This window comes from Rhizocola hellebori, from assembly GCF_016862955.1.
Classification (GTDB): domain Bacteria; phylum Actinomycetota; class Actinomycetes; order Mycobacteriales; family Micromonosporaceae; genus Rhizocola; species Rhizocola hellebori.
Map to the genome: position 1 here is coordinate 1 of NZ_BONY01000024.1, position 55775 is coordinate 55775.

The 55775-nt window shown below is 68.4% G+C and carries 53 protein-coding genes and 2 pseudogenes (1 of these 55 running past the window's edge); 28 read left to right on the top strand and 27 right to left on the bottom strand.

What is annotated here, in order from left to right; translation table 11 throughout:
- Window positions 1-363 precede the first annotated feature (363 nt).
- From Rhe02_RS20470 to Rhe02_RS20490, 5 genes are all read right to left on the bottom strand, one after another.
- Window positions 364-681 carry a WXG100 family type VII secretion target gene (locus Rhe02_RS20470; protein ID WP_203909893.1) on the bottom strand — a complete coding sequence of 106 codons (318 nt, stop codon included), beginning with the start codon at window positions 679-681 and terminating at the stop codon, window positions 364-366.
- Window positions 678-1280 (bottom strand): hypothetical protein, encoded by a 603-nt coding sequence (locus tag Rhe02_RS20475; protein ID WP_203909894.1) that lies wholly within the window; start codon window positions 1278-1280, stop codon window positions 678-680. Before Rhe02_RS20475 ends, Rhe02_RS20470 begins: the two co-directional genes overlap by 4 nt.
- Window positions 1281-1285: 5 nt before the next feature.
- Window positions 1286-2188 (bottom strand): WXG100 family type VII secretion target, encoded by a 903-nt coding sequence (locus Rhe02_RS20480; RefSeq protein WP_203909895.1) that lies wholly within the window; start codon window positions 2186-2188, stop codon window positions 1286-1288.
- A gap of 103 nt (window positions 2189-2291) precedes the next feature.
- Window positions 2292-2741, bottom strand: coding sequence for a hypothetical protein (locus Rhe02_RS20485; protein WP_203909896.1), 450 nt, complete (start codon window positions 2739-2741; stop codon window positions 2292-2294).
- Between the two features lie 47 nt (window positions 2742-2788).
- A complete protein-coding gene (locus Rhe02_RS20490; protein WP_203909897.1) occupies window positions 2789-3793 on the bottom strand; it encodes an LLM class flavin-dependent oxidoreductase in 1005 nt (334 codons plus the stop codon).
- A gap of 247 nt (window positions 3794-4040) precedes the next feature.
- Between Rhe02_RS20490 and Rhe02_RS20495 the strand changes: the two genes are divergently transcribed.
- Entirely contained in the window at window positions 4041-5411 is a 1371-nt protein-coding gene (locus Rhe02_RS20495) for an alpha/beta hydrolase (RefSeq protein WP_203909898.1), read from the top strand.
- A 149-nt stretch (window positions 5412-5560) separates the two neighbouring features.
- Here the strand turns inward: Rhe02_RS20495 and Rhe02_RS20500 are convergent, their stop codons facing one another.
- Genes Rhe02_RS20500 through Rhe02_RS20515 form a run of 4 tightly spaced genes read right to left on the bottom strand, consistent with a single transcriptional unit; the run spans window position 5561 to window position 10893 of the window.
- Complete coding sequence (locus tag Rhe02_RS20500; RefSeq protein WP_203909899.1) at window positions 5561-7387, bottom strand: RiPP maturation radical SAM C-methyltransferase; 1827 nt, start codon at window positions 7385-7387, stop codon at window positions 5561-5563.
- On the bottom strand, window positions 7380-7676 hold the full coding sequence (locus tag Rhe02_RS20505) for a hypothetical protein (protein WP_203909900.1): 297 nt from the start codon (window positions 7674-7676) through the stop codon (window positions 7380-7382). The genes Rhe02_RS20500 and Rhe02_RS20505 overlap by 8 nt, the downstream gene beginning before the upstream one ends.
- 54 nt (window positions 7677-7730) lie before the next feature.
- Window positions 7731-10523 (bottom strand): AfsR/SARP family transcriptional regulator, encoded by a 2793-nt coding sequence (locus Rhe02_RS20510; RefSeq protein ID WP_203909901.1) that lies wholly within the window; start codon window positions 10521-10523, stop codon window positions 7731-7733.
- A gap of 58 nt (window positions 10524-10581) precedes the next feature.
- Window positions 10582-10893 carry a putative quinol monooxygenase gene (locus Rhe02_RS20515; protein ID WP_203909902.1) on the bottom strand — a complete coding sequence of 104 codons (312 nt, stop codon included), beginning with the start codon at window positions 10891-10893 and terminating at the stop codon, window positions 10582-10584.
- Window positions 10894-11012: 119 nt separating this feature from the next.
- Here Rhe02_RS20515 and sigJ point away from each other — a divergent pair, with 119 nt between their 5' ends.
- Window positions 11013-11891 (top strand): RNA polymerase sigma factor SigJ, encoded by an 879-nt coding sequence (gene sigJ, locus Rhe02_RS20520; protein ID WP_203909903.1) that lies wholly within the window; start codon window positions 11013-11015, stop codon window positions 11889-11891.
- Here sigJ and Rhe02_RS20525 read toward each other — a convergent pair whose 3' ends face one another.
- The 5 genes from Rhe02_RS20525 to Rhe02_RS20545 form a co-directional block, all read right to left on the bottom strand.
- Window positions 11892-13949, bottom strand: coding sequence for a (Fe-S)-binding protein (locus Rhe02_RS20525; protein WP_203909985.1), 2058 nt, complete (start codon window positions 13947-13949; stop codon window positions 11892-11894).
- Window positions 13950-14009: 60 nt separating this feature from the next.
- Window positions 14010-14987, bottom strand: coding sequence for an electron transfer flavoprotein subunit alpha/FixB family protein (locus Rhe02_RS20530; RefSeq protein ID WP_203909904.1), 978 nt, complete (start codon window positions 14985-14987; stop codon window positions 14010-14012).
- Window positions 14988-15023: 36 nt separating this feature from the next.
- Entirely contained in the window at window positions 15024-15803 is a 780-nt protein-coding gene (locus tag Rhe02_RS20535) for an electron transfer flavoprotein subunit beta/FixA family protein (RefSeq protein WP_203909905.1), read from the bottom strand.
- A gap of 82 nt (window positions 15804-15885) precedes the next feature.
- Window positions 15886-16509 (bottom strand): flavin reductase family protein, encoded by a 624-nt coding sequence (locus Rhe02_RS20540; RefSeq protein ID WP_203909906.1) that lies wholly within the window; start codon window positions 16507-16509, stop codon window positions 15886-15888.
- A 63-nt stretch (window positions 16510-16572) separates the two neighbouring features.
- A complete protein-coding gene (locus Rhe02_RS20545) occupies window positions 16573-16968 on the bottom strand; it encodes a nuclear transport factor 2 family protein (RefSeq protein ID WP_203909907.1) in 396 nt (131 codons plus the stop codon).
- An 87-nt stretch (window positions 16969-17055) separates the two neighbouring features.
- On the opposite strand from Rhe02_RS20545, the gene Rhe02_RS20550 reads away from it, so the two are divergent.
- Window positions 17056-17607, top strand: coding sequence for a TetR/AcrR family transcriptional regulator (locus tag Rhe02_RS20550; protein ID WP_203909908.1), 552 nt, complete (start codon window positions 17056-17058; stop codon window positions 17605-17607).
- A 32-nt stretch (window positions 17608-17639) separates the two neighbouring features.
- Here Rhe02_RS20550 and Rhe02_RS20555 read toward each other — a convergent pair whose 3' ends face one another.
- Complete coding sequence (locus Rhe02_RS20555; RefSeq protein ID WP_203909909.1) at window positions 17640-17984, bottom strand: hypothetical protein; 345 nt, start codon at window positions 17982-17984, stop codon at window positions 17640-17642.
- Window positions 17985-18086: 102 nt separating this feature from the next.
- On the opposite strand from Rhe02_RS20555, the gene Rhe02_RS20560 reads away from it, so the two are divergent.
- On the top strand, window positions 18087-18389 hold the full coding sequence (locus Rhe02_RS20560) for an antibiotic biosynthesis monooxygenase (protein ID WP_203909910.1): 303 nt from the start codon (window positions 18087-18089) through the stop codon (window positions 18387-18389).
- 51 nt (window positions 18390-18440) lie between these two features.
- On the opposite strand, the gene Rhe02_RS20565 is transcribed toward Rhe02_RS20560, so the two are convergent.
- Entirely contained in the window at window positions 18441-19976 is a 1536-nt protein-coding gene (locus Rhe02_RS20565; protein ID WP_203909911.1) for an alpha/beta hydrolase, read from the bottom strand.
- Window positions 19977-20076: 100 nt separating this feature from the next.
- Between Rhe02_RS20565 and Rhe02_RS20570 the strand changes: the two genes are divergently transcribed.
- Both Rhe02_RS20570 and Rhe02_RS20575 read left to right on the top strand, forming a co-directional pair.
- Entirely contained in the window at window positions 20077-20589 is a 513-nt protein-coding gene (locus Rhe02_RS20570) for a SigE family RNA polymerase sigma factor (protein ID WP_239123942.1), read from the top strand.
- Window positions 20586-21635: a hypothetical protein gene (locus Rhe02_RS20575; RefSeq protein ID WP_203909913.1), complete on the top strand. Its 1050-nt coding sequence runs from the start codon at window positions 20586-20588 to the stop codon at window positions 21633-21635. The genes Rhe02_RS20570 and Rhe02_RS20575 overlap by 4 nt, the downstream gene beginning before the upstream one ends.
- 7 nt (window positions 21636-21642) lie before the next feature.
- Here Rhe02_RS20575 and Rhe02_RS20580 read toward each other — a convergent pair.
- Together Rhe02_RS20580 and Rhe02_RS51140 are read right to left on the bottom strand one after the other, a co-directional pair.
- Window positions 21643-22339, bottom strand: a pseudogene (locus tag Rhe02_RS20580) (response regulator).
- A 382-nt stretch (window positions 22340-22721) separates the two neighbouring features.
- Window positions 22722-23135 (bottom strand): annotated as a pseudogene (locus tag Rhe02_RS51140) (sensor histidine kinase); the annotation flags it as partial.
- Window positions 23136-23573: 438 nt separating this feature from the next.
- Here Rhe02_RS51140 and Rhe02_RS20590 point away from each other — a divergent pair.
- Window positions 23574-23960, top strand: coding sequence for a DUF6069 family protein (locus tag Rhe02_RS20590; RefSeq protein ID WP_203909916.1), 387 nt, complete (start codon window positions 23574-23576; stop codon window positions 23958-23960).
- Window positions 23957-24400: a hypothetical protein gene (locus tag Rhe02_RS20595; protein ID WP_203909917.1), complete on the top strand. Its 444-nt coding sequence runs from the start codon at window positions 23957-23959 to the stop codon at window positions 24398-24400. Before Rhe02_RS20590 ends, Rhe02_RS20595 begins: the two co-directional genes overlap by 4 nt.
- Here the strand turns inward: Rhe02_RS20595 and Rhe02_RS20600 are convergent, their stop codons facing one another.
- Window positions 24401-25363, bottom strand: a complete 963-nt coding sequence (locus tag Rhe02_RS20600; protein ID WP_203909918.1) for a helix-turn-helix domain-containing protein — start codon at window positions 25361-25363, stop codon at window positions 24401-24403.
- 70 nt (window positions 25364-25433) lie between these two features.
- Here Rhe02_RS20600 and Rhe02_RS20605 point away from each other — a divergent pair, with 70 nt between their 5' ends.
- A complete protein-coding gene (locus Rhe02_RS20605) occupies window positions 25434-25889 on the top strand; it encodes a rhodanese-like domain-containing protein (RefSeq protein WP_203909919.1) in 456 nt (151 codons plus the stop codon).
- Window positions 25890-26029: 140 nt separating this feature from the next.
- Here Rhe02_RS20605 and Rhe02_RS20610 read toward each other — a convergent pair whose 3' ends face one another.
- Together Rhe02_RS20610 and Rhe02_RS20615 are read right to left on the bottom strand one after the other, a co-directional pair.
- A complete protein-coding gene (locus Rhe02_RS20610; RefSeq protein ID WP_203909920.1) occupies window positions 26030-27301 on the bottom strand; it encodes an MFS transporter in 1272 nt (423 codons plus the stop codon).
- A 5-nt stretch (window positions 27302-27306) separates the two neighbouring features.
- Window positions 27307-28554, bottom strand: a complete 1248-nt coding sequence (locus Rhe02_RS20615) for an aminotransferase class V-fold PLP-dependent enzyme (protein WP_203909921.1) — start codon at window positions 28552-28554, stop codon at window positions 27307-27309.
- Here Rhe02_RS20615 and Rhe02_RS20620 point away from each other — a divergent pair.
- The gene (locus Rhe02_RS20620; RefSeq protein ID WP_203909922.1) at window positions 28553-29962 is read left to right on the top strand and encodes an aminotransferase-like domain-containing protein; all 1410 of its coding nucleotides are present in this window, start codon (window positions 28553-28555) and stop codon (window positions 29960-29962) included. The two genes, Rhe02_RS20615 and Rhe02_RS20620, sit on opposite strands and share 2 nt — an antisense overlap.
- 54 nt (window positions 29963-30016) lie before the next feature.
- On the opposite strand, the gene Rhe02_RS20625 is transcribed toward Rhe02_RS20620, so the two are convergent.
- Window positions 30017-31510 (bottom strand): arabinofuranosidase catalytic domain-containing protein, encoded by a 1494-nt coding sequence (locus Rhe02_RS20625; protein WP_203909923.1) that lies wholly within the window; start codon window positions 31508-31510, stop codon window positions 30017-30019.
- A gap of 175 nt (window positions 31511-31685) precedes the next feature.
- Window positions 31686-32519 (bottom strand): LysR family transcriptional regulator, encoded by an 834-nt coding sequence (locus Rhe02_RS20630; RefSeq protein WP_203909924.1) that lies wholly within the window; start codon window positions 32517-32519, stop codon window positions 31686-31688.
- 72 nt (window positions 32520-32591) lie between these two features.
- Between Rhe02_RS20630 and Rhe02_RS20635 the strand changes: the two genes are divergently transcribed.
- From Rhe02_RS20635 to Rhe02_RS20650, 4 genes are read left to right on the top strand one after another with little or no spacing between them, the layout of a single operon-like run.
- The gene (locus Rhe02_RS20635; protein WP_203909925.1) at window positions 32592-33446 is read left to right on the top strand and encodes a PhzF family phenazine biosynthesis protein; all 855 of its coding nucleotides are present in this window, start codon (window positions 32592-32594) and stop codon (window positions 33444-33446) included.
- Window positions 33443-34423 carry an ornithine cyclodeaminase family protein gene (locus Rhe02_RS20640; protein WP_203909926.1) on the top strand — a complete coding sequence of 327 codons (981 nt, stop codon included), beginning with the start codon at window positions 33443-33445 and terminating at the stop codon, window positions 34421-34423. The genes Rhe02_RS20635 and Rhe02_RS20640 overlap by 4 nt, the downstream gene beginning before the upstream one ends.
- Window positions 34420-35055, top strand: coding sequence for a maleylpyruvate isomerase N-terminal domain-containing protein (locus tag Rhe02_RS20645; RefSeq protein ID WP_203909927.1), 636 nt, complete (start codon window positions 34420-34422; stop codon window positions 35053-35055). Before Rhe02_RS20640 ends, Rhe02_RS20645 begins: the two co-directional genes overlap by 4 nt.
- 30 nt (window positions 35056-35085) lie before the next feature.
- The gene (locus Rhe02_RS20650; RefSeq protein ID WP_203909928.1) at window positions 35086-35676 is read left to right on the top strand and encodes a DinB family protein; all 591 of its coding nucleotides are present in this window, start codon (window positions 35086-35088) and stop codon (window positions 35674-35676) included.
- A gap of 28 nt (window positions 35677-35704) precedes the next feature.
- On the opposite strand, the gene Rhe02_RS20655 is transcribed toward Rhe02_RS20650, so the two are convergent.
- Window positions 35705-37816, bottom strand: a complete 2112-nt coding sequence (locus Rhe02_RS20655; RefSeq protein WP_203909929.1) for a M6 family metalloprotease domain-containing protein — start codon at window positions 37814-37816, stop codon at window positions 35705-35707.
- Between the two features lie 174 nt (window positions 37817-37990).
- Here Rhe02_RS20655 and Rhe02_RS20660 point away from each other — a divergent pair, with 174 nt between their 5' ends.
- The 8 genes from Rhe02_RS20660 (at window position 37991) to Rhe02_RS20695 (ending at window position 46976) form a co-directional block, all read left to right on the top strand.
- A complete protein-coding gene (locus Rhe02_RS20660) occupies window positions 37991-40021 on the top strand; it encodes a HelD family protein (protein ID WP_203909930.1) in 2031 nt (676 codons plus the stop codon).
- Window positions 40022-40108: 87 nt separating this feature from the next.
- The gene (locus tag Rhe02_RS20665) at window positions 40109-41017 is read left to right on the top strand and encodes a dienelactone hydrolase family protein (protein WP_203909931.1); all 909 of its coding nucleotides are present in this window, start codon (window positions 40109-40111) and stop codon (window positions 41015-41017) included.
- 155 nt (window positions 41018-41172) lie between these two features.
- Window positions 41173-42390, top strand: a complete 1218-nt coding sequence (locus tag Rhe02_RS20670) for a S1 family peptidase (RefSeq protein ID WP_203909932.1) — start codon at window positions 41173-41175, stop codon at window positions 42388-42390.
- A gap of 134 nt (window positions 42391-42524) precedes the next feature.
- A complete protein-coding gene (locus Rhe02_RS20675; protein ID WP_203909933.1) occupies window positions 42525-44399 on the top strand; it encodes a vWA domain-containing protein in 1875 nt (624 codons plus the stop codon).
- Window position 44400: 1 nt separating this feature from the next.
- Window positions 44401-45348, top strand: a complete 948-nt coding sequence (locus tag Rhe02_RS20680) for an extracellular solute-binding protein (protein WP_203909934.1) — start codon at window positions 44401-44403, stop codon at window positions 45346-45348.
- 17 nt (window positions 45349-45365) lie between these two features.
- Window positions 45366-45698 carry a hypothetical protein gene (locus tag Rhe02_RS51165; RefSeq protein ID WP_505973677.1) on the top strand — a complete coding sequence of 111 codons (333 nt, stop codon included), beginning with the start codon at window positions 45366-45368 and terminating at the stop codon, window positions 45696-45698.
- 126 nt (window positions 45699-45824) lie between these two features.
- On the top strand, window positions 45825-46085 hold the full coding sequence (locus Rhe02_RS20690; protein ID WP_203909935.1) for a hypothetical protein: 261 nt from the start codon (window positions 45825-45827) through the stop codon (window positions 46083-46085).
- A 147-nt stretch (window positions 46086-46232) separates the two neighbouring features.
- Window positions 46233-46976 carry a dienelactone hydrolase family protein gene (locus Rhe02_RS20695; protein WP_203909936.1) on the top strand — a complete coding sequence of 248 codons (744 nt, stop codon included), beginning with the start codon at window positions 46233-46235 and terminating at the stop codon, window positions 46974-46976.
- A 16-nt stretch (window positions 46977-46992) separates the two neighbouring features.
- Here the strand turns inward: Rhe02_RS20695 and Rhe02_RS20700 are convergent, their stop codons facing one another.
- A complete protein-coding gene (locus Rhe02_RS20700) occupies window positions 46993-47379 on the bottom strand; it encodes a DoxX family protein (protein ID WP_203909937.1) in 387 nt (128 codons plus the stop codon).
- Window positions 47380-47526: 147 nt separating this feature from the next.
- Between Rhe02_RS20700 and Rhe02_RS20705 the strand changes: the two genes are divergently transcribed.
- Window positions 47527-48423, top strand: a complete 897-nt coding sequence (locus tag Rhe02_RS20705; protein WP_203909938.1) for an RNA polymerase sigma-70 factor — start codon at window positions 47527-47529, stop codon at window positions 48421-48423.
- A gap of 8 nt (window positions 48424-48431) precedes the next feature.
- Here the strand turns inward: Rhe02_RS20705 and Rhe02_RS20710 are convergent, their stop codons facing one another.
- Window positions 48432-49106 (bottom strand): hypothetical protein, encoded by a 675-nt coding sequence (locus Rhe02_RS20710; protein ID WP_203909939.1) that lies wholly within the window; start codon window positions 49104-49106, stop codon window positions 48432-48434.
- Window positions 49107-49299: 193 nt separating this feature from the next.
- Here Rhe02_RS20710 and Rhe02_RS20715 point away from each other — a divergent pair, with 193 nt between their 5' ends.
- Window positions 49300-50451 (top strand): endonuclease, encoded by a 1152-nt coding sequence (locus Rhe02_RS20715; RefSeq protein ID WP_203909940.1) that lies wholly within the window; start codon window positions 49300-49302, stop codon window positions 50449-50451.
- A 51-nt stretch (window positions 50452-50502) separates the two neighbouring features.
- The gene (locus tag Rhe02_RS20720) at window positions 50503-51693 is read left to right on the top strand and encodes a serine hydrolase domain-containing protein (RefSeq protein ID WP_203909941.1); all 1191 of its coding nucleotides are present in this window, start codon (window positions 50503-50505) and stop codon (window positions 51691-51693) included.
- Window positions 51694-51699: 6 nt separating this feature from the next.
- Here Rhe02_RS20720 and Rhe02_RS20725 read toward each other — a convergent pair whose 3' ends face one another.
- The gene (locus tag Rhe02_RS20725) at window positions 51700-52713 is read right to left on the bottom strand and encodes an AraC family transcriptional regulator (RefSeq protein ID WP_203909942.1); all 1014 of its coding nucleotides are present in this window, start codon (window positions 52711-52713) and stop codon (window positions 51700-51702) included.
- A 53-nt stretch (window positions 52714-52766) separates the two neighbouring features.
- Between Rhe02_RS20725 and Rhe02_RS20730 the strand changes: the two genes are divergently transcribed.
- The 3 genes in view from Rhe02_RS20730 to Rhe02_RS20740 are tightly spaced (at most 16 nt apart) and all read left to right on the top strand, a layout consistent with a single transcriptional unit that may run on beyond the window.
- Complete coding sequence (locus Rhe02_RS20730) at window positions 52767-53822, top strand: quinone oxidoreductase family protein (RefSeq protein WP_275412630.1); 1056 nt, start codon at window positions 52767-52769, stop codon at window positions 53820-53822.
- A 16-nt stretch (window positions 53823-53838) separates the two neighbouring features.
- Window positions 53839-54735 carry a TauD/TfdA dioxygenase family protein gene (locus Rhe02_RS20735; protein ID WP_203909944.1) on the top strand — a complete coding sequence of 299 codons (897 nt, stop codon included), beginning with the start codon at window positions 53839-53841 and terminating at the stop codon, window positions 54733-54735.
- 15 nt (window positions 54736-54750) lie between these two features.
- Window positions 54751-55775 carry the 5' portion of a beta-keto acid cleavage family enzyme gene (locus Rhe02_RS20740; protein WP_203909945.1) on the top strand. The gene runs 28 nt beyond the window's last position, so 1025 of the gene's 1053 nt are visible here — the first part of the coding sequence; it begins with the start codon at window positions 54751-54753; its stop codon lies beyond the right edge, outside the window.

A 55775-nucleotide genomic window follows, 5' to 3' on the forward strand; every position in this document is an offset into this window, starting at 1 on the left:
ATTGGCGCGGGGAGAGCCGGTAGGCCTCAGGGATACCGGGGGGCCGGGAGAAGGAGCGGGGGCGCAGCGGCATTGGCGCGGGGAGAGCCGGTAGGCCTCAGGGATACCGGGGGCCGGGAGAAGGGGCATTGGCGCGGGGAGAGCCGGCAGGCTTCATGGATGCGGAGGTGCGGGGAGGAGCGTTGGTGTGCAACGGCATGGGGGCAGGGAACGGCAGGCCTCGGGGATGCAGGGTTGTGGGGAGGAGCGGCGGGGCGAAAACGGCGTTGGCTGAGTGAGAATCGGCGGGGAAGGTAAGCGGCCGGAGGAATGTGTGCCGCGGGACAACGGCCAAAGTGGCCTGACGCAAGGAAAGCTTGTCGGCTATGACTTCTGGGCGCGACCAACCGCGGCCGCGGCGGCGGCGTCGATTTTGTCGTAGTGGTTGGCGGCGGCTTCGAGACCGGCTGCTACCGTGGTGAGTTCGCCCATTTTGCCGGCGTAGTTTTGTGCCCACCGCGCTGCGAAGCGGGCGAAGCCGTCGGCGGAGGCGCCATGGCCCATGGCGTCGGGTAGGTGGGACACCAGGCTACCCAGGCGTTCGGTGGCGTCGATTCCCCGCTGGGCGAGTGCTCGCGCTGTGCCGGCGGCCGAGCGTAACGCGGGTGTGCGGACGGTCACTTCGTCGCTGTGTCCACTCACGACAGTATCTCCTTGATGAGGATGGACCAGGCATCGCGGGGGCGTAGCGGGGTGAAGGTGAGGGTGGCCGGATCGGGGGTGCTTTTGGTGACCTGCCAGAGGCCGGCCGGGCCGGAGTCGGTGACGTGAAGGGACTTGACGGTCGTGTCCGGGGACGCTGCGGTGACTCGCCAGGACGAGCGGCGGGAACGGATGACGGCAGCCAGCTGCGGCACTTCGGCCGAGCCGGCCTCGGCGGCGCGATAGACAGCCAGCGGCACCTGGATCAGCGTGCGGCCCTGCGGTGGGCGGTTGCGGCGCAGGCCCACCAGATGCGCCACCAGGTAAGGGATCAGCACGGGTTCGGCGGCGGACAGCTCGGCTCGGCCGTCGCCGGTCGCGACCGCCAGCACCGCCGCGCGTGGCGTTGCCCAGATCCGGTGGTTCACCGGGGGGTCCGCGGAAGTGTAGAGCTGTACCAGTACCCGAAGAGAAGGGGCCGCAATGGTTTGAAGCATCTCGGTGGCGGGCTCGGGCAGGGACGGATCCGCCGGAGTCACCGTGCCAAGCTCGGCGTCGGTCACCACCAGACGCAGCCGGGCGGCATCCCATACCGGCATCTACCTCACCCGATCCCAAAGGCGCGGCCCAGGGAGCCGACCGGGTCGTCGGTGAAGTCGTTCCAGCCGTCGGAGATCTTGTCGTCGATGTCTGTCACGCCCTCGTAGAAGTCGTCCCACATGGCGTCGGGCAGGGAGGCGAGTCCTTCGTCATGAACCCGATCGACGACCTCCTCGCCGAAGATCTCGTCGGGGCTGCCGCCGATGACCTCGTCGACCATGGCGGCGTCGCCTTCGTTCATGTCGCCGAAGATGTCCAGCTGTCCATCCGGGTCGACGAAGACGCGTTCGTACCATTCCCGGTCGCCCTCGGTGAAGTCGTTCCAGGCTTCCCCGAGCGGGGTGCTGTCGAAGTCCACTTCGAACCAGCCGGCCACGGTGTCACCGGCCCGGTCCCAGAAGCCGTCACCGCCGGACGCGCCCTGCCAGAATTGCAGCAGCGGGCCGGGAGTCAAGCCCTGGGCACACGAAGCATCGGCCTGCGACGCCACATCGACGGCCTTCTGCAGCAGCTTGGCCACCTCACCGGCGGCCTTCGTCATCGGCTCGCGATCGGCGTCGCTGGAGAAGAACCAGCCGTCGGGGAACGCCACCGACCCGTCCGTTTCGAGGTGCAGCCCGGCTCGTCGGGCCAGGCTCTCGGCCTGCTTGACCAACGCCTGCGCCTCGGTCAGGCCGTCGGCGAACCGCAATAAGTGATCTTCGCCGGTGGCAAGCAGATCGAGTTGGGTGAAGGCTTCCTTGCCGGTGAGGCGCAGGCGCTCATCGGCCGCGTCGGCGGCCGGCCCCTGCCAGTCGGCCCGCAACGGCTGGCGGACCTTGGTTTGCAGCTCGTGGTCCAGGTCGCGCAGGTCGTCGCCGAGCCGGCGCAGCTGCCGCGCCGCCTCGACCACGGCATCGACATCCACCGCTCGAATCTGAGGCAGGTCCACCATTTGAAGCTAAGCCTCATCGGCACTTCCGGCCATCCTCGGCGGCGCAGACTTTACAAAGAACTATGAGAGCCGGCCGCTAGTTGATGCCGCCCACGACGGCGCGACCTTGATTGGCGGCAGCGATGAAGAACCCAGCAAGGTCGATATCGTCATCGAACTCGTCGTCGGGCTCGTCGGCCGTGCCGCTGACCGGCCATCCATCGGCGACGAGCCCGGCGGCGACCGCGCTCACGTCGCGCGGGCTCAGCGCGAACGCAGGGCCGTAGGTGAAGTCTTCGTAGTCAAGCGATTCGGTGCCGCCGGTGGCTTGGTCAAACCATTCCTTGGACTCCAGCGCTTCCGCTATCGCACTCAAGGTTCGGTAGTCGGCCTCGAAGAGATCGGACCCGGCATCGAAGGCCGCTGACAGGTCTTCTGGCATCGGGCTCTCGTCCTCTCCCAAGACCCCGGCGAGCAGGTCGGGATCGGCCCGCACCGCGTCCAGCAAACCGACTTCGATCTTCGCGAGCATCAGCCACATCGACATGGCTCAACACGTTCCCCGAATCGCGACGCGGTTGTCAACCGTAGGGGTCAGCCCAGCTTCGCGGCGACCTCATCGGCGATCAGCTGGAACGAACGCACCCGGGCGTCGATGTCGTAGACCATTGTGGTGAGCATGAGCTCGTTCGCCTGGGTGCGCTCAAGAAGCGCGTTGAGCTGGGCGGTAACCGTGGCCGGTGAGCCGAGTGCCTGCCCGGCACGGCGTTGTAGGACGAATTCACGTTCTGCCGGTGTGTACGGGAACTCCGCGGCCGCCTGCGGTTTCGGCATCCGTCCCGGCTTGCCCTGGCGCAGCTGGAGGAAGGCCAGCCCGACCGGTCCGGCCAGATATTCGGCCTCCTCGTCGGTGGGCGCGCAGATCGCGCTGACGGCGACCATCGCGTAGGGCTCGTCGAGCCATGGTGAGGGCTCGAATGATTGCCGGTAGAGGGCCAGGGCATAGTCGGTGTTGCCGGCGCTGAAGTGGTGCGCGAACGAAAACGGCAGCCCCAGCCTTCCGGCCAGCTGAGCGCTGAAGTCGCTGGAGCCGAGCAGCCACACCGCCGGCTGGTCACCGCGCCCGGGCACGGCCACCACCCGTGGCGTCCCGGTGCCCGTCGCGAAGTAGCTGAGCAGCCTGCCCAGCTCCTGCGGAAAGTCGTCCACGGAAAGGCCGTCGACGCTGCGGCGCAACGCCAGCGCGGTGACCTGATCCGTTCCCGGCGCTCGGCCGATGCCGAGGTCGATGCGGTCGGGGTGCAGCGCGACCAGCGTGCCGAACTGCTCGGCGACCACCAGCGGGGCGTGGTTGGGCAGCATCACCCCGCCCGAGCCGAGCCGGATGGTCGAGGTGGCCGCGGCGAGATGGGCCAGCAACACCGCCGGAGACGAGCTGGCGATGCCCGGCATGTTGTGATGTTCGGCGACCCAGAAGCGGCGATAACCCAGCTCTTCGACGCGCTGGGCCAGCTGCGTCGTGCGGGCCAGCGCCTCCACGTTCGTGGCGCCCTCTTCGACAGGGGCAAGGTCAAGAACGGAAAGCGGCACAGTCGTCACACTTGATTCCAGCACAGGATGCAGCCGAGCGTCGCGCGAGATCCGTCACGTTTACAGATCGACTCCGATCGAAGACTGGGGGTAGCGTGAGCCAATGGTGCGACGATCGAAGAGCATCTTCCTTGGATGGAGTTTCTGTCTATTCGCGGCACTTATCGGACCCGTCCCGGCGCAGGCCGCAGGCTCTCTGACGTGGCAGCCGTGCCCCAGTGAGCCGGGCAGCAGGCTGGAGTGCGCGAGGATCTCGGTGCCGCTGGACCATTCGCGAACCCGGGGCCGAAAGATCGAGCTGGCGCTGACCCGGCTGCCGGCGGCCGATGCGGCGCAACGCCGTGGGGTGCTGCTGACCAACCCCGGCGGGCCGGGCGGCAGCGGCACGTTCATGCCGGAGTACGTGGCGTTCCTGCTGGCCGCCTATCCGGCGGTCATGGCGCAATACGACATCGTGGGTTTCGACCCGCGTTTTGTCGGCGAGTCAACGCCGGTGACGTGCGGGCTGACCGGCAGCGATATCACCCTGTTTCGCTGGCCTGGGCCGGGTGGCTTCGCCGCCGACGTGGCCGCCACCCGATCGGTGGCGCAGGCATGTCAGCGCCACGCGGGCTGGGCCATTCCCTTTGCCACCACCGAGGATGCGGCCCGCGACATGGATCTGATCAGAGCCGCCATGGGCGAGCGCCGTGTTTCTTATCTTGGATATTCATATGGTACGACGCTGGGCCGCGCCTATATGGCGCTGTTCCCGCAGCGGGTCGACCGGTTCGTGCTCGACAGCAACACCCACCCGACCCGCACCGGGCGCGACGCCTACCGGCAGTTCGGGCAGCAGTTCGAGCGGATGCTTTGGCAGTTCAGCGGTTTCGCCGCCGACGGCGGTTACGGCCTGGGCGAGGACGCCAGATCGGTGCGGGCCACGTTCGAGGCGATCCTCGCCCGCGCGGCTCAGGCGCCCATCGAGTCGGGCGAGCTGACGTTCAGCCTCACCGACATCCGTGAGATCACCTTCCGCCTCCTTTACGCGGAGAACCGCTTCGATTGGCTGGCCCGTTTCCTTGTCGCCATGCGTGACGCGCAACCGCTGCCGGCCGACATCGAGTTCCTGGCCAATGTCCGGGGCTGGGAGACACCCCCGCCGATCGACAACGGGATAGCCACCTTCTTCCTGATCGCTTGCGCCGACGACGCCTGGCCGCGTGACCCGGGCCGCTATGAACGGGAGCTGCGCATCGACAGCAGGCTCTACCCGTTCGTCGGGCCGCCCTTCGCCAACATCTGGACGTGCGCCTTCTGGCCGCGGCTGGATCGCTCACCCTCCACTGTGGACGGAAGCCGGGTACCGGCGCTGCTCATCAACTCCACCGGCGATCCCGCGACCCCCTACGACGGGGCCGTGGCGACCCGGCGGATGATGCCCAACTCCAGGCTGGTCAGCGTGCCGGTCAGCCATCACGCGGTGCTCGGCGAGTATCCCAGCCCATGCGTGGAGCAAGCGGCGGTCGCCTACCTGACCGAAGGATTGCTCCGCGACCGGTCCTGCCCGGCCACCCCCGAGCCGGAACTGACCGCGCTACAGGCCCGCCGATCGCTACCACGGCTGGGGGTGATGGCCCTCGGGTAGCAGGTCCGGGCGGGCCAACAGGCCTGGCGGTCGGCGGCGCGGCTGGGCGTGATGGCCCTTGGCAGCAGGATCCGTGGGCCGGCCGCCCGCGCTGCGGGGCCCTGGCGGCGAGGCTGGGCGTGATGGCTCACGCTTAGCCGCGCGGCGGGCTAGGCCGGCTGTCCCGGGAGGGCCAGGGCGAGGGCGAGGGGGCCGTCCAGGAACATCAGGCCGCGCTGCGCGAACTGGGTGAACGCTTCCTCGATGGCGGGCAGTGGCAGGTCCAGGCGAAGCCTTTCGCGTACCGCGGCGGCGGTGGTGGGGCGGTCGCTGCAGGCGAGGTAGATGTCGGCCAAGGTGCCGTGGAACCTATATGTGCCTTCGGATCCTTGGTGCCGGCCGTCGTAGATCTGCAGTGAGCCGGGGGTGGCTTGGTAGAGCAGCACCGGCGGCCCCGCCTTCCACACGGCCGTCCACTGCTCGACCGCGGCTCGAAGGGCGTCGTAGGCGTGGTCGGGCAGGGCATCCTGGATTTCGTAATCGAAGAAGTAGGCGACCCGGTCAAGGTCGACGCTGCCCGGGTAGACGTGTTGGTAGCTGGGTTCGGGGGCGCGATCGCGCACCCCGAACCGTTCTGCGTCGCGATACAGCGGGCTGAAGCGCTCAAGCCAGACCCGGTCGGCGCTTGCGGGCGGTTGCAGGTGCACCAGGTGCGCGGCGACCGCCGCCTGCTGCGCATAGTCCTGTGGCGTCTCGCCGGGGAACCCCCACAGGATCGCCCATGCCACGTCGATGCCGTAGTAGCGCGCCCAGCGCAGCACGTTGACGTTCTGGGCGGCGCGAACGCCCTTGTCCATGAGGCGCAAAACGTTGGAGCTCAACGATTCCAGGCCGGGCTGCAGGTGGGTCACGCCGGCCTTGGCCATCAGCTTGAGCTGGGCGCGGGTGAGGTTGGCCTTGACCTCGTAGAAGATTTCGTATTTGGCGCGGCTTTCAGCCAGTACCGGAAAAAATTCTTTGAGGTATCTCATGTCCAGGATGTTGTCGACGGCTTCGAATCGGAAGCTGCCGTGGCGCTGGGCCTGAGTGGCGAGCTCGGCGAGCACCCGAGACGGTGACTTGGCGCGGAACCGCATCGTGGTCGCGTTGAGGCCGCAGAAGGTGCAGTGATGCTTGGCGCCCCACCAGCAGCCCCGGGAGGACTCGAACGGAATCCAGACGGCGCGGCGCTCAGCGCGGGGTACCAGGCCCAATTTCTCGGCGCGGTCGAAGTACTCGGCATAGTCGGGGACGGGCAAGCCGTCCAGGACTTCCTGGGGCGCGGCCGGTGCGGTGGCGACGACCCGGCCATCGACCCGGCAGGCGACTCCCGGAATCGCCGCGGGATCGGCGCCGGCGGCCAAAGCCTTGAGCAGACGGGGAAAGGCGGTGTCGCCTTCGCCCACGACGGCGATGTCGATGCAGTCGATCGCGCGCACCAGCTCCAGACCCATCTCGCCGTCGAAGTTGGCTCCGCCGAAAAGCGTCACGATCGCGGGGTAGCGCTCCTTGAGCCGGCGGGCGAGCGCGAACGATGCGATGTTCTGCTGGAAGGTGGAGCTGAAGCCGACGGCCCGCATCTCGTGCCAGGGCAACGCTTCCAGGAGGGAGTCGAGGAAGGGGCCGACGTCGCGTTCGCGGGTGCGCCGCAGCCGGTCGCGCAGCCGTTCGTCGGCCACGCGCGTCAGCAGCTTTCCCTCGTGATCGGGGGCGGCCTCGCCGAACGCCTCGACCGCGAAGAGCCAGTCGCCCACCATCGGTTCGCGCCACTGGGCCAGGGTGCGGTAGTAGTCCACCCCGATGCGGGACGCGAAGTCGAGGTTGGCGTGCAGGGTGCGGACGGGAAAGCCGTGCGCTTGCCCGATCGCTTTGAGCAGCCCGAGCTGGATCGAGGGCCGGTCGACGTCCATGAACGGCATCGACACCAGAACCGTGGGAAACGGTTCTGGTTCAGCCATTGCGGCCGATCTTGAAGATGGTGCCCATCATCACGCTGAGCCCGTTGGCCGGGGTGCCGGCGCCCTCGACGGTGCCCGGGGTGAACGCGGTGGCGAACTGGTCGTGAAAAGACATGGTGGGATCCGTGCCTTCGACCACGGCCCCGGGCTCCGCCTTGTTCGCCATCGCGTTCGCGGCCACGGTGACGATCGCGGACAGCAACGCCTTCTGCCCACCGTTGAGGCGGAGCCCGTCGAGGGCGTCGGCGAGGCCGGTGATGTCCGCTTGGCTGATCTCGATGCTGCTCATTCAGTCTCCTGACGGTTTTAGGAATTCATATCGAAGGTATATGAAACGGGCGCGTCAGCCGCCTGCTTTGAGCCTGTGTCGGACTTCCTCGGCGGCCGGGTGACCCAGCTGGTCGAGGATGCCCAGCGCGTGTTGCCATGCGGCACAGGCCGATTCGGTGTCCCCGGCGGCGAAGTGGGCATCACCCAGCGAGGCCGACGTGTCCGCCTCGTTGTAGCGGTCGTCGAACTCGTGGTAGAGGTCTCTGGCTGTCCGGTAACAGCCGACCGCCTCGGCGTGCCGGCCCAGGTGATGGTTGGCGTAACCGAGGCTGTCCCACGTTTCGGCCTGGCCGAACCGGTCACCGAACCTCTCCTGTAATTCCAGGGCCAGCCGGCAATGGTGCAGGGCCTCCTCGTAGTCGCCGAGAAGGGCATGGAACCAGCCGATCGCGTTGAGCGCCCTGGCTTGCCCGGCCCGATGGCCGGCCGCGCGGAACAGGTCCAGCGCTCGCCGGGCGTAGCCGATCGCCTCCCGGTGCAGTCCCTGCCTGTCCAGCATCCAGGAGAAGTAGCGGTGCACATGGGCCTCGCCCACGGTGTCGCCAGCGCTTGAGTAAAGGTCACGGGCCTGATCCAGGTGGGGGCGAGCCTTCTCGTAGCAGCCCAGCGCGATGTAGTCACCACCGAGGAAACGGTGGGCGTAGGCCTGCTGCAGCGGATCGCCCAGGCGGCGGGCGGCCTCCAGGGCGGCGCTGAGCGCGTCGATCGAGTCGTGCCAGCGTCCTTGGTAGGAAAGGAAACGCCGCAATGTCCGGGCCAGCTGCCAGACTTGGGCGTCGAGCCCGGTCGACTGGCGGATGGCCGCCAGCATCACCGGTTGTTCGGCGGTGAACCAGGCCAGCGCCTGGGCCCGACCGGCCAGGTGCTCCAGGGTGATCCCCGGCGGAGGCTGCGTCGGCGACGCCACATCATCGGGGTGCGGGTTGAGCAGCCTGTCCGCGTGGTAACCGCTGTGCACATAGTGGTCGAGACCGCGGCCGATGGCGGCCGACCGCTCAGGATCGGTGTCGATGGCGAGGGTCTGCTCGGCGGCGTAGGCGCGCAACAGGTCGTGGCAGGCGAACCGGCCCGGAACGTGCTCGGCCACCAGATGCGCGCGGGCCAGCTCGGCCAGCAGCGGCCGCACCTTGGCCACCGGGATCCCGGCCAGGCTAGCCGCCGCGGGCGTGGCGACATCGGGGCCGGAATGCAGGCCCAGCAACCGGAACACCCTTGCCGCCGCCGGGCTCAGCTGCCGGTAGGACCAGGAGAACACGGCCCGCGCGTCGATGGCCGGGTCGGCGCTGGCAAGCTCGTCCAGCCGCCCAGTCGCCTCGCGCAGCTCGTCGGCGAGCACGGCGAGGCCGAATCGGGGATGGATGGCGGCTCGGGCGGCCACGATGGACAACGCCAACGGGAGCCTGGTGCACGCGGTGATGATGGCGTCCACCGCCTGCGGCTCTGCGGTCACCCTGGACCCGCCGAGGCGGCGGGCCAGCAGCTCGCGTGCCTCCGTGGTGGTGAGCAGCTCCAGGGTCACCGGGTGAGCGCCGGCCGCCACCAGGCTGGCGAGCTGGTTGCGGCTGGTGACCGCCGCCAGGCAGCCCGGTGAGCCGGGCAGCAGCGGGCGAACCTGCTCGGCGTCGCGCGCATTGTCCAGCAGCACCAGCACTTTGCGGGTGGCGAGCAGGCTGCGGTACAGGCCTGCCTGTGCTTCCAGACCGGCCGGGATCCGATCGGCCGGCACCTCGAAGCCATCCAGCAGGGCCCGCAGCGCCTCCGCCGCGGTGACCGGTGACCCGGTCGGGTCGAACCCCCGCAGATTGAGGTAGAGCTGCCCGTCCGGGAACCGCCCGGCGACCCGATGGGCCCAGCGCACCGCGAGCGCCGTCTTGCCGATCCCGGCAGTGCCATCGATGACAATCATTGTTGTGGTACCGGGTTCAGCCAACAAAGCATCCAGCCGGTGCAGCTCCCGGTCGCGCCCGGCGAAGCATGACACGTCCTGCGGCAGCTGGGCGGGTGTGGCCAGGGCGGGCGCGACGGTCACCGGTTCCGGCCGGGCCACGGCCGGCAGCTCACCGCGCAGCAGCGCCTGGTGCAGGGTGCGCATCTCCTCGCTCGGATCGGTACCAAGCTGATCGGCCAGCCGCTGGCGCAGACCCGAGTATCGGTCAAGGGCCTCGGCACCCCGCCCGGCGGCGTGCAGTGCCCGCATCAGCAGGCCCTCCAACGGTTCCACGAGCGGGTGCTCGGCGACGAGATCGGGCAGCACGCCGAGCACCGTGGCCGGGTGGCCCAGGTTGAGCTCGGCGCGCGCCCAATGCATCGCCGCGTCCAGGCGCTGCTGGTCGCAGCTGGCCCGCACCTGCGCGGCCCACTGTCCGGTCAAGGCGGCCAGTGGCCTTCCCCGCCACAGCGCCAGCGCCTGGTGCAGCGCCGCGGAGCGGGCGGCGTCATCGCCGCGCGGGTCGCGGCCCTGCTCGACCAGGCGCCGGAACCGGTGCAGGTCAACCAGATCCGGGTCGACGTCGAGCACGTAACCGGCGTGCCGCCGCTCGATGTGCGCCACGGCACCCCCGGCCACCTGCCGCAACAGCCGCCGGATCCGGCTCAGATGCGAGTAAAGAACGTTGCGTGCCTCGGTCGGCGTGCCGTCGGCCCATACCCGATCGATGAGGGTCTCCACCGCCACCGGCCGGCGCGCGTCCACGAGCAACGCGGCCAGCACGGCCTGCTGTCGCGGGGTCCCCACATCGAGCGGCTGGCCTGCTGCCCACACCGCCACTTCGCCCAGTAGCCGGAACTCGACGTGGCCGATGTCCATATACCTAGATGCTTACCTGTCGATGAGATCCACCGCAAGGTCCGCCGCCACGGGTGGATTACTCGCCGCTCCCGAACAGGCTGTAGGAGCCGACGACATCGAGGCTGTCGATCTGCGGCGGGCCGTCCACCCAGTCCTTGAGCCGTTCCACGAACCGCTGGTACTCCGGCAGGTGCGGCCGTGGATCCGGCGCACCATCGGCCAGCTCGAACAGGATCACGAAGGTCGCCTCGCCGTTCACCCGGGTCGACGCGTAGCGCACGCCCTCGGGACGCACCCGATTCAGCGTCGCGAACAGGTCTCTTACCGCGGCTTCGGCCTCGTCGAGGCGGCCGTCCTTGACCTTCTGGCGCACCATAGTCACGCTCATTTTCGTCTTCCTCCTTCACTTTTGCGTGGTCGAAGGAAAGACGACACAGGCTTCCGAAACGTGAGGCGATGCGCCCGGCCTCACGTTTGGGTGCGCTGTCTCGTCATAGAGGGGTGAGCATGAGTGAACGGCGTCAGCTGATCAATCTCGCCTACCGGCTCCTCGGTTCGCTTGCCGATGCTGAGGACGTCGTGCAGGAGACCTACGCCCGCTGGTACGCCATGTCGCCGTCGCAGCGGGCGGCCATCGAGTCCCCGGCCGCCTGGCTGACCACGGTCGCCAGCCGGGTCTGCCTGGATCTGCTCGGCTCCGCCCGCGCGCGGCGGGAACGCTATGTGGGGGAATGGATTCCGGAGCCGGTGCCCGATCAGGCGGAGTGGATCAGTGGGCGTTCCGCGGGCGCGGCGGCCGATCCGGCCGACCGGGTCACCCTCGACGAATCGATAAACATGGCTTTCCTGGTGGTGCTCGAGGTGATGACCCCGGCCGAGCGGGTCGCGTTCATCCTGCACGACGTGTTCCGCTATTCCTTCGCCGAAGTGGCCGAGATCGTCGGCCGTACCCCGGTCGCGTGTCGCCAGCTGGCCTCGTCGGCCCGCCGCCGGCTGCGCGAGTCGCAGGTTCCGTTGACGCCCACCGCGCAGCGAGCCGACATCGTCAGGGACTTCAAGCAGGCGTGGGAGGCCAAGGACATCGACGCCCTCGTCGGCCTGCTCGATCCCGGCGTGACGATGGTCGCCGACGGCGGTGGCCTGGTCCCGGCCCAGCTGCGGCCGATCGAAGGCGGCGCGCAGGTGGCGAGCTTCCTGATCCAGATCGCCGACCGCGCGCTGGACCTGACGATCCTGCAGCGCACGGTCAACGGCCAGCCCGGTCTGGTCGGCTTGCAGGACGGCGTCACCGTGACGGTGATGGCCTTCGACGTGACCGGTGAAAAGATCAAGCACATCTGGGTGGTACGGAATCCCGACAAGCTCAAGCCCTGGACGGCGCGCTGACTATCCGGCCGGGTTGGCCTCCTCGCGCACGGATTGCAGCAGCAGCTGCGACACGTCGACCACCTGGACATGGTCGGCCGCCTTGCCCTGTGACTTGCGGGAGGCGACGCCGTCGGTGAGCATCACGATGCAGTAGGGACAGGCCGCCGCGACCACGTCCGCTCCGGTGCCCAGCGCCTCGTCGGTGCGCGTCTCGTTGATGCGGGTGCCGATCGACTCCTCCATCCACATGCGGGCACCCCCTGCGCCGCAACAGAATGAGGTCTCCTTGTTGCGTGGCATCTCGTTGAAGGTGAGACCGGGGACGCTGCCGAGGATTTCCCGGGGCGGGCTGAATATCCGGTTATGGCGGCCCAGATAGCACGGGTCGTGGTAGGTGACGGTCGCGTCCACCGGCCTGGCCGGCACCAGCCTTCCCTGGGCGACCAGCATCGACAGCAGCTGGGTGTGGTGCACCACCTCGTAAACGCCGCCGACTTGCGGGTACTCGTTGGCCAGCGAATTGAAGCAGTGGGCACACGTGACGACGATCTTCTTGGCGCCCACCGTGTTGAGCACTTCGACGTTGCGCTGCGCCAGCTCCTGGAAAAGCAGCTCCTGGCCGAGCCGGCGGGCCGGGTCTCCGGTGCAGCGCTCCTCGCCGCCGAGCACCATGAAGGACACCCCGGCCTCATCGAGCAGCTGGGCCAGCGCACGCGTGGTCTTCTTGGCGTTGTCGTCCAGCGATCCCGCGCAGCCGACCCAGAGCAGGTACTCCACATCGTCGGGGATCCGCTCCTCGCCGAGGACCCGCACCTCGAAGCCGAGCCCTGACATCCATTCCAGCCGGGCCTTCGCGCCGCGCCCCCAGGGGTCGCCCGCGCGCTCCAGGTTGCGCAGCATGGTTTGTGCCTCGGGCGGGAAGGACGACTCGATGAGGACCTGATAGCGGCGCATGTCGACGATGTGGTCGACGTGTTCGATGTCGACCGGGCACTGCTCGACACAGGCGCCGCAGGTGACGCAGGACCAGAGCACATCCGGGTCGATGACACCGCCGGCCTCGGGCAGGCCCACCAGCGGCCGGCCGGCTTCGGCGAGGACGTTGCGGGGCAGCTTCGCGCGCTCCTCCTCGGAATCGGCGAGCAGATAGGGCCCCTTCGCCAGGGCGTGGTCGCGCAGGCTCATGATGAGCAGCTTGGGGCTCAACGGTTTGCCGGTGTTCCAGGCCGGGCACTGCGATTGGCATCGGCCACATTCTGTGCAGGTGGCGAAGTCGAGCATGCCTTTCCACGTGAAGTCCTCGATGGCGCCGCGGCCGATCTTGTCGTCCTCGCCGGGGTCTTCGAAGTTCACCGGCTTGCCGCCGGAGTAGACCGGCAGCAGTTCGCCCAGACCGCGCGGGCGGCGGGAGAACGCCACGTTGAACGGCGCCAAGAAGATGTGCAGGTGTTTGGAGTTCACCACGATGACCAGGAACGCGAGCACCACGCCGAGCGAACCAACCACGCCAACGGTTTCCAGCACGTCATTTACGCCGCGTCCGAGCGGGGCAAGCCAGCCGGCCACGATCTCGGAGGCGAAAGCGCCACGCTCGAACGGAAAGTTGCCGGTATTGATCTGTGCGCCTCGGTACAGCAACAGGGTCCACATGACATTGAAGATCATAAGTAGCACGACCCAGGCCGCGGCCGTGTGCGACCCGAAGAACCGTGAGCTGCGGCCCTGCCGCTGCGGCGTGGAGCGCAATCTGATGATTGCGAAGGCGGCGAGGCCGGCCAGCACCGCGACGGTGAACAGGTCTTCGAGGAAGCCAAGCCAGGCTTGGGTACCAATCAAAGGTATATGGAAATCACGGTCGAAGAGCGCGCCGTAACCCTCCAGCAGGGTGGCCCCCAGAATGAGGAACCCCCAGAACACGGCGAAGTGCGCGACCCCGGGGACGCTCCATTGGAGCAGCTTGCGCTGCCCCAGCACTTCGGTGACCACGGCCCACAGGCGCTTTCCCGCCTGGCGCAAGCGGTCTGGTTCTACCGGCTGGCCAGCGCGCCCAAGCTTGTAAAGCGTCAGGACACGCATGCCGGCCAGGGTGAACGCCGCTGCGGTGATCGCCAGGCCGAGAATGAGCCGCACTTCCACTTATGCCTCCGATGAGTTCTTGCGTCGATGGATCTCGGCCAGCAGCTCGGGCACCACCTGGTGCAGATCGCCGACGATGCCGAAGTCGGCGAGCCCGAAGATGGGCGCATGCGGGTCCCGGTCGATGGCCACGACGGTCTTGGCGCTTTGCATGCCGGCCCGATGGCGCACCGAGCCGGAAACCCCCATGGCCAGATAGAGCAGCGGATGCACCACCTGGCCCACCTGATCGATCTGCCGGCTGCGCGGGCACCAGCCCAGCGCGGTGGCGGTATGCGACCCGCCGGCGCAGCCGCCGAGGGCTTGGGCGACCTTTTCCACCAGCTCAAAGGAATCCTGTGAGCCGATCCCGCTGCCGCCCGCGACCACCACGGCGGACGCGCTCAGATCGGCCTGCGGGCCGGACCGCGGAATCTGGGCCACCACACGGGCGGCAGGCGGCCGCGCGGGCAGCACAATCTCCACATTGGACACCACCGGCTCGGCCGGGGCGGGCTCGGCGCAGATGGCCTCGGTCTTCACCGTGTGCACCGGGATGCCCCGGATCACCCTGGACTCGACCAGATACGACCCGGCCAGGGCTTCATGCACGGCGACCGGGCCTTGCGGCCCCATCCAGAGGTCGACGGCATCGGTGATCAGGCCGCAGTCGAGCCGCACCGCGAGCCGCCCGGCCACCTCCTGACCGGTGTGCCCGGCGGCGATCAGGATGGCCACCGGGCGCAGCTGCGCCGCCAGCCTCACCAATGCCTCCACGCCCATGAAAACTGTATAGTCGCCGCACGCGGGCGACGGAATCGCGTAAATCGCCTGTGCGCCATAGCGGCCGAGCGCCGCGACGCTTTCCGCGTCGGCCGGGCCACATAGGACAGCCGCCGGTGCACCAAGCCTTCGCGCGACGGTGAGCAGCGCATCAGATGAGCGGCACACGCCGCCATCGGCACTGTGCCGATCCGCTAGCACCAACACCGTTTCCACGGGTTCCTCCCGACCGTGCGTCACCGTTGACGCGGGCTATAGGAAATCGCGCTCCGCCAAGAAATCAGCCAACTGCACGGCAGCAGCGGGCGCCTCGCACTCGATCACTACCCGTTTCTTGCCGGTGGCGGGCCGCACCGCCTGGACCGTGGCCGCGGCCGCGGCCAGCCCGGCATCGGAGCGGTCGATGCCCAGACGCGACAGCGACCAGGTGCGCACGAGCTTGTGTCGCGCCTGCATGATCGCGGCAAACCTCGGATAGCGGGGAACGGCGCAGCGTTGCGTCACTGAGACCACCGCGGGCAGCTCCGCGGCCAGGATCTGAGCGCCGTGGCCGTCGTGGCGGCGAATCTCCACCCGGCCATCGGCCGCCCGTACCGAGTCGGCGAAGCAGAGTGCCGCCACCCCAAGGCGTTCGGCAACCATCGCCGGCACCACGGCCATGCCGGAGTCGGAGGAGGCCGCGCCGCACAGCACGAGGTCGAAACCTATCCGCTGCACCGCGGCCGCGAGCACGCGCGAGGTGGCCAGGGCGTCACTGCCGGACAGCTTCTCATCCTGGATGTGGATGCCCTCATCGGCGCCGAGCACCAGCGCCCGTTGCAGAGCCACCTTAGCCTCCGCCGGACCCATGGTCACGGCCGTGATCTGCGCATTGTGGTGGCGCAGCGCTATTCGCCAGGCCAGCTCGACCGCACCGGCGTCGGCCTCGTTGAGCTGCCCACGCCGGCCCGCCCGCGACAGAGTGTGATCGGCTGCGAAGACGAGGCCGCCGGGCGCGCACGGAACGTGCTTCACCAGGACCGCAATCCTCATGCCAGCCGCCTCGGGTCGGTTAGGGACCTTGACACTTCGCCTGAGTGTAGAGCGACTCACCGGTAACTAATAGGGTCTATGTTCACCTCACCAGCCTGGGATGCGGCATCCGCCAGCCCTCGGCCAGCCGTGATGGGCCCACATTGGAACCGCCGCCGAAGAACTCACAGAACTTCATGATGAGCGGGTCCCAGCCCACCGGGTCGACGTAGTCCTTTCCCGGAATTTTCAAGCCTTCTTCCAGGTACGCCCGTACGACGCGGACCTCGATGGCCGTGCACCGATCGCCGAAGGGGTGGGCCTCGATCACCCGGCACTCCAGCTGAATCGGGCACTCGGTCACCCGCGGTGGTGCGACCACTTCGGACCGTTGGGCGGTGAGTCCGGCCACCGCGAACTTGTCGGGCTCGTAGACGTAGCCCATCGCCGCCTTCCGCTCGGGTACCGGGTGGGCCCCGGTGGTCAGCGCGAGCCGGTCGACCGCGTCTGCCAGCGTCGATGGGGCGAGGTTGAGCACGCATTCGCGCTCCCGCAACAGGTTCGCCGTCGTGTGACCGGCGTTGCCCAGCCCGAGCATGCAGGACTGCCCCAGCCACCACGCCGACGACATCGGAGCTAGATTGGCCGTGCCGTCCTCGTTGCGGGTGCTGATGAGCACGACCGGGGTGCCGTAGTAGTGAACCTTCAAGTCAATGGCGCGATGCATACGATCTAGCTTGCCCAGCCCCGGCTGATGTTGCTGGCGGCTTCCGGACACGGCATTGAGCCCCTAGGTGAGGGCCTGGCGAATTCGGTGATGGTCGTGATAGTCCCGTGTTTCCACTATTTGTCCATTGCGTACTCTGAACAGCTGGATGTTCGATACGCGTTGCGTTTTGCCGGTCGTGGTCACCGAGAGCAGGTAGTCGTACTCGGCGATGATGACTTCCGCGTCGGCGGTCTGGTGGATGACGACGTTCTCGACGGTGAAGGCCAGGGGCGCCAGCGCCGCCGTCGCCAGATGCGCTTCGATCGCCGGCCGGCCGTGCAGCCGGACCGGCTCCGGCAGCGCGAACGGCATGTCGACCACGGCGTCCTCGGCGTAGTGCGCGGCCAGCTCGTTCCAGCGACGCTGGTGAATGAGCTCGGTGCGGAGGGCGAAGATTTCCTGTGCGGTGAGGTTCATGGCAGACTCCTCCAGACAGAAGCGGAGCGATCACTCCGCTACGGCCGAACTATACGGAGTGTTCACTCCGCTTGTCGAGGGGGATCGGTGCGGGCCGACGCGCAGCGCAATCGCAGCCGGTTACTGGCGGCGGCCGAGGAAGTGTTCGCCGCCAAGGGAATCGGGGCACCCGTCGACGAGGTGGCCAGGGCGGCAGGAGTCGGCATCGGCACCCTGTTCCGGCACTTCGCCACCAAGGAGGCGCTGCTGGAAGCGGTCTACGTGGCCCGGCTGCAGCGGCTGACCGACCAGGTCAGCTCCCTGTCCGGGGCCCAGGATCCGGCCGCCGTCCTGACGGGCTTCTTTGCCGATGCGGTTCGCTCATCGGGTACCAAGATGGCGCTCGCCGCAGCGCTTGCGGAAGCGGGGATCGCGGTGGACGCGGCCAACGCGAGCTACGGCTCCGCCCTGCGCCAGGAGCTCGGCGCGCTGTTGACCCGGGCGCAGCAAGCCGGGGGCATCCGCGGTGACATCGCGGTTGGCGAGTTCATCAGCCTGCTGGCGGGTACCTCGCAGGCGGTCTCCGGCCACGACGACGCCACCCGCGACCGGATCCTCAACGTGGTGCTGGATGGCCTGCGTGCCGGCGACACCCGGTAGGTGAATGCCGCCGGCCGCAGAGGGTATGCGGATTATGGCCAGTCGCCGGGATTGCACAGGAAACCGGTGGTGCCACTGGTCTCGGTGACGCCACCCGAGACGAAGCTGTAGAACACGCGCACCGATCGGCGCGGGTTTGGGCATGAGGTGTACAGGGACGCGAAGGGCGTCGTGTAAGTCACCGTGACGCCTGGTGGGTAGACGTAGGTCACCGTCCAGGTGGTGGTCCCGGTGCTCGCGGCATCGCAGAAGTAGTGCGAGGCGCCGGACTCGCAGTGCGGTGCCGGTGCGGCGGCTGACGCGGGGGCACCGGGCAGCGCCACCGCGCCCAGCATCAATGTCGCGGCCACCGCCAGCGCACGAATCGAAATATTCATGTTGATAAGTATAGACGAAGGCGGATTCAGTAAAGTGACCGCGCACGGTGAAGGCCAGCCATACGCTGAGATCCGGTACTCATAGCGGTCAAGGAGGCTTTCGTGTCTGTCATCATGATGCTGAGGGTGAAAGGTGATCCCGCCGCGCTGGAAAGCTACGCGAGCAACCACGGCGAAACACTGAAGAAGATCGCCAGCGAAGGTAAAGCCAAAGGCTGTATCCACCACCACTTTGCGGCTGCCGATGGCGAAGTGCTGGTCATCGACGAGTGGCCGAGCGAGGAAGCCTTCAGGGACTTCTTCGACAACCAGGCCGAGATTCCGGAAGTCATGGCAAAGGTTGGCGCCAAAGGCAAACCCGAGGTGATGGTCTACCGCAAGCTGGAGACGCCCGACTCGTTCTGAGCAGTCAGGGCGGCCCGGGTGGGCCGCCCTTGTCTGGCGAACGCTTGACCGCTATGGCAATGCCACTCCCAGCGGACCGGGCAGCCGCGCTGGCGTCCCCGCGGTGAGGCTCACGTCCTCCGGCGAGGGGCCGTCGCAGAACCGGTCGTGCTCCGGCAGCGTGCCGTTGACCAGGAAGGCGGTGGCGATCGCGGCGGCGCATGGTCCGGAGCGAATGCCGTAGATGCCGTGTCCGCCGGCGTCCTGTGTCACCATCGCGGCGCGGGAACCGAGCGCGGTGCGCATGCCGAACCCGCCGATCCACGGCGTGGCCGGGTCACGAAGATTCTGCAGCACAAGGACATTGCGCGGTCCCTTGGCGTCCACGGTCACCGGCGGCTCGACCGGGCGGTGGGGCCAGAACACGCATGGCCACAGGTTCGCCGGCATGCCGCCGGTGAGCGGCCAGACTCGGCGATCCTGGGCGGTGTTGCGTGCGTAAAGCTGCACGTCGCGGTTCCAGGCGATGTCGTTGCACGCGATCGCGTAGAGCACCGCGATCTGGTTGTCCACCGGAACCTGCAGGGCCGGCGGGGTGACCGAGCCGGGTGTGCCGAACGCCTGCCAGACCTCGGCCAGCGTCGGGAAGAGCCGGTCGTCGTACAGGTAGGACCGGGTGACCTCACGGAAGACGTTTCCGTTGAGCAGAAGCCCGGGTGTCGGGATCGGGTTGGCGTCGAGTGCCGCGACGCTGCGGAAGTAGTACTCCCGCACGGCCTGCGGGGTGTCTCCGAGACCATAGATGTCGTTGCGTTTGGCCGCCCAGGCGGTGAAGTCGGGGAAGCGCAACGCGATGCCGAGACTGAAGCCGCGCCATACGTCGTACCAGATGTTGTTGGGGTTGACCGCGCTGTCCAGGATGATGCGGTCGCTGCGTTGCGGGAACAGACTGGTGTAGACGGCGCCCAGATAGCTGCCGTAGGAGTAGCCGAGGTAGTTGAGCTTGCGCTCACCCATCGCCGCCCGGAGGCGATCCATGTCCCGTGCGGTGTTGGCGGTGGTGATGTGGGGCAGCAGCGCGCCGGCCTGCGCCGCGCAGGAAGCCGCGGTGGTGCGCGCGAATTCGACGTTGCGCGCGATCGAGCCGTCGGGCGCCGGATACGGCAGGACCAGATCGGGCGGCGTTTCCCCGGGAATGCCGCAGGTGATGGCGCTGCTGAGGCCGACACCGCGGGGATCGAAGCCGATCAGGTCGTAGCGTGCGGTGACCTCCGCCGGCAGGGTCTGCGCCAGGAAGCTCGGCAGGTCAAGGCCGGAGCCGCCGGGCCCGCCCGGATTCAGCAACAGAATCCCCCGGCGCAGCGCCGGGTCGGTGGCCGATATCCGGGAGACGGCAATGGTGATCTTCGGACCGTTCGGGCTGCGATAGTCGCGCGGCACACTGAGCTGTGCGCACTGCTGTCGCGGGTCGGGTGCCTGGTAAGGGCAGTCCTGCCAGGCGATTGACGATTGCGTCGGAGTTGTTCCGGAAGCGGCGGTGGCCGGTGCCGAGGCTGTGATGAGAGCCAGGGCCGCTGCTACGGCGGAAAGGACGTGGATGCGGCGCATCTAAATGCCTCCCTTTTCTTGTCTCCGGGGGCAATGTTATGTCCATCAATCAAACCGGGCGGCGAGCAACCTTTTTGACCGCTGTGGTGTCCTGGCTCGCGTGAGTAGTTGGGTGGCACCGGACGATTTCGCGGAGTTTGTTCGCGGCAGGCACGTTGAGCTGCTGCGCTTCGCCTATCTACTCTGCGGCGACCGCTACCTGGCCGAGGACCTGGTCCAGGACGCCCTGGAGCGTACCGGCATGGCATGGCACCGTGTCCAGCGCCAGGACGACCCCGAGGGGTACGTGCGGCGTACCATCACCAATCGCTTTCTGAACAGGCTGCGCGCGCTTCGCAGCGAGCGCCTGGTCGGTGATCCACCCGAACGCGGCTATGTCGACCGGGAACCACCCGACCACGCCCTCTGGCATCTGCTCGCCCGGCTGCCACGCCAGCAGCGTGCCGTGCTCGTGCTGCGGTTCTACCTGGACTACTCCGAGGCGCAGATCGCCCAGACGCTGGGATGTTCCACCGGCACCGTCAAAAGCACCACCTCACGCGCGCTGGCCAAACTGCGTCAGCAACTGCCGGCCAACTCACAGCTCGCATCGGTGGAAAAGGGTGCGTCATGACCGTTGAACAGCAACTGCGTGAGACGTTGCAGGGCAAGACGCAGGCCGTCACCGGCTGGGCCGATCCCGTGACACAGATCGAGCGGGGCGTGCGCCGCCGCAAGCGCAGGCGGCTGGCCGTGCAAGCGGTCGCCGCCGTCACCGTGCTGGTCACCGTGCTGACCGTCGGCCTGATCCAGCGCCGGCCCGCCGAGACGCCGACAAACATCGATGCCACGGTGGACGAGGCGGTCGGCGTGCCGCACATCTTGCGCCGGTCGCCGCGCCCGGACCGTGCCGCCTGCCCGCCCGAGCGGATCATGGAGGTCGAATGGATTGTCCAGTCGGCGCCATGGGGAATGAGCACCGGCTTCGGGGCGCGCCTGTTCACCGATCAGCGATGCACCCTGTCCGGGCGGCCCCAGCTTTTCGGGGTGGATGTGGCCACCGGGCAGCGTGTCGAAATTCCCTTCGTGCCCAACGTTGCGCCGATGGACAGCGGCCGGGTACGGCAGTTTCCCGCCACCATCGACGGCGGCGAGCTGGCGCGGGTGGAGATCCACGGCAACAGCGCCTGCCCCACGGGTCAAAGCCCGCAAAGCTATCGCGACCTGTCGTTGCTCATCGGCGATCGCCAGCTGGACCTACCCGATCAGCGAAGCTTGACCGCCGTGTGCGGTGCCGATGTCAGCGAGTGGTTCGTCGAGCCGCCGATGGAATACGCCTCGCTTGACGCCTATCTCCTGGCGCCCAAGACGCTACGCCGTGGCGAAGACTTCTCCTACACGGTGCAGATCGCCAACAGGTTCCCGAGAAAATTCAATATTCAAGACTGTCCGGTGTACCTGTTAGGGCTGGGCGCGCAGGGCCAGACCTGGCGGCGGCTGAGCTGCGACATCAGCTCGATCGATGCCCATCGCACGGTGCGCTTTCGGATGACCGGTCACGTGCCCGCCGACGCCGCGGTCGGGCCGGCCAAACTCACCTGGATCGGCGTGCTGCCCAACGGCGAAGTGATAGTCGCGGACATGGCCACAAGTGGTTACCCGGTATCGATTACGCAGTGACGAGCGCTCAGATCAGGCCGGCTTCCTGGGCGAGCAGCGCTATCTGGGTACGGTTGGCCAGATCGAGCTTGGTGAGGATGTGCGAGACGTGGGCCTTGACCGTGGTCAGGCTCATCGTCAGCGCGGTCGCTATGTCTGCATTGGAGTGTCCCTGGGCGATGGCGATGACGACATCGCGCTCGCGCGGGGTGAGCCCGGCCAGCTTGGTGCGCGCGTTCTCGTAGGTGGTGGCGCTGGTGGCTATCCGCTGCATCAGCCGGCGGGTCACGGCCGGGGACAGGAACGGCTCACCGGCTGAAGCCGCATGGACCGCCTGGGCGATCCGCTCCGGCGGGGTGTCCTTGAGCAGGAAGCCGGTGGCGCCCGCGCGCAGCGCGCGCAGGATGTGGTCGTCGGTGTCGAAGGTGGTCAGCACGATGACCTCGGGCGGGTGGGGGCGGCGGCGGATTCGCTCGGTCGCCGCGATGCCGCCCATGCCGGGCATCCGGATGTCCATGAGGATGACGTCGGGCGTATGCCGATCGACCGCGGCAAGTGCTTGCGCGCCATCGGCTGCCTCGCCGACGACCGCTATACCGTCGGCGCCGTCGAGCATCATCGTCAGCGCGCCACGCACCAGCGGGTCGTCGTCGACGATCAGCACCCGGATCGGCGTCATGCCTGCCACGGCAGCCAGGCGGACAGCCGGAACCGGCCGGAGGCATCGATCTCATGCTCCAGGCCCCCGCCGCAAAGCGCCGCCCTCTCGGCCAGGCCGACCAGCCCGATGCCCGCTCCGGGCGCCGATGGGTGGCCGGCGACGGTCGGGTTGCTCACCTCGATGGTCAGCCGTGAGCCGGGACCGCCGCCCAGCGCGAGGCTCACCGCCTGCCCGGGGGCGTGCTTGCGGGCGTTGGTGAGCGCCTCCTGCACGATGCGGTAAGCGGTGCGGCCGATCTGCGGCAACGGTTCCGAGGCGTCGAGGGTGTCGTCGACGTCGACCGGCTGGCCGGCTACCCGGGTTTCCCCGATCAGCCGGGGCAGGTCGCCAAGCGACTGCGCCGCAGGGGAATCGGCGTCGGTGTCGTCGGTGTCATCCCGGCGCAAAAGCGTAATCACCTCGCGAAGCTCCTCGAGCGCCTGGTGTGCGCTGTCCCGCACCACGGCGGCGGCCGCGGTGAGCCGTTGCGGTGGGGCATCGGGCCTGTACTCTATCGCCCCCGCGTAGGCAGCCAGCAGCGACAGCCGGTGAGCGAGCACGTCGTGCATCTCCCGGGCGATCCGGGCCCGTTCGGACTGCCGGGCCTGGGCCACTTTCTGTTGCTGCTCCTGCTCGGCGCGGCGGGCGCGTTCGCGTAACGCCTCCAGCAGCTTGCTCCGGGCCTGCGCCCAGGTGCCCCAACCCAGCAGCGCCGCATAGGCCGCCGCCATCAGCAGCAGCCACCATTGATAGTCAAGGCCGGGCGCCGGCCGCCACAGACCCTGGACCGCCTGCCCCAGCACACCGGTCACCGCGACCATGGCCGCCTGGCGAAACGGGCGCACCCGCGCGGTGTGCAGCGCGGCGAAACTCGCCGCCGGAGTGGCCACCGGGGACACCGCCGCCAGCAGCCCGGCCACGACACCGCCCGCGATCGGCTGCCGCACGATCCACGCGGTCACCGCTATCGACGCCGCGGCGGTGGCCAGGTCCAGCCAGACCGGGGCGGGCGAATCCGAGCGGACGGTCACCCACCCAGTCACCACCACGAGCAGGCCGATCACCGTCACCGAAATCGCCGTCGCGGCAGCCGTTGACCGATTGTCCTCGCAGGTCGTGGCGTTCACGTTCAGCACAGTACCCAGCGGCGGCACGGCGCGACCACCTACTAAAGATGGTGCCCGAGGTGCTGCCGGGAGGAGACGGCCGTCCTCGGCGGCCGATGTGGACGGTCCCGGCTCGACGGCACGCTTGCGCCCATGACAAAACAAAGGATGACTCGCCTCGCCGCGGTAGCGGGCGCGATGCTGGTGGCCGCGGCCGGGTTCGCTGTGCTGCACTCGATGGCCGGGATCGACCTGGCCGCCACTACCGGGACCACCGTCCAGCACGTCACGCTGACGGCAACGATGGCCGCCGCCGCGATCGCTGCTGTCGCCGGATGGCTTTCGCTGGCGCTGCTGGAACGGCTCACCTCCCGCGGCCGGGCCATTTGGACGGCAATCGCGGTCACCGTGCTGCTGCTGTCGCTGCTGGCCGGGCCGGCCGCCGGGACCACCGGCGGGGCCAAGGCAGGGCTGGCGCTGCTTCACCTCGCCGTGGGCGCGGTGGTCATCGGGACTCTGCGGCGGAGCAGCAGCCGATGACCGCGCAGCTCGTGCAAAAGCGGCAGGGCTCGTTCGTCTTTGGTGCGGCTGCCTTGCGCACCGGATGGACCTGGCGTCGGGCCCAGATCCGGGTAGGCGAAAGGATTTGGGCCGTCGAGCCGACCGGCCGCCACCGCATCGGCGTCACCGCGCACGCTGGCAACAGCCCAGCGGTGAGGCTGCATCCGCAGCAGTCGCACGTGCCCGGTCCGGGCGGGCCGGTCAGCTGGCGGTGCTGGCACCGTGGCGCCGAGCTGACCCGTGATGACGGCCGCATCCGGCTGGAGATTTCCGCCTTCGCCCGGGGACCGGTGCGCGTCGACGTCACCGGCGACTGGCCCGACCTAGACCTGGTGGTGCTCACCGCCGTCTTCGCCCTGATGACCCGCCGCCGGCATCGCACCCTGATCATCGCAGCGATCGCCGCGGCGACCCGGTAGCTAGGGCGTGGCCGTGAAGGCGCGGCGGTAGCTGGAGGGCGAGGTGCGCATCGCCTTGGTGAAGTGGTGGCGAAAGGTGACCGGGGATTCGAAGCCGACCGCCTCGGCCACCTTTTCCACCGGCAGGTCCGGCGTTTCGAGCAGCGCCAGCGAGGCGGCGATGCGCTGGGAGATGACCCAGCGCATCGGCGGCACACCCATTCGGGAGGTGAACTTGCGCTGGTAGGTGCGCGGTGCCAGGTGCGCGGCGCGGGCGAGGTCGGTCAGGGTTAGCGGCGAAGCCAGCTGGGACAGGGCCCATTGCATGCTGTCGGCGATCGGATCGCTGGATTCCGTTGACACGATGGGGGTTTGGATGAACTGCGCCTGACCGCCCGCTCGGTGTGGGGCGATCACCAGCCGCCGCGCGACCGTGTTGGCGACCTTGGCACCGTGGTCACTGCGTACCAGATGAAGGCAAACATCAAGCCCAGCAGCACTTCCCGCGCCGGTGACGATGTTGCCGTCCTCGACGTAGAGCACGTTGGGATCGACTGACACCCGTGGATATCGCGCCGCGAGCCGATCGGCATAGCGCCAGTGGGTGGTGGCCTTGCGGCCGTCGAGCAGGCCCGCGCCGGCCAGGCTGAACGCTCCGGAACAGATCGACACCAACCGGCCGCGCACCGAGCGCAGCGCCTCGGCCAGCTCGAGCGACGGCTCGCCGGTCACCGGGGCACCCGGGATGATCACCGTGTCGGCGTGGGCGAACCTGTCCAGCCCGTGCTCGGTGGTCATGGTGAACCCGCCCATGGCGCGCATGGGTTTGCCGGGCGTGGCCGAGCACACCTCGAGCGTGTACCACCAGGGCACGTCGAGCTCGGGCCGGGGCAGCCCGAAGACCTCCACCACCACGCCGAACTCGAAGGGCCCCATGCCTTCGTAGGCGAGCACGGCCACCCGGTGCGGCCTGGAGATCCTCATGGCGCAATCTTAGCGATAGTGGGCGTTCGCGCCAGTGGTGCCCATCAAGATCGATCAGCAGACTTGGCGCATGACACTTTCCCCGGTCACCGAACACTCGGCGGCGACGGCCGAGCGTGCTTACGCCCACTTCGCCGCCAAACTGTCCTTTGAGACCGATCCGGCCGACGTCGCCGGTGCCATGAGCGACGGCGAGGTCGACTTCATCCTGATCGACACCCGTAAGCAAGGGCATTACACGAAGTCACATCTGCCCGGGGCGATAAACGTGCCGCAGACCGGAATCACGGCCCAATGGCTGGCACAGCTGCCGGCGGACAAGCTGCTGATCACCTACTGCTGGGGTCCGGCGTGCAACGGCTCGACCAAGGCGGCCATGAAGATAGCGGCACTGGGCAGGCCGGTCAAAGAGCTCATCGGCGGCTTCCAATATTGGGTGCGAGAGGGATGGCCCACCGAGGGCAAGCGCCCCCTGGACGCCCGCGTCGCCGCACCCGCCAGCACCGACCTGGGACTGTTCGCCTGAGTGTCGATCAGCTTCGCCCGCAATAGCAACCACAAGTCGCCAAGACTCACGTTGGAGCGGCGGCAGGGGTGGGGTGCGGCGGGGCGTGGGCGGCGAAGCCGGACGGGCGACTCGAAGCGGCGCAAGCACTTTCGGACACCTTAAGCCAGCCCGCGCAGTCGGCTGACCGGTGAGAACACCAGCGCGACCACCACCATCGCCGAAGCGCCGGCCGCGGCCGCCAGCGCGGGCCGGGCGCCGATGGCGCCGGTGAGCAGGCCCGCGGTGAGCCCGCCCAGCGCCCCGCCGCCGAAGAGCAGGGTCCGGAAGACCGCGGTCATCCGGCCCATCATCGGCTGCGGGGTGCGCGACTGGCGCAGGCTGACGATGATGACACCGGCCACGCCCAGACCCAGGTAGCTGGTGAAGAACGACAGGGTGAACATCGCCGTCATCACCAGCCGGGGACCGGACGCGGCAACGAGCAGAGCCGGGCCCAGCAGTAGAGCGGACTGGGCGACGAGGTAGACCCGGCCGAGTGGGAACCGGTTGATCACCTTGCGCGAGATGACCGCGCCGAGCAATCCTCCGATCGATGCGGTGGCGAAGATGGTGCCAAGCGTGGTGGAACTCAGTTGCAGATCCCTTGTGCCGTAAAGCAGGAACATGGTCCAGACGGTGATCATTGAGAAGTTGCAGCAGAACCCGATGGCCGCCAGCCATCGCAGGATCCGGTCGCGCAGCACCCAGCTCAGCCCATCGCGCAACTCGGTGCCGAGACGGCGATCCTGCGCCCGCGCCGGACGCGGCTCAGGGGTACGGATCAGCAGCAGCGACACCACCGATACCAGATAGGAACAGGCGTTGACGACCAGTGCCACGGGTGCGGTGAGCAGGCCGATCAGGACACCGGCCAGCCCCGGCCCGGCCACGTCCGCCACCGACGAGCTGATGCCCATCTTGGCGCTGGCCTCGACATAGTGCTTCGGGTCGCGGACAAGCGCTGGCACATAAGACATCCAGCTCACGTCGAAGAGCACCGAGGCGACCCCGATCGCGCAGGCGATGGCCAGCAGCGCGGTCATGTTCAAGGCGTGCCACGAGTAGAGGATCGGAACCGTCGCGAGCAGCACGAGCCGGGCCAGGTTGGCGCCGAGCATCACGGTACGACGGCGGGCCCGGTCCACCCAGACCCCGAAGACCAAGGCCAGTCCCAGATATGGGGCCAGCTGGAGGAAGCGCAGCAGGCCGACCTGCTCATCGGTCGCGCCGAAGGCCTGGATCGCGGTCAGCGGCAGGGCGAGGTTGGTCACCTGCGTGCCGAGCAGCGACAGGGTCTCGCCCACCCAGAAGGTGAGGAAGTCCCGGTTGTGCCACAGGCTCGCCTTCGCCGTGACGGCCGGGGCCGGGCTGGTGGTTTCTACGGTCGGCATGGTGGCTACCTGCCGCCGGCCGGAGAGCCCGCGGCGATTTCCGCGACCGCCCCGGCGACTTCGTCCACTTCGGACTCCGTGTTGTAGTAGTGCGGGGACAGGCGCAGGGCCCAGGTGACGTCCTTGTCGGCGAAGTCGAACTGGGCGAACTCTCGGTAGCCCAGCGCCGAGTTGATCCGGCGACGGTCCAGCGCCTGCTTGAACGGCTCCGGTGACCAGCCTGCGACATCGAAGGTGACCAGCGCTGCCGGTCGTGGGCCGCGGTCGAGCACCCGCACGCCGGGGATCTGGGCCAGCTGCTCACGCAACCGCGCGGCCAGCTGCGGGGTGCGGCGGGAGACCGGCTCGATGCCGACCGCGAGCGCATAACGGGTGGCGACGGCGCTGCCTATGACTGCGGCGTAAGGGAATTCCCAGTCCTCGAAGCGGGTGGCGCTTTCCACCGGGAGGTAGGTGTCCGGCCCGGTCCAGCGGGCGCCGTGCATGTCGATGAACAGCGGTTCGTACCCGGCGCGCAGGACCCGGTCGCTGACGTAGAGGAAGCCGGTGCCACGTGGCCCGCGCAGGAATTTGCGGCAGGTCGCGGTGAGGAAGTCGCAGCCGATTTCGCTGACGTCCATCGGGTACTGGCCAACCGACTGGCACGCATCGACCAGGTACACCAGATCGAGCTCGCGGCAGTGGCGGCCGATCTCGGCAATGGGCTGGACCAGGCCGGAGTTGGTGGGGATGTGGGTGGCGGCTACCAGCCGTGGCCGCCGCGCGCGCATCAGCGCGGCCATCGCGTCGACGTCCACGCCGCTGCCGTCGGGCCGGTCGGCGGCGTGCACGATCTCGACCCCGAAGCGCTTGCGCAGCGAAAGAAAGGCGATCTGGTTGGAGACGAAGTCGTTGCGGGTGGTGAGGATGATGTCGCCGGGCTGGAACGGGATCGACGACAGCGCCCGCGTGTAAGCGTCGGTGGCGCTGGCCGCGAATGCGATGTTGCCCGGTCCACAGCCGAGCAGGTCGGCGACCGCGGCGTAGAAGTCGCCGATCCGCGCAGCGCTGGCGGCGGAGGCCTCGTAGCCGCCGATGCGCGCCTCCAGGTCCAGGTGCTCGACCATCGCCCGGTGCACCGGCCGCGCCAGCAGGCCGCAGCCGGCATTGTTGAAGTGGATGACCGTCTCGCAGCCGGGGGTGTCTGCCCGCAGTGCGGCGAGGTCGAGAAGCGGTTCTCCTTTGGACGCGAAAGCGCTATTGTGCTGGTTCATGTTCGAGAGTAGCACTATCGAGAATCTCGTCACGAGCCTGCGGGCTGAGATCGCACGCCTCACCCCGGGCGATCGGTTGCCCAGCAGCCGTGACCTGGTACGCCGTCACACTGCAAGCCCGGTGACGGTGGCCCGCGCGGTCGCCGTGCTGGCAGCCGAGGGCGCCGTCGTGACCAGACCGGGTAGCGGAACGTTTGTCGCCGCCCGAAGCTCTCGGCCCTTCGGCTCACCGCCGGACACCTCGTGGCAGGCGGTGGCGCTCGCCGACCGCAGCATCGACGCCCACACCGTCACCGATCTGCTCCGCCCGCCGCCGGCCGACGCGATCACCATGGCCGGCGGTTACCTGCACCGCAGCCTGCAGCCGGCCAAGGCCCTGGGCGACGCCCTTGCCCGAGCGGCGCGGCGGCCCGACGCGTGGGACCGTGCGCCGACGGCGGGGCTGGAAACGTTGCGCGCCTTGTTCGCCCGGTTCACCGGTGGCGATATGGACAGTGACGACGTGCTCATCACCAGCGGCGGGCAGGACGGCCTGTCGGTGGCGTTCCGCGCGATAGCCGCGCCCGGCAGCCCGATCCTGGTCGAATCGCCCACCTACCAAGGCGCCCTCGCCGCCGCCCGCGCCGCGGGCCTGCGCCCGGTTCCTGTTCCGAGCGACGATGCCGGCATCCGCCCGGACCTGCTGGCCGACGCGTTCGCCAGCAGCGGCGCCCAGCTGCTCTACCTCCAGCCGACCTTCCACAATCCAAGCGGCGCCGTGCTTTCCGAGCCCCGCCGGCAGCAGGTCCTCGACATCGCGCGGGCCGCCGGCGCCTTCATCCTCGAGGACGACAACGCCCGCCTGCTCGGCCACGGCGGCACGGTGCCGCGTCCGCTGGCCGCCGACGACCGTGACGGCACCGTGGTCTACCTGACGTCGCTGACCAAACCGGCGTCGCCGAGCCTGCGGATCGGCGCGCTGGTCGCCCGTGGCCCGGTGATGTCCCGGCTGCGCGCGATCCGGCTCGTCGACGACTTCTTCATCTCACGCCCGCTGCAGGAAGCCGCCATCGAGCTGCTCAGCACGCCCGCCTGGGACCGTCACCTGCGCGCGCTGTCCGCCGCGCTGCGCGAGCGCTGCGCCACCCTCGCCGCCGGGCTGGCCCGGCACACACCCGATTGGACAGTCAGCCGGATCCCCGCGGGCGGTTTCCACCTGTGGGTAAGGCTGCCCGCCAATTCTGTCCAGCAGGTCACCGATGCCGCGCGCAGCCAGGGCGTGGCCGTCAGCCCCGGCAACGGTTACTTCGCGGCCGAACCACCCGCCGCGTATGTGCGGGTGGGCTTCGCCGCCGCGGCGGATCTGGCCCAGCTGACCGAAGGCGCCCGACTGCTTGGCGAGGCAGCCCGAAACATCTTGGCGCACTAGCCTTTTGGAAGGTGTGGGACCGCCGTTGGGCGGTCCCACACTCATGCTGTGGTGCTATGGGGCGATCGACCAGAGCTGGCAGGTGTTGTTGAGCCACATCCAGAGCCGGGCCGGCGTGCCGTTTGCCGTGCCACAGTTCTGGTTGTCGAGCACCATGCCGCTGTTTTCGACCACGAGCTCGTAGCGGCCGTTGCCGGCCGGGATGACCGCCCACTGCTGGCACAGGTTCCCGAGCGACTGCCACAGGTTCACGGCCGTGCCGAGGGCCAGCCCGCAGTTGACCGCGTCGAGCACCCGGCCCGCGTTGACGTTCGTGATAGTCCACTTGTTGGCGCCCACATTGTTGAAGCGCCATTGCTGGCAAGTGTTGCCAAGTGATTGCCATTGATCTATCTGGGTACCGTTGCCAGTCCCGCAGTTCACGGCGTCAAGAACCTTGCCGCTCTGCAGGTTCGTCAGCCTGTACACGGCGCCGTTCACCGGGAAGGTGACGCTCTTGCTGTAGCCGACCGAGACGATGTTCGCCTGCACCGCGTTTTCCGTGGCGTCGGTGGGATATCCGCTGGTCATAACGCCCTCGAAGAACGAGCCGACCGAGCCGTTGCTGTTGTCGCCGCCGATGCCGAGGATGATCGCACCCTGTTTGGTCATCGGCCGGTATCCCGCCTGGGTCGGCAACCCGCCGTTGTAGCGCGTCGCCAGGCCGCCGGACTGCGAGTTGCCGTCCTTGATGGCGTAGGTGGTGGTGCCGTTGTTCTTCAGCATCGCCGTGACGAAGGCGCTGCTGCGACCGGTGTTCGAGGTCCACGAGCCGTTGCCGCCCGCGAACAACCCGTTCTCCAGGTCTGCCGCGACCCGTGGCCCACCCGCGCAGGGGGAGAACCAGCACAGCGTGCCGAAGTAGATGGCGTCCATGTCACCGTTGCCGGTGTCCAGGTTGTTGGTTTCGGCGTTGCCATAGTCGAAACAGCACCGGTTGTTGGTGTGGGTGCCCTCGGTCACCATGTACATGCCCTCGGGCTGGCTCCCGGTGGCGATGCCGTTGGTGGCGTTGTTGCGGTAGCCGTTGCCGGCGGAGATGTAGACGCCGTAGACCCGGTGGCCACCCGCGGTGACGGGCAGCGCGGCCGCGTTCGAGCCCTGATCCGCGGTGGGATTCGCGCCGCCGCCGGGAGCGATCGTCAGGTCGTTGTGCCGCGACGTCTGATCGTAGATGCGCACGATGGTGCAGTACGTGCCCGAACAGAAGGAGTCCTGCGCGGCGGCGTTCGCATAGTCGCCGGCCGCGAGCAGGCCGATGTTGGACGTCGCGCCGTCGGACCAGCGCCTCACCTGATAGAGCGGTCCGTTGTAGCTGCCAAAGAGCGCGCGGGTGGTGCTGTGAGCGGCTACGCAGGGCGTGCCGCCGCTCGCGTAGATGTCGCAGGACTGAGGGCCAGCCGCCTGTGCCGTTCCGGTCACGGCTACCAATGTCGTGACAGTGAGGGCCACAGCGGCACCGACAGCTAGGGCTATTCGCTGCCGGTGATGAAGAGACCAGAAACCCATGGTGTGCCTTTCGTGTGCATGCGGGGCCGCAATGCGCAGCGGTAACTATGGGCATAGGAGACGATGTTAACGTTAACAATCGGCTCGCCATGTGCGGTGAGATCGGGGTTGTTAGCGCTAACATAGATTTCCATAGGTGTTTCGGTCTTGTCAACGGGGCCTCACTTGATCCCCGTCAGACGAGCTGGCGCAGGACCGCTTCGACGGCGTCGACCAGAGGATCGCCTTGCGTGTCCGGGCGGCGGACGAGGCCGAGCTCGACGTCGGGCAGGCCGGGAAGGCCGGCTGCCGCCATGCCGGGGTCGAGATTGGCCGGAAGCAGCGCGGCCACCCCGAGTCCGGCTCGGACAGCGGCGGTAACCCCCGCCAGGCTGGTGCTTTCGAAGGCGACACGCCAGGTGCGGCCTGCGGCGTCCAGGGCGTCGAGCAGGGGAGCACGCCATCGGCAGGGCTGGGAGAACAGCACCAGCGGCAGCGGGTCGAGGCTGAGGTCGATGCCGGGCCCGCTGGCCCAGGCCAACGGGAGCCTTACCGTCCAAAGTGGAGTTTCGGGTAGGTAGGACGGATCGCAGAGGGCAAGGTGCACGCGGCCGGCGGTGAAGGCGTCGCGCATGGCCGGGCCGGGCGCGGTGAAGAGCTCGAGCGAGGCGCCCGGGTGCAGCCGGGCGAAGTCGGCGAGGGCTTGTGGCAGCGGCGCGGCGGCGAGGTCCTCGAGGAGACCGACGCCGCAATGCCCGGTCAGGGCCTGCCGCGGGGCTTGCAGCGCCTGCGCGGAAAGGGCGAGGATCCTTGCCGCGTAAGGCATGAGCGCCTCGCCCGCCTTGGTCAGTGACACGCCGGTGGCGGTGCGGTGCAACAGCGGCTGGCCGACCGCACGTTCCAGCTTGCGCAACTGCTGGCTCAGCGCGGGCTGGCTATGGCCCAGCGCGATGGCGGCCCGGCTGATGCTGCCCGTTTGGGCGGCGGTCAGGAAGGCCCGCAGCAGAGCAGTCTCAAGATCGGTGGCCATAACGAGACGTTATACCGGGTCGCTGGTTTTTCGCAGTTCCGGTGAGCTTGCCGACCGCATAGCGTCGAGGTCGTGCAATATCACCATGTCGACGTGTTCAGCAGCCGGCCCTACAGCGGCAACAGCTTGGCGGTTTTCGCGCAAGCCGACGGCCTGACCGGGGCCCAGATGGCGCAGATCACCAAGGAGCTGCGGCACTTCGAGTCCATCTTTCTCGTGCCGCAAGGCCCAATGTGGACGGCCCGGGTCTTCGACCTGCTGGACGAGCTCGACTTCGCGGGGCATCCGGTGATCGGCGCGGCCTGCGTGCTGCACGCGTTGCACGGCTTGGCCGATGAGCAGACCTGGACGATACAGCTCAAAGCCCGCACGGTGGGCGTCACGACGCGGCGAGGATCGCGCGGGCGCTACACCGGCGTGCTCGACCAGGGTCCGGCAGCGTTCCTTGGCCGGCCCGATTCGGCTTCGATCGCGTCGTGGTTCTCGTTGCGCCCGTCTGATCTCGACCCCGATCTGCCGCCGGAGATAGTCAGCACCGGGCTGCGCTACCTGGTGCTGCCCGTGCGGGGCACCGCGCTGGAAAGCGCGCGGATCACCATCGATCTTGGCATTCCGCTTGACGGCATTGGCGCCCAGTTCGCGTACCTGTTGGATGCCAGGCAGATGGAAGGGCGGCATTGGAACAACGACGGCGTCGTCGAAGACGTGGCGACCGGAAGCGGCGCGGGCTGCGCGGCCGCATACCTGCGCCGCCATGGCCGGATCGGGGATGGCGAGGCGGCCACTTTGCATCAGGGCCGCTTCACCGGCCGTCCCAGCCAGATGACGATCGCCGCTTTCGGTGAGGGCGAGGACATCCGGTCGGTGCACGTCGGCGGCGATGTGGTCTTCGTCGGCACCGGACGGTTACGGGAACTGCCTCAATGATCAGCTATGGGCCGCAAGTCATCCGGGCCGCCGTGGGCTATGAGGAGCTGCTCGAGCCGGTGTCGGCCGCGCTCGCCGACTTCAGCCGGGGGCTCGGCGACTCGCCGATGGCGGTCTTCGCCCCGGCCGGGCCGGAAGGCGATGTGCACGTCAAGTCCGCGTGGCTGCCGGGACGAGCGGTCTTCACGGTCAAGGTGGCCACCTGGTTCAAGGAGCGGGCGAGGCGCGGTGGCACACCGGGTTCGGGGCTCGTCGCGGTCTTCGACGCGCAGACCGGAGACCTGGTGGCGCTACTGCGCGATGAGCATCACCTGTCCGATGTGCGCACGGCCGCGGCCGGTGCGCTGGCCGCCCGTGCTCTGGCCCGCCCCGACTCCGATGTGCTCGGCGTGCTCGGCACCGGGGTCCAGGCCTACTTGCAGGTGCTGGCGGCCGCGGACGAGTTGCCGATCACCGAGGTGCGGGTGTGGGGACGCCGGGCCGGCCGGGTGGCGCGTTTCGCCGAGGCGGTCCGCGCGCGGCGTCCCGACCTGCGGGTGACCCCGGTATCCAGCCCGCGGTCGGCCTGTGCGGAGGTAGACCTGTTGGTTACCGCGACCGCCAGCACCGAGCCGCTGGTGGACGAGGCTTGGCTCGCAGCGGGCGTGCACGTCACCGCGGTGGGTGCGGACGATCCGAGCAAGGCCGAGCTGTCCGCCGGGTGTTTGCGGGCCGCCGATCGGCTCGTGGTGGACAGCCGCGACCTCGCCCATACCCGGGCCGCCCGCGATGACGTGGCCGAATTGGGGGAAGTCCTTTGCGGATCGGCGCCTGGCCGCCGGTACCCAGAAGAAATCACCATCTGTCAGCTGATCGGACTGGGCGTCCAGGATCTCGCCGCCGCGGAGGTCGCGCTGAACCTGTTGCGCGACAACGCTCCGGTCAGAAACCGGCCACCGGCCAGCGCTGAAGACCTACGGAGAGGCGAGTTGTCATGACGATCCGACCGGCCTATCTCGCCGCGGCGCAGGCGGCGGCGACGCTGCTGGCGCAACCTGCCGTCGCCGCGTCGTGGGATCAGCCCAGCGCGCTGGAGCTCTACGCGGTCAGCGGGCTGGCCGGTCATCTCGCCGGCCAGATCTTCTTTGCTGGCAAGGCATTAGGCCTGCCCGAGCCCGACCCTGAGCCGATCGCTCTGCTCGAATATTACGATCGGGTGGACTGGATCCGATCCGGCCATGACAGCGAAACACATCTGCGTATCCGCAACGGCTCCATGCTCAACGCTGTCGACGGTCCTGCCGCACTGGCCTCCCGCGTGCAGGCCGCTGTGGTTGGGCTGCCACAGATCCTTGAGGCGACACCGACGTTGCGCCGCGTTCAGTTGCCCACCTGGCAGTGGGCGCTCACCTTCGACGACTTTCTGCTCAGCCGCCTGGTCGAGCTCGCGGTGCACCTCGACGATCTCGCGGTGAGCGTGGGTGTGCCGACCCCGCCACTGCCGGGAGAGGTCACCGGCCCGGTCCTGGAGCTGCTGGTCAGCCTGGCCACCCGTAAGCACGGCGAGGTCGCGCTGCTGCGCGCGCTCAGCCGCACCGAACGCGCGCCGGCGACTATCGCCGCCTTCTGACCGAAGCGCTTGCTGAACGAAGGGACACGTATGACCGACGAGACCGGTCGCGGGGCGATTGCTGCCACCCCGCACACGCCGGCCGGGGCCCTCTCCGCCTGGCTGCGCGATCTTGAGGCGGGATTCCTTGCCAGGGCACAAAATCTGGATGCGGAGCGGCTCGCCTTCCGGCCGGATCCCGGGGGCAACAGCGTCGGCGTGACCCTGTGGCATTTCACCCGCTGGCTCGACGTCGTCGCGCATCGCGTGTGGGTCGACGGCGAAGCCGGCGACGAGCTGTGGCACGCGCGCGGCTGGGCGCGGCAAACCGGTTACGACCCAAGCGGTCTGGGCCACGCCGGGCTGGGCGTGGTCACCGGCTACACCCTCGCGGAAGTCAACGCGATCCCCAATTTCGACGCGGTGCTGCTAACCGACTACTTCGGCTCGGTGGCCGACGATCTGCAGGACCTGTTGCACAGCAACAATTCAGAAACCCTGCACGGGATCGCACCCGGCCTGGGCGGGCAGTGGAGTCGCTACACCTGGATTTCCGTGGTGCTGCAAGGAAGTTTTGGCCATCTCGGCGAAATCGACGCCCTGCTCGCCATGCGGCAACGCAACCTGGAAGCCGGCCGGTGAGCCCGAAACGGGCTCACCGGGGCTTTTGTCACTCTGCGAAGGCCCTGCCCAGGACGCGGCAGGTGGCGGTGGCTGTCTTGGTGGGGTCGCTCTCCGAGGTGGCGGTTACCCGAACCTGGGTACCGGCCAAGGCGCCCGGCGAGCGCTTGACGTAGACCAGCACCGGCACGGTCTGGCCGAACCCGGCCGAGACAACGGTCGCCGGCAGGAAGGTCGTCCAGCCTGTTCCGTTGGCGGCCGCGGTGATCCGGTAAACGTCGGAGTTGGCGTATGCGGCGACGTCCTCCGGGTGACCGGGTGGCACAGCCCCGGCCCGGCCGGTGTTGTGCACGGGAACAGTGCAGGTGGTCCAGCCCTCGAGCGGTGGGGATACCCCGGCGGCGGCGCTCACCGCCACGCCACGCTCATGCGGGCCGGAGCCGTCGAGCGAGCGTACGGCCACGGTGTAGGTCAGCACGCCGGAGCTGTCGCGGTGGAGGCCGAGCACATAGACGTGCAGCCGGTTGGCCTGGTCGACGTATTCGTATTCGCTGCCGGACTCGGTGCCGGCGTGGAACAGCGCGTCGGAGAGCTGCCGGTAGTCACCGATCGTCATCTTCTGCTGCGTGCCATCGGGACGCACAAAATCTGTCTGGTCGATGTCCTGCGGGTTGGCGTCGACGGTCCAGATGAACGGCGCCGCGTCGCGGTCCTTCGTCTTGGCCAGCAGCACACCCGAGTCGGGGGTGAACGAGTCGAAGCCCATCCGGTCGATGACCTCGACGGTGTAGTTGTTATAACCGCCGCCGTCGCACAGCGGATCGGCGTTGACATCGCAGGCGAGGCTGCGGTCCCCGCCGTCCAGGGCGACATTGAGCCCGCTGAGCCCGGCCGCGCCGGGTCGGACAGAACGCGCGGTGACCTGAGCGACCACGACACCGGAACCAGCCAGGGCGTCGCGGGAGAGCCGCAGCACGTTCTGCTCATCGACGATACCGAGCTTCATCTTGTTGCGCAGCATGTGCTGTGCGCCCATCGAAGCACCCGCGGTGGCCGGGATGAGCCACCGGCTGTGCGGCCCGCCGGGGCCGTTGAAGGTGCCCCGGTCGAGCATCTCCCATGGCCCGCTGTAGGCGCGGCGAGCCGGTACCGAATACGGGTTGTTGTAGTTGTCGCCGATGCCGAGGATGTGGCTGAACTCGTGGGCGAACACGGACATCCCGGAGCTTTCCGCTTGCGTCGAGCTGCCGCCGCCCGCGTTGGGCCACAGGTTCGCCGACGCCTGCCAGGAGGTCCACTCGATGTATCGGGTGAAGTTCCACTTGGGCAGCGCGGGGTCCGGCGGGCCCCACTGCGGTGTGACCTCTTCCTTGCTGCGGAACTTCATCTCGCCGAACTCCTGCCAGGTCGACGACTCGTCCTGACCCGCGCTGAGGTAGAAGATGAACTCGTACTGTGCGGCCACGTCCGGGCCTATGTCGGCGATCCAGGCGGCACGGGCGTCGGTACGCGGGTTGCGCTGACACGTGTCGCCGGCCGGGCAGCCCGCACCGCGCTGGAAGTCGGCTATCCCGTACTCGTGGCTCTTGGCCGGCATCTGGTACACGCCGAACGCGGACAGCTCGATCCCTAGCCGGCCACCGGAATCCTCCATCCAGTACTCGTGAATGGTGTGACCGCGGTTGAGTTCGCTCGGCACGTTGAGGAAGCTGCGATAGAACTCGGGGACCTGTGCCCGGGGGACGTCGTGCACGGTCGTCGGGTTGCCGTAGATGGTGGAGTTGGCCGGCTGGGTGACTGCGAACGGCTGGTTCGGATAGTCGATCAGCACGAGCGCCCCCTTGAACGTGCGCACCGAGCCGCGTACGGCCGGGTCCGCCCAGTTCGTGCCGGGGACCGCCCGATAGTCGTCCCAGGTCATGGTGTCGGGCTGTTCGAAGTTCTGCGGATCGATGGGCTGGGGTTCACCCACCGCGAAGATCCGGGGTCCGGCCTGCGCCCGTTGCCAGGGTTGCGTCTGCGGCCAGTGCCGCATCTGCCACGGGTTGGGGGTCGGCGCGGGCGGCGGGTCGGCGGCGGCGGTCGCGGGTGTCGCCACCATCCCGCCCAACACCAGCGTCACCGCCGCAGCCGATGCCGCGCCTCTTCTCCAGGTGATCATCGTGCTCCTCCTCGACGAGTAAGCATTCGACATAGGGAAATAGATAACTCCCTGAGGGCGGATCCTACCCGGGCCAAGGATCCGCGCTGGGCTGGAAAATCGGGTGCGGGCGGGGGTCGGGGCTGGCTAGGCTGGTCGCCCCAATCCCCGTCGAAAGTTGAGGCTTGCTGTCTCATGTCCGGAGATGCCCAGATTCAGGCTGAACGAGACTATCTAGCCGCGGCGCGGGCCGCGCTGCTGGCGATGCACGAGGACGTTGTCGCCACCGAGACTCCACTGACCAGCTCCGAGGACAACAACTACGCCTGGCAGAACAACCTCTACCTCCAGGTGAGGGCCGAGCGCGCGGTGGCGCTGATCGATCTGCCGGGCGTGCCGCTGTTCTTCGGGCGGCTCGATTTCGAGCCGGGCGTGGTTTACACGACCGACCGGGTGTACATCGGACGACGCCACGTCCACGACAGCGTCGGTAAACCGATGGTCGTGGATTGGCGTGCGCCGATCAGCACCGCCTTCTACCGGGCCACCCGCAGCGACGCGCAGGGGGTCAGGTTGCGCCGCCGCTACGGCTTCTCCGACACCGCGGAGCTCACGGCCTATGAGGACGAGCCGTTGGTGGGCCAGCCCGGCGGGTTCCAAAGCGCACTGGTCATGGAGCAGATAGAAAGGCCCCGCAGCGGGCCGATGCGCGACATCGTCGCCACGATCCAGCCCGAGCAGGACGATCTGGTGCGCGCGCCCACCCAGCCGGCGCTTTGTATTCAGGGCGCGCCGGGGACAGGCAAGACCGCGGTCGGCTTGCATCGCTTGGCCTATCTGCTTTACACCGAGCGGGAAAGGCTGGGCCGGCACGGTGGGGTCGCCGTGGTCGGGCCCAACCGTTCCTTCCTGACCTACATCCGCCATGTGTTGCCCGCGCTGGGCGAGGTCGACATCATTCAGACCACCGTCGAGGACCTGATCGGCCGCGACTCGGCGCTGCGGGGCGAGCAGGCGCCGACCGCCCGCCTCAAGGGCGAGGCCCGCATGGCCGCGCTGCTGCGAAGGGCATTGTGGGCGCACATCAGCCCGCCCAGTGAAGACTTCACGTTTCTCAAAGGCTCTATCCGGTACCGCGTAGGAAATGGCCGAATCCAAGAGATGATCGAATCCTTGCGGGGCAACACGCGCTATGGCGCCGGGCGCGATGCCGTGGCACAGCGCCTGGCCCACCTCGTGCTGTTGCAGATGGAGCGGCGTGGCGCGGTTCCCGACGACCGCGATCAGGAGGCCGTGGCCAGATCCAAGCCGGTCAAACAGTTCCTGGAATCGGTGTGGCCCAAGCTGATCCCGCAGCAGGTGCTGTTCCGGCTCTACTCGCAACCGTCGTTTCTGGCCTCGTGCGCCGAAGGCGAGCTGACCGAAGCGGAGCAACAGCTGCTCACCTGGGCCAAGCCCTACCGCTCGTGGAAGTCGGCGCAATGGTCGGCGGCGGACAGCGTGCTGCTCGACGAGCTGGCCGACCAGATCGAGCGCGGGCCATCGCTGGGTCATCTGGTCGTCGACGAGGCACAGGACCTCAGCCCGATGCAATGCCGTGCGCTGGGGCGGCGGTGTGTGAGCGGATCGGTCACCGTGCTCGGTGACATCGCGCAGGGGACCTCGGTGTGGGCGATCGATGATTGGCCGCAGCTGCTGGAGCACCTGGGCAAGCCGGATGCGCGGCTGGCCGTGCTGGAGCAGGGATTCCGGGTGCCCGCGCAGATCCTGGACTACGCGGCGAGGCTGCTTCCCCAGATCGCTCCCGGCCTTGGCGTCCCCACCTCGGTGCGCCACGCCAACGGGTCGCTGCAGGTCACGCAGACCCGCGAGCTCGGGGCGGCCGTGGTGGCGGCGTGCCGGCTCAGGCTGAACGAGGAGGGTTCCATCGGGGTCATCGCCCCCGACGCCGACATCGCGTCTGTCCACAAACGACTATGTGCCGAGGGCTTGCAGGCGGCCCTGCTCGGCGAGACGGAAGACGCCCTGGAGGTCTCGCGGCTGGTGTGCGTGCCCGCGACGCTGGCCAAGGGCCTGGAGTTCGACGCGGTCGTGGTCGCCGAGCCGGCCCGGATAGTGGCCGCCGAGCCGCGCGGGATCCAGCGTCTTTACGTGGCCTTGACCAGGGCCGTAAGCAGCTTGCACGTCATCCACACCGAGCCCCTGCCCGATGCGCTCGCGTCCTGAGGGTTCGACGTTGGTCTATGCTCTTGTGCAGACCGCGGACAGCCGGTCGCCGACCGGCGCCGCGAGCGAACCTGTCTGGGAGGGGCTATGACGGAGATTCGGCAGTACCTCGCCGAGGAGGTTGCGGAGGATCTCGCCGACGGCATCATCACGCGCCGGGAAGCGGTACGCCGCCTGGGCCTGATGGGGGTGACCGGCGCGGCCGCGACCGGGCTGCTGGCCACGGTGGCCACCGGGGCGCCGGCCGCCGCGGCCTCCGGCGACCGCGATGGCGAGCACGGCGGGACGGAAACGAGCTGGGCCCCGGTGGCCCGGGAATCGATCACTTTCACCGGACCGCGGGTGCCGCTGATGGCCGCCTGGGCACCCGCTGTCAAACCGCGCGGCGGCGTGCTCGTCATCCACGAGAACCGCGGGCTCAACGAGCACATCCGCACGGTCGCCGGCCGGCTGGCCGCCAGCGGTTACTCCGCCCTCGCGTTGGATCTGCTCTCCGAAGAGGGCGGCACCGGCGCGTTCCCCGGCGAGGCTGAGGTCGCGGCGGCGCTGGCCCAGATTCCGCCGGAACGCTTCGACGAGGACATGCAGGCCAGCGTGACCGAGCTCAAGCGCCGCGTCCGCGGCAAGAAGCTGGCCGCGATCGGGTTCTGTTTCGGCGGCGCGATGGTGTGGCGTCTGCTGGCCGCGGGCGAGTCGCGCCTGGCTGCGGCGGCGCCCTTCTACGGTCCGTTCCCGACGGGAGGCAATCTCGCGGGTGCCCGCGCGGCCGTGCTGGGGGTCTACGGCGGGCTTGACGCCCGCGTCAACGCGTCGCGGCCCGTCGCCAAGGCCGCGCTCGAGGCGGCCCGGCTCAAGCACGAGCTGCTCACCTTCACCGAGGCCGATCACGCCTTCTTCAACGACACCGGAACCCGCTTCAACCCGCATGCCGCGATCGAAGCCTGGCGCCGGGCGCTGAACTGGTTCGACGCCGCCGATCATCATCACGGCGACTAGCCGGCCCACCACACCACCGGAACCGCCCGTCGACGACGGGCGGTTCCGGTTTTCCGTAGCCCGTTTGCGTAGTTCTGCGGAAGGCGCAAACCGTTGGCTCGCTTAGCTTTGGCCTACCCCGCTACCTCGGGTGTTCCCTATGAACGGAGCTATTCATGCACCCACCCCTGACAAGGCTGGCCGTCGCGCTCGCCCTCGTCGCCAGCGCTGTGGCCGTGCCGGCCACCGCCTTGGCGAGCGAGGGCGGCGCCCCGGTCTCGGCGCTCTATGCGCAGGCCATGACGCGTGATCTGGGCGTCGACGCGACACAGGTCGAGGCACGGCTCGCCGTCGAACTGAAGGCGGCCAAGACCGAGGAGAAGCTGTCGCAGTCGCTGGGCAGCAGCTACGGCGGCGCGTGGTTCGACGAAAGCGCGTCGACATTGGTCGTCGGCATCACCGACGCCAAGCAGGCCGCCCGGGTCGCAGCGGCCGGCGCTACCCCGAAGCTGGTCAAGCACAGCGTGGCTCGGCTTTCCGCGTCCAAGAACGCGCTCGACCGGGCACCGCGCCCGGCCGCGTCCGACATCACCAGCTGGTACGTGGACCCGGCGACGAACAGCGTCGTGGTCACCGCCCGGCCCGGCGCCGACAACGCGGTGAAGGACTTCATCGCCGCGAGCGGCGCCGACCGCACCACGGTCAAGGTGGAGCAGGCCACGGCCAGCTACCACACCACCATCGACTCCTTCCCGGCCACGGAATGGGCCATCTACGGCGGTAGCGCCCTGCTGCTGCCCAACGGTTCGTGCAGCAGCGGTTTCGCGGTGTGGCGCGCGTCGGACGGGGTCTTCGGCATGACCACCGCCGGGCACTGCGGCACGGTCAACACCCCGGCGACATTCCGGATTGTCAACGGGCCGCTGACCGAGCAGGGCACCTTCCGCAATTCGATGTTCCCGGGCTCGGGCGACATGGCCTTTGTTTCGCACGACAGCTACCAGTTCGAGGGAACCGGCTTCGTGCTGCAGCAAGTGCTCGACTACACGGGCCGGGCGATCCCGGTCGACGGCCTGCAAGAGGCCGCGGTCGGCGCTTCGATCTGCCACTCCGGCATCTCGACCGGGTTCCGCTGCGGGCGCATCACCGCCCGCAACGTCACCGTGAACTACGTCGAAGGCCCGGTCACCGGGCTGACCCAGACCTCGGCCTGCGGTGACTTCGGCGACTCCGGCGGCCCCTACCTGGCCGGCACCCAGGCGCAGGGAACTGTCTCCGGTGGTGACCGCGGCTGCTCGTCTGGCGGGCGGATCACCTTCTTCCAGCCCATCCGGCCTGTGCTGCAGGCCTACGGGCTCAACCTGATGACCCGCTTCGGCCCGATGCCGGGCTGAGGCATCCAGAACCCGGAGGTGGCCGTGGCCCGCGCCACGGCCACCTCCGCGCGTTCCAGCCAACGCCTTCGGCGTGTGCGGTAGCGGTGGCTGGGTAATATGTGGGCGTCGATTTCCGGGCCGGGGAGGTGAGGGTGACCGAACCCCCGGACCGCCGCCAGAGGATGGCCACCGGCGCTCTGTTCAGTGTGCTGGTCCTCTTCTCGGGTGCTCTGCAGGCGCTCTTCGAATCGAGTGAGGGCCCGCTGCGCTGGGTGTTCCTGTTCCTGGCCTCGCTGCTGGTCGGCCTGATCCCGTTCACGCCCTCCTGGCAAGGGATCTACACGTGGATGTCGCGGTGGCGCACCGTGCGCTGGCGGCATCTGCTGCGCCGCGGTCTGGTCTGGACGCTGGCCATGGCCGGCACGGTGGCGCTGGGGGCGATCGCTGTGCCGCTGGCCGCGGACTTCACCGAGCGCGCCCGGGTGCGGCTGCAGGGGTGCCCAAACGCCACCCAGCTGATCATGGTGGCCGCGCCCGAGGACGTCACCACGGCTCGTGAGCTCGCCAGCGCCTTCGAAGCCGATACCGCCGGCCGCCGGTACGGCTGCCCGAGCGCGGACATCCAGGTCTACCCGGAGACCCCGGCCCTGGTTCGCCAAGCGCTGCAAGGCGGCTGGTCTCCCGACGATCTGCGCTCCATCGGCGCCCGGCCCGACCTGTGGCTGCCCGGGTCCACCCGCCAGGCGCTGATGCCACCCGATCCACTCGTCCCGGCCGACGAGTCGACCATCGCGTCGACCCCGATCGTGCTGGCCGTTCCACCTTCGCTGCTGGTCGATCCCAGGCTGCTGGACCTGCGCCGGAGCCTGCTCTGGAGCACGCTGATCGAGCGGGCCGAGGCCCTGCACTGGACGGTGCAGCGGCCCGATCCGCAGCTGTCCGCGGCGGCCGAGCTGGCGACCGTCAAGCTCTACACCGATGGGAGCGTGCTGATCGACCGGGCCAAGGCGCGGCAGCTGGAGAAAGTCCTGTTGCCTCCCAAATCCCCAGCCAGCGGTGTCGACCTGCTGTGCGGGCAACCCACCAGCGCAGTGATCGTGACCGAGCAGCAGATGGTCCGCTACAACGCCGGGCGTCTGGACTGTCCTCGCCCCCTTGCGCCGAACCCGTCGTGGCGCGCTTTCTACCCGGCCGAACTGACGCCGGTGCAGATGCCTCTGCTCCGGTTCAGGTGGCCGGATGCCGGGGACGATCAGGCCCGCGAGGCAGCCGAATTCGTGCGATGGCTGGGCACCACGGCGGGGCGGGAGGCGCTCAACAACTCCGGGCTGCGGCCCATCGGTGGCGGTCACCTACGGGATCCCCTCTCCGATCGCTACGGCGTCCTGTCGGTGTCCTACGGGCGTGAGCCACCGGCACCCGAGGTTTTCGAGGCGGTGGCAGCTTTGCGGGCGCAGGCCCAGCGGCCGGCCCGGATCCTGCTCGCGCTCGACGCTTCCGGTTCGATGAACCAGCCCGTCTCCGGTGCCGGGCTGACCCGGATCGACCTGGCCAAGCAGGGGATAGTGGGCGCGCTCAAGCACATCGGGCCGGGCGACGAGCTCGCGTTGTGGAGCTTCCAGGGTACGGGTGGGCCGACCCGGCTGACCGAGTTCGCCGGCGACGGCGCAGCCGTCCAGGCCGCGTTGGCCGGGGTAATGCCTTCGGGCAGAGCGCCTCTGTATCAATCCATTGTGGACGGAGTGAGCGCGCTGGCCCCGCCGGATCCGGATCGGCACACCGCGCTGGTCGTGTTGACCGATGGCGAGGACGACTCGGGCAGCAGGATAAGCCGCCAGCAGCTGCTCGATGCCGTGAAGGGCCGCGGGGTGAAGGTGTTCGCGGTGGCCACAGGGGAAGCCAGCTGCGCCACGCAAATCATCATCGAGGTGACCGAGCAGACCGACGGCCGCTGTTTCGAGGTCGGTGTGGCCAGTCTCGATGCCCGGCTGAGCGCCATGTTCGAGGTCCTCTGGGGAGGGAGCTGAGATGCTGAAAGCCGCCTGGCAAGCCGCGCGTCGTGGATGGGGCTGGACCGGTTTCCTGGCCGGGGTGGCCGCCGGGACAGCGCTGACCGTGCTGGCCATACAGATCGTGGTGCCCCAGCTGGCCGGCACCGGCTGGGAGCCGGGCGAGCTGGTCATTCTGAGCGGGAAGGACGAGAGCACCGGCGGCCAGCGCGACCAGCTGATCGGGCGGTGGAACGCGATGGGAGGCGGGCGGCCCCGGGCCCGGCTGGAGATCGTCGACGGCGACACCAACCGGCAGCGGGCCGAGATGGTCAAGCGGGCGCAGGGCGACGGCGTCCGGGTCGACATCTACAACCTGGACGTGATCCTGATGGAGGAGTTCCGCAGGTTCAAATACATCCGCCGGCTCGACGATCACCTGGTCACCGATCGCGGCAGCTTCCTGCGCAACCCGCTGCGCACCTGTGAGGACAGCTCGGGAAAGCTGTGGGCGCTGCCGTTCAACACCGACGCCGGGCTTCTTTACTATCGCGACGATCTGACCGGTCCGGCAGCTACCCTCAACAGCCTGCCCGCCTTGGGCGCCGCGATCGGCAAGGTTTTGGACTCGGGTGCCTCTTTGTCTGCCGGGTACGCCGGTCAGCTCAAGGAATATGAAGGCCTGACGGTCAATGCGCTGGAGGCGATCTGGGCCGCGGGCGGTCAGGTGGTGGACGGCAACGGCAACGTGGTCATCGACTCCCCGCAGGCACGAGACGGGTTGAAGTGGCTCGCCGCCGGGCTTCGCCTCGGCAAACCGCAAATCATCCTGCCCGAGTCGCGTGGGTTCGATGAGAGAAACACCGCGGAGGCGTTCGCCGCCGGGCAGATCGCGTTCATGCGCAACTGGCCGGTGTGGCACAACTGGCTCAAGGAGCGGGTCACCTTTAGCTTCAGCGTGGCCCCATCCCGGGGCCGAGTGTCCTAGGTGGACAGAACCTGGCGATCGCGGCCAACAGCGACCAGCCGCGGGCGGCGCAGGCGCTGATCGACTTCCTCACCGGTGAGCTGAGCCAGCAGATCCTGTTTGAGCGCGGTGGCCTGCCCGCGACCCGGGCGGGCGTGTACAGGGATGCCGATGTGCTCAAGAGCCACCCCTATGCCGGTCAGCTGCTGATCGCGATCAACGCCGCGAGCCGGCGGCCGGATACCGCCCACTACGCCACCTTCAGCGAGGTTTTCGCGCGCGGGGTGCGGCAGGCCCTCGACAACGGAGGTGAGCCGCCACCGGGCTTCACCGAAGAACTGGCCGACGCCTTGCGGGGCATCAGGCACTAGGGCGCCGCGCTGTCCATGATTCGACAGGTCCATTGCTGACGTGCTCGACCGGAAGTCGTATCTCCATTCATCGATCCATTGCTATAGTTCGCTGCTTGGAAGGATCAAACAGGTGAAGGAGTTGTGATGCGTCGAGTACGTGCGGCCGCGGTCATCGCAAGCATTGCCCTGGGGTTGGTGATGGGGGCCGGATCCCCGGCACAGGCGGCGGTGGCGCCCAGCGGCGGGGTGTCGGTCAACTACCAGTTCGGGATGTACTACTCGCAATGGGCCTGCCAGTACTTCGGCAACAGCCTTGTCCAAGGTGGAGCGTTCCACTCATACAGCTGCGTCTACCAGTACTACCAGCCCGACAACGCCTACTACTGGTTCCTGTACGTGTACTAGGCCCGGGTTGTGGTACGTTCGGGTGTCGCCAAGAGCAATTGCGAGCTGAGGAGGTGAGACCGATCAACGCTTTGACAGATCGGGGCCGCCTCCCTCGCACCGCCTAGGGAGTGCCCCGCAGCAGGCATCCCGAAAGGCTTGACACCCATGCGTTTCACCTCTCAGACGTCGTCCGGCGACGTCACTGAACAGCTGTTCACCCTCGACGGCGCCTTCGGCGAGGTCCCCGGCGTGCTGTGGACGCCGGCCGGCGCCGAAGGAGCCCGCGCTCTGATCCTGATGGGACACGGCGGCGGGCAGCACAAGAAAGCACCGGGCATCGTGGCCCGTGCCCAGCGCTTCGCCGCCGAATGCGGCTACGCGGTGGCCGCCCTCGACGTGCCCGGCCATGGCGACCGGCCCAAGACCGAGGAACACCACCGGATCATCGGCGAGCTGCGTAGCCGCGCCCAGACCGGAGGCAACGTGACTGCGGTGGTCGCCGAATTCCACGCCCTGCTGTCCACCCAGACCGTGGTGGAATGGGCAGCGGCCTTGGATGCGCTGCAGGCACTTCCGCACATCGGCCCCGGCCCGGTCGGCTACTGGGGGATGTCGATGGGCTGCGGGCTCGGCGTTCCCTTCCTCGCCGCCGAACCCCGCATCCGCGCCGCGGTGCTGGGTTTGAACGGGGCGGAGACCTCGGCGCAGGCCGCCGCACAGGTCAAGATTCCGGTGGAGTTCCTGGTGCAGTGGGACGATGAGCTGGTGCCGCGCGCGGCGAGCCTGGCGCTGTTCGACATCCTCGCCTCGACCGAGAAGACACTGCACGCCAATCCGGGCAAGCATGCGGAGATTCCAGCTTTCGAGCTGGACAGCACGCTGCGGTTCTTCGCCCGGCACCTGACCTGATCGTTGGGGTGCCGGTTCAGCCGGTGAAGGACTCTGGTCCGAAGCGGCCCCACGCCACGAAACCGGCCAGGGCGAGGTAGACCAGGTCCGCCATCAGATATCCGAACTCGCGACGCCGGATGCGGGTGATGGCGGCCCCGATCATGACCACCACCAACCCCAGGGCGGCCAGCGGTACCAGAACCGGCGCGATGCCAAGCGCGGCGGGCAGGATCAGGCCCAGGCCGCCCAGCACCTCCACGGCACCAATGGCTTTGACGCTGCCCGCGCTGAAGTCTTCGGCCCATCTCGCGCTGGGGCCGAACCCGACGATCTTCTCCTTCGGCAGGATCAGCTTGAAACCGCCGCCGGCCACGTAGGCGATGGCGAGCAGTCCGGCGACTATCCACAGGGCGACGTTCATGAGGGTTTCCCTCCGTAAGGGCGAGCTGTTCGCACACAGGACACCGGTGACCCGCTGCTTGTGACAGCCGGTTACCGGTGTCACAAAACGGCGGGGCCCGGTGTCTTGTGGTGAGACACTCGACAGCGAGCAGAGGAGGAGTCCCGCATGGCCATCGACGGCGGCCTGGACCCTGCCACCGAGGCCTTTGTGGCCCACCGCAACCTGCTCTTCACCGTCGCCTACGAGATGCTCGGCTCGGCCGCCGACGCCGAGGACGTCCTTCAGGAAACCTGGCTGCTGTGGGCGAAGGTCCCGCTCGGCGACGTGCTGGACCGGCGCGCCTACCTGGTCCGGATCACGACCCGCCAGGCGCTTAACCGGCTGCGCACGCTCAGCCGGCGCAGGGAGTCCTACGTCGGCCAGTGGCTGCCCGAGCCGCTGCTGACCACACCCGATGTGGCGCAGGACGTCGAGCTGGCCGACAGCTTGTCGATCGCGATGCTGCTGGTGCTGGAGACGCTTGCGCCGACCGAGCGGGCGGTGTTCGTGCTACGCGAGGTATTCGCTCTGGAGTACGGCGAGATCGCCGAAGCCGTCGGCAAGACCCCTGCCGCGGTCCGGCAGATCGCCCACCGAGCGCGGGCACATGTCGCCGCCCGCCGCCCGCGTGAGGTCGTTTCCCAGGCGCAGACCCGCACCGCGGTGGAGGCCTTCGCCCGGGCGGCCGCGACGGGCGACCTACAGGGCCTGCTCGACATCCTGGCGCCGAACGTCGTCGTGCTGAGCGACGGCGGCGGAATCAAACAGGCCATGCCACGGCCCGTTGTCGGCGCGGCCAGGGCTGTTCGCCTGCTGGCCGCCGGGCTGGCCGTGGTCGGTCCCGCGATGACGCTGGAACGGGTGCAGGTCAACGGCTGCCCGGCGCTCATCATGCGGCTCGACGGTGAGCTCGAGAGCGTCATGGCGGTGCACGTGGAGGATGGCCGCATCGCCGGGGTCTACGTGGTGCGCAACCCGGAGAAACTGTCGCGTGTGGAGCGCCAGAACGCGTTGACCCGCTGAGCTTCCGGTCAGCGCTGCCGGAAACCCGGCCGGCAGATGTGGGCCACACCCGCGGCGATGGTGACTTTCGGAGCGTCCCGGCAGGACGTCTCGAATTCCCAGCCCTGGAAGCTTGAGCCCGGCGCGGGACGTGCCTCGAGCCGAACCTGGGTTCCGGCCGGGAAGAAGACGTTGTTGCACGCGCCCGTGGTGGTGGTCGCCGTGAAGACACAGTCGACTCCGGGCGGCTGGGAGGTGACCCTGCCCCCGCCGGTGCCGCCGCGCGCCAGCGAAATGCTGCCCCGGTTGGCCTGCGACCCGGTCGTGACGGTGACGATGGCGTACTTGGTCACTCCACCGGCCACGCCGATGATGAGCGCCGACTGCGGGTTGGGCACCACGAACGTGGTCACCGGGAAGCTTGCCGAGACCGCTCCGGCGGCCACCGTGACGCTCGACGGCACGGTAGCCGCCATCGTGTTGTCGCTCGTCAAGGGAACGGCCAGCCCGCCGGCCGGGGCTGCCGAGGTGAGCGTCACCGTGCCGGTCACCGGCGTTCCACCCACGACAGTGCCCTGGCTGACGGCGACCGCCGCCAGCGCGGGCGCGGCGGCCACCGCGCCGGGCGCGGCAGTGCCGGCCACCGGGAACCCCAGCGCCAACATCGAGGCGGCCACGAAAGGTACAAGACCCGTCTTGATCATCGCACTCCCATCATTGCCCGTGTGTCTACAGGGTCAATGACATTCACGTCCCGAGCGTGCCCGCGGTTCGACGCGTCGGCCGGAGCCAGCCTGCGCCACGAAAACGGTGGATTCCACCTTTGGGAGCGGGCGATGACCAGCCCCTACGATATGAACAACTTTGGATGCATCGCCGGCGGATGGGGTACCGACCATGTGGAGAACCGGAAAACTCGCCCTCGCCCTGACCCTGACTCTGACCGCCGCGGGCATCACGGTCGTGGCGACCTCTATCCCGGCTGCGGCGGTGGACCTGTCGGTTAGCCAGGCCATCGCCACCCAGGACGGCCGATCCGCTTCCGTCATCGGATACGTGGTCGGGCAACCGATCGCGGATACCACCGTGCTGCGGTCGGGTTTCACCGGCGACACCGCGCTGGCGCTGGCCGACTCGGCGAGCGAGACAAGCACCGCGCGGATGCTGTATGTGCAAATCACCGCCGGGTTCCGGGCCTCGTTCGGCCTGCAGACCAACCCCTCGCTGATGGGGCGCAGGCTCGTCGTGGCCGGGCAGCTGACGCCCTACTTCACTCCCCATTCCGGGCTGAAGTCTCCGACGTCGATGAGTTTGGCCGGCACCACGCCGCCCACCAGTCCGGCGCCCACTCCGACCGGGCCTATCGAGGCTTACTACGCGGGCGCGGCCGGTAAGACCGGCACCGCTTTGCGGACAGCGCTGCACAACATCATTAGGGTGCAGACCGCCATCTCCTACGACCAGGTGTGGAACGCGTTGAAGGACACCGATCAGGACCCCAACAATTCCAACAATGTCATCCTGCTCTACTCCGGACGGTCGCAGAGCAAGGCGACGAACGGCGGCGGCGTCAACGACTGGAACAGAGAACACGTCTGGGCCAAGTCGCACGGCGATTTCGGCACCGCCACCGGGCCCGGCACCGACGTCCATCACCTGCGGCCGGAGGACGTCACGGTGAATTCCGCGCGTGGCAACAAGGATTTCGACATCGGCGGATCGCCGGTCAGCGAGGCGCCGGGCTGCCTGACCGACAGCGACTCGTTCGAGCCGCGCTCGGCGGTGAAGGGCGATGTGGCCCGGATGATCATGTACATGGCGATCCGGTACGAGGGCGACGACGCCTGGCCCAACCTCGAGCTCAACAACGTGGTGGGCAACGGGTCCGCGCCGCGGATGGGCAGGCTTTCCGTCCTGATGCAGTGGCACCAACAGGATCCGCCCGACTCGTTCGAGCGGCGTCGCAACGACCGGATCTACGCGGCCTGGCAGCACAACCGCAACCCCTTCATCGACCACCCCGAGTGGGCGGCGTCGATCTGGGGCTAACACGAATCAGCGGATCAACACGGTGCGTCTCGTTTGCCCTAAAGTGGACAAATGAGACGCACCGTGTTGCCGGTAATGACGATCGCCGCGCTGGCGGCCACCACCAGCTGGGCCGCCCCGGCGCAAGCCGGCCCTCGGACCGCCGGATGTGACGCGACCGCGCGACCGCACGGCACGGCGGCGCAAATCGTCGGCATCACCGAAGCGGCAGCGCAGGAGCTGGACCTGAGCGCTGCCATCGTCCGGGTGACCGTGCGTGGGCACGAGGTCGTGACCGCCGCCGTCGGCGAGTCGATGACCGGCATCCCCGCCACCGCGGACATGCGTTTCCGTGTCGGATCGGTCGGCATCGCCTATCTGAATATCCTTCTGCTGCAACTGGTCGACAGGGGAACGGTGACGCTGGACGACCCGATCGCGCGCTGGCTTCCGTCGCTTCCGGCGGCGGACAGGGTCACCCTTCGTATGTTGGGCTCCAGCACTTCCGGGTACCCCGATTACGAGAGCTACCAGCCGTTCGTCGACCGGCTTTACGCCAACCCGTTCCAGCACTGGACCGAGCAGGAGCTGATCGACCTCGCCCTGGCCCGCGATCCGTGGTACGAGCCGGGCACGAACTGGAGCTACTCCCACGCCAACTTCGTCATCCTTGGCCAGATTCTCGAACTCATCACCGGTACCCCACTGAAAAAGCTCATGCGCCAGAACGTTGTGAACCCGCTTGGCCTCACCGCCACCACGGCGCAGGACAGCGCGGTCATCCCGGATCCGGTGCTGCACAGCTACGACACCGAACGTGGCCCGTTCGAGGACTCGACCTACTGGAACCCGTCGTGGACCACGGCCGCCGGCGCGATCCTCACTTCGAACATCTGCGATCTGGCGGTCTCCGCGCGGGCCGTCGGCACCGGCAGCCTCATTTCGGCGGACTCGCTGCGCGAGCAACTGAACCCGGGCACCGTGGGTCTGGGCGGGCCAACCGAAACCTGCCCCGACACGATCTGCATCGCCCAGACCGAAGAGCACCACTTCGGGCTCGGCGTCATCGTCCAGGACGGCTGGATCCTGCAGCGGCCTTCGTTCGCCGGCTACTCGGCCGTCCAGACCTACTTGCCCGGCAAGGACATCGCCATTGCCGTCGCCACCACCCGCGGCCCCACCACCACTGGGGTGAACACCGCCCAGGACATCGCCACCCGGATCGCCGACCTGCTCACCACCGACAACGGCTACTCGGCCTGACCGATATCAGGCGCCGGGCAGATAGGCGCGGCGGGTGCGCCATTGGCTGGGGCTGTCACCGAAGCGGTGGCGAAACCAGCGGGAGAAGGCGCTGGGTGCGGCGAACCCGAGCAGCTCGGAGATTTCGGTGAGCCGGTAACGGTCGTTGGAGAGGTAGCGCTCGGCGAGGCCGGCCCGGGTGGCGTCCACAATGGACGTGAAGGTCTCCCCGTTGTCGGCCAGGTGCCGGTGCAGGGTTCGCCGGTCGACGCCGATGGCGCGGGCCACCTCGTCGGCCGCGCAGCGCCCGGTGGGCAGCAGCACCTCTACCAGATCGCGGACCCGGCCGGAGGTGGTGACGCCCTTGGGCGTGCCCAGCGAGCGCAGGGTTTCGTCGGTGCGTGCGCGGGCGGTGGGGTCGGAGTGCACGTTGGGCGCGTCGAGATCCTTGGCGTACATGATGAGTCCGGTGAAGCTGTGGCCAAATTGAATCCGCGGGCCGAGCAGCGCGGTGTGGGTCTGCATCCGGGCCGGGGCGCTGTGCGAGAAGCAGACCGATAGCGGCTGCCAGGTGGGGCCGAGGAACTCGCGGATGATGGCGTGCAGCGCCGCGACGGCGAGCTCTTCGGCCTGCCGCGACGGCGCCGGCTCGCCGAACTCGAGCCACATGCGCACGGTGGCGAGCCCGTTCACCTCCGCCATGCGGATGCGCAGCGCCTCGTTGTAGCTGTGCTCGTAGCGCATCAGCAGATCGATGGCGTTGCGCAGGCTCGGCTCGTCGCGCAGCACCAGGCTCAGCGGGCCCAATGTGGACAGTCGGCGGAACTCGGCGAGCCTGAGCCCGAAGTCTTCCAGCCCGCTGGCACGGGCGGACAGCTCGAGGAGGCGGGCGACGCTGACCGCGGGGACCCACTTGTCGGGCGCGGCCAGGTCGGCCGGATCGAGGCCGATCGTGCCCATCAGTGCCCCGGGATCGAGCTCCAGCGCCTGGGTCAGCTCCAGGTAACCGCTCAACGTCGCGTATCGCAGCGAAGGCCGCATTTCTCCCCTCAAATGTCCCGTAGGGATAAGAAATCTGTCCCCGTTAGTAAAGCATGTGGCGGGCGTCACGCCTACTGTTGCTGCATTACAGCAGGCCAGGGCCGGACCGCCCCGGGGCATTCGAGGAGTTTTTCGTGGCGCAGGCAATCCGATTCCACCGGCCGGGCGGACCTGAAGTTATGCAATGGGAGTCCGTGGAGGTTGGCACCCCGGGGACGGGTCAGGTCAGGCTCCGGCATGTGGCCGTTGGATTGAACTTCGCCGACACCTACTTCCGCAGCGGCCTCTACCCGGCAGCGTTGCCGGCGGGGATGGGCGTTGAGGCGGCGGGTGTCGTCGAGGCGGTCGGCCCTGGCGTGTCTGTATTCAAGGAGGGCGACCGGGTCACCTACACCGGAAGCCCGCTCGGCGCTTACAGCACGCAGCGGGTGATGCCCGCGGCGTCGCTGATCAAGTTGCCGGACGGCATCCCGTTCGAGACCGCGGCCGCCATGACGATGCGGGGACTGACGTCGGCCTACCTGTTGCGGCGCATCGCCACCCTGATCCCGGGCGACACGGTGCTGCTGCACGCCGCGGCCGGGGGAGTGGGCCTGATCTTCACGCAGTGGGCGAAGCTGCTCGGCATCAACGTGATCGGCACCGTCTCCACCGAGGAGAAGGCGGAGGTGGCCCGGCAATACGGCTGCACCCACACCATCGTCTATCCGCGCGAGGATGTGGCCGCCCGGGTCCGCGAGCTTACCGATGGGGCGGGGGTGCCGGTGGTGTACGACAGTATCGGCGCGACCACCTTCCAGCAGTCCCTGAATTCGGTGAAGCGGCGCGGTCTGCTGGTCTGCTTCGGGACAGCGTCAGGCCCCATCCCGCCCATCGACGCGATGCAGCTGGCGATAAAGGGCTCCGTCTTCGTCACCAGGCCGGCCCTCGCCGACTACATCGCCGACCCCCGTGAGCGCGCGGAATTGGCGGGCGAGCTTTTCGGCCACGTCGAGTCCGGCCGCATCAAGATCGAAATCAATCAGCGCTATGCGCTAGAAGACGCCGTGCAAGCCCACCGAGACCTGGAAGCGGGTCGCAGCATCGGCTCGTCGGTCTTCCACCTCTAGCCAGCAGGGAGACGCCATGCAGGCCACCTTTGACGTGACCACCCCGCGCCCAGGCCCCGGCTCGATCGAGGTGCACCCGCTGACCGTGCACATCGGCGCCGAGCTGCGCAACGTGAACCTGGCCGACGTCGCCCGCGACGACGACCTCTTCGCACAGCTCAAAACGCTTCTGCTGCAACACAAAGTGCTGTTCCTGCGCGATCAGGACATCAGCCGCGCCGAGCATGTGGCGCTGGCCGAGCGGTTCGGTCAGCTCGAGGACCATCCGGTGGCGGGCAGCGACCCGGAGCACCCCGGGCTGGTGCGCATCTACAAGGACCTCGACAGCCCGGCCGAGCACTACGAAAACGCCTACCACTGCGACGCGACGTGGCGGGAGGCGCCGCCGATGGGGTGCGTGCTGCGCTGCGTCGAGACGCCACCGGTCGGCGGCGACACCATCTGGGTCAACATGGCCCAGGCCTACCAACGGTTGCCGCGCGACGTCAAGGAACGCATCGAAGGTCTGCGGGCCCGGCACAGCATCGAGGCGAGTTTCGGCGCCAACATGCCCATCGAGCAGAGACTGGCGCTGCATCAACGGTTTCCCGATGCGGAGCATCCGGTGGTGCGTACCCATCCGGAGACGGGCGAGAAAGTGTTGTTTGTCAACGCTTTCACCACCCACTTCACCAACTTCCACACCCCGGCCAACGTCCGGTTCGGGTTCGACTACTCGCCCGGCGGCGGTGAGCTTCTGCACTACCTGATCCGGCAGGCGGCCGTGCCCGAGTACCAGGTGCGGTGGCGCTGGACCCCCAACAGCTTCGCGATCTGGGACAACCGCTGCACCCAGCACTACGCCGTTCAGGACTACTGGCCCGCCGTGCGCAAGATGGAGCGCGCTGGGGTCATCGGTGAGAAAACCTTCTAAGGCCTAGGAGACCCCATGCATTTCCACGACGATGCCCTCTTCCCGGAGAACCAGGACAAGCTTGTCATCACCGCGGCCCCCTACGGGCCCGAGTGGGAGCCGGCCGACTTCCCCGAGGACCTTCCGGTCACCATGGACCAGCACGTCCAGGCCGCGATCGATTGCTACAACGCCGGCGCCACCGTGCTGCACATCCACGTGCGCGAGCTGGATGGCAAGGGTTCCAAGCGGCTGTCGAAGTTCAACGAGCTGCTCGGGCGGCTGCGCGAAGCCGTACCCGACATGATTCTTCAGATCGGCGGCTCGATCTCCTTCTCCCCCGAAGGCGAGGGTGCCGACGCCAAGTGGCTCAGCGACGACACCCGGCACATGCTCGCCGAGCTGGACCCGAAACCGGACCAGGTCACCATCGCCATCAACACCAACCAGATGAACATCGTCGAGCTGATGACCTCCGATGACATCGCCGGTACCTCGATCCAGCGGCCCGAAATCTATGAGGCCTACCGCAACATGTATGTCCCGGCCGACCCGGCCTGGGTGCAGGAGCACCTCAAGCGGTTGCGCGCCAACGGAATCCAGCCGCATTTCCAGCTGGCCAACGTGGCGCAGCTGGAGACGGTGGAAAGGCTGATCCGCCGGGGCGTCTACGCGGGGCCGCTCAACGTCACCTGGGTGGCGATCGGCGGCGGCTTCGACGGACCCAATCCCTACAACATGATGGAGTTCATCCGGCGGGTACCGGATGGAGCGATTCTCACGCTGGAGACGTTGATGCGCAGCGTGCTGCCGATCAACACGATGGCCATCGCGATGGGTCTGCACACCCGCTGCGGCAACGAGGACAACCTCTGGGGCGGCAAGGGCGAGAAGCTGACGTCGGTGGGGCAGATCGAGCAGCTGGTGAAGATCGCCGAGGTGCTCGGCCGCAAGATCGCGGACGGTAAGGAAGCCCGCGACATCTACCGGATCGGCGAGTACTACGACAGCGCCGACGAGACGCTCGCGAAGCTCGGCTACGCGCCGAATCGCAAGCCGGG

Coding starts and splice junctions, on each gene's coding strand:
- Rhe02_RS20475 (WP_203909894.1), bottom strand. CDS start 1,280: ATGCCGGTATGGGATGCCGCCCGGCTGCGTCTGGTGGTGACCGACGCC.
- Rhe02_RS20485 (WP_203909896.1), bottom strand. CDS start 2,741: ATGTCGATGTGGCTGATGCTCGCGAAGATCGAAGTCGGTTTGCTGGAC.
- Rhe02_RS20500 (WP_203909899.1), bottom strand. CDS start 7,387: ATGGCTGAACCAGAACCGTTTCCCACGGTTCTGGTGTCGATGCCGTTC.
- Rhe02_RS20505 (WP_203909900.1), bottom strand. CDS start 7,676: ATGAGCAGCATCGAGATCAGCCAAGCGGACATCACCGGCCTCGCCGAC.
- Rhe02_RS20510 (WP_203909901.1), bottom strand. CDS start 10,523: ATGGACATCGGCCACGTCGAGTTCCGGCTACTGGGCGAAGTGGCGGTG.
- Rhe02_RS20515 (WP_203909902.1), bottom strand. CDS start 10,893: ATGAGCGTGACTATGGTGCGCCAGAAGGTCAAGGACGGCCGCCTCGAC.
- sigJ (WP_203909903.1), top strand. CDS start 11,013: ATGAGTGAACGGCGTCAGCTGATCAATCTCGCCTACCGGCTCCTCGGT.
- Rhe02_RS20525 (WP_203909985.1), bottom strand. CDS start 13,949: ATGCGTGTCCTGACGCTTTACAAGCTTGGGCGCGCTGGCCAGCCGGTA.
- Rhe02_RS20535 (WP_203909905.1), bottom strand. CDS start 15,803: ATGAGGATTGCGGTCCTGGTGAAGCACGTTCCGTGCGCGCCCGGCGGC.
- Rhe02_RS20540 (WP_203909906.1), bottom strand. CDS start 16,509: ATGCATCGCGCCATTGACTTGAAGGTTCACTACTACGGCACCCCGGTC.
- Rhe02_RS20545 (WP_203909907.1), bottom strand. CDS start 16,968: ATGAACCTCACCGCACAGGAAATCTTCGCCCTCCGCACCGAGCTCATT.
- Rhe02_RS20555 (WP_203909909.1), bottom strand. CDS start 17,984: ATGAATATTTCGATTCGTGCGCTGGCGGTGGCCGCGACATTGATGCTG.
- Rhe02_RS20565 (WP_203909911.1), bottom strand. CDS start 19,976: ATGCGCCGCATCCACGTCCTTTCCGCCGTAGCAGCGGCCCTGGCTCTC.
- Rhe02_RS20575 (WP_203909913.1), top strand. CDS start 20,586: ATGACCGTTGAACAGCAACTGCGTGAGACGTTGCAGGGCAAGACGCAG.
- Rhe02_RS20590 (WP_203909916.1), top strand. CDS start 23,574: ATGACAAAACAAAGGATGACTCGCCTCGCCGCGGTAGCGGGCGCGATG.
- Rhe02_RS20595 (WP_203909917.1), top strand. CDS start 23,957: ATGACCGCGCAGCTCGTGCAAAAGCGGCAGGGCTCGTTCGTCTTTGGT.
- Rhe02_RS20600 (WP_203909918.1), bottom strand. CDS start 25,363: ATGAGGATCTCCAGGCCGCACCGGGTGGCCGTGCTCGCCTACGAAGGC.
- Rhe02_RS20605 (WP_203909919.1), top strand. CDS start 25,434: ATGACACTTTCCCCGGTCACCGAACACTCGGCGGCGACGGCCGAGCGT.
- Rhe02_RS20610 (WP_203909920.1), bottom strand. CDS start 27,301: ATGCCGACCGTAGAAACCACCAGCCCGGCCCCGGCCGTCACGGCGAAG.
- Rhe02_RS20620 (WP_203909922.1), top strand. CDS start 28,553: ATGTTCGAGAGTAGCACTATCGAGAATCTCGTCACGAGCCTGCGGGCT.
- Rhe02_RS20615 (WP_203909921.1), bottom strand. CDS start 28,554: ATGAACCAGCACAATAGCGCTTTCGCGTCCAAAGGAGAACCGCTTCTC.
- Rhe02_RS20625 (WP_203909923.1), bottom strand. CDS start 31,510: ATGGGTTTCTGGTCTCTTCATCACCGGCAGCGAATAGCCCTAGCTGTC.
- Rhe02_RS20630 (WP_203909924.1), bottom strand. CDS start 32,519: ATGGCCACCGATCTTGAGACTGCTCTGCTGCGGGCCTTCCTGACCGCC.
- Rhe02_RS20640 (WP_203909926.1), top strand. CDS start 33,443: ATGATCAGCTATGGGCCGCAAGTCATCCGGGCCGCCGTGGGCTATGAG.
- Rhe02_RS20645 (WP_203909927.1), top strand. CDS start 34,420: ATGACGATCCGACCGGCCTATCTCGCCGCGGCGCAGGCGGCGGCGACG.
- Rhe02_RS20650 (WP_203909928.1), top strand. CDS start 35,086: ATGACCGACGAGACCGGTCGCGGGGCGATTGCTGCCACCCCGCACACG.
- Rhe02_RS20655 (WP_203909929.1), bottom strand. CDS start 37,816: ATGATCACCTGGAGAAGAGGCGCGGCATCGGCTGCGGCGGTGACGCTG.
- Rhe02_RS20660 (WP_203909930.1), top strand. CDS start 37,991: ATGTCCGGAGATGCCCAGATTCAGGCTGAACGAGACTATCTAGCCGCG.
- Rhe02_RS20665 (WP_203909931.1), top strand. CDS start 40,109: ATGACGGAGATTCGGCAGTACCTCGCCGAGGAGGTTGCGGAGGATCTC.
- Rhe02_RS20670 (WP_203909932.1), top strand. CDS start 41,173: ATGCACCCACCCCTGACAAGGCTGGCCGTCGCGCTCGCCCTCGTCGCC.
- Rhe02_RS20680 (WP_203909934.1), top strand. CDS start 44,401: ATGCTGAAAGCCGCCTGGCAAGCCGCGCGTCGTGGATGGGGCTGGACC.
- Rhe02_RS20690 (WP_203909935.1), top strand. CDS start 45,825: ATGCGTCGAGTACGTGCGGCCGCGGTCATCGCAAGCATTGCCCTGGGG.
- Rhe02_RS20695 (WP_203909936.1), top strand. CDS start 46,233: ATGCGTTTCACCTCTCAGACGTCGTCCGGCGACGTCACTGAACAGCTG.
- Rhe02_RS20700 (WP_203909937.1), bottom strand. CDS start 47,379: ATGAACGTCGCCCTGTGGATAGTCGCCGGACTGCTCGCCATCGCCTAC.
- Rhe02_RS20705 (WP_203909938.1), top strand. CDS start 47,527: ATGGCCATCGACGGCGGCCTGGACCCTGCCACCGAGGCCTTTGTGGCC.
- Rhe02_RS20710 (WP_203909939.1), bottom strand. CDS start 49,106: ATGATCAAGACGGGTCTTGTACCTTTCGTGGCCGCCTCGATGTTGGCG.
- Rhe02_RS20715 (WP_203909940.1), top strand. CDS start 49,300: ATGTGGAGAACCGGAAAACTCGCCCTCGCCCTGACCCTGACTCTGACC.
- Rhe02_RS20720 (WP_203909941.1), top strand. CDS start 50,503: ATGAGACGCACCGTGTTGCCGGTAATGACGATCGCCGCGCTGGCGGCC.
- Rhe02_RS20725 (WP_203909942.1), bottom strand. CDS start 52,713: ATGCGGCCTTCGCTGCGATACGCGACGTTGAGCGGTTACCTGGAGCTG.
- Rhe02_RS20730 (WP_275412630.1), top strand. CDS start 52,767: ATGTGGCGGGCGTCACGCCTACTGTTGCTGCATTACAGCAGGCCAGGG.
- Rhe02_RS20735 (WP_203909944.1), top strand. CDS start 53,839: ATGCAGGCCACCTTTGACGTGACCACCCCGCGCCCAGGCCCCGGCTCG.